Genomic DNA, 56,097 nt, shown 5'->3' with positions numbered 1-56,097 from the left:
CGCCATCCCGCGCAACTTCATCCCTGCCGTCCAGAAGGGCGTAGAGGAAGCGATGGCGGACGGCGTCATCGCGGGATATCCCACGGTGGACGTTCGGGCGACGGTTGTGGACGGTTCGTTCCACCCGGTGGACTCCTCGGAGATCGCGTTCAAGATCGCCGGCGGCCTGGCGTTCAAGGAAGGCATCCAGAAGGCGCAGCCGGTGCTGCTGGAGCCCGTGGTGGAAGCGGAGATTATCGTACCGGAGGCGCAGACCGGAGATATCATCAGCGACCTCAACGGCAAGCGCGGACGCGTGCTAGGGATGGAGCCGATAGGCGACGGAATGCAGGTTGTCCGGGCTGAAGTCCCGCAACCGGAGATGACGCGTTACGCAGTGGACCTTCGCAGCATCACCCGAGGCCGCGGTCGGTTCAGCACCAAGTTTTCACATTATGAAGAAGTTCCTGCCCACCTGATTCCTCAGATTGTGGCGGACCGAAAGAAGGAGAAAGAAGCCGCTCATGGCTAAGAGATCACTGATCGAAAAGTGCAAGAGGCCCAGCAAATTCAAAGTGCAGGCCTACACGCGTTGCCGCCGTTGCGGCCGCCCTCGCGGCGTGTTCAAGAAGTTCGGCATTTGCCGCATCTGCTTCCGCGAACTGGCGTGCTCAGCCCAGCTGCCCGGCATCACGAAGAGCAGTTGGTAGAATCACGTTTCGAGTTCCTGGTTCCGAGTTCCGAGTTTCGGAACCAGGAACTCGGAACTCGGAACTAGAACGCCCGTCGCGTCGGCTGTGCAGCCGAGACCGCGGGAGGAATTCACAGAGGAACATGAACGTAACAGATCCGATTGCAGATTTGCTGACCCGCATCCGAAACGGCTTCCATGCCAACAAGGATACGGTAGAACTCCCTTCGTCGAAACTGAAGACGGAGATCCTGCGCATTCTGGAGCAGGAAGGCTATATCAGCGGCTTTGAGGCCGTGACCGTGGACGGGCATCCCCGCCTGAAGGTCACGCTGAAGTACGGCCCGCGCCGCACCAAGGCCATTCGCGAGATAAAGCGCATCTCGAAGCCCGGTCTCCGGGTGTACAAGAGTTCCGCGCTCGTGCCGCGCGTTCAGGGCGGCATGGGCATCGCCATCCTCACCACGTCCCAGGGCGTGATGACGGATCGGCGCGCCCGCCAGCTGGGTATCGGCGGCGAGGTGCTGTGCACGGTGTGCTGACGGGGTAGAGTTCCTGGTTCCGAGTTTCGAGTTTCGAAACCAGGAACTCGAAACACGGAACGCGGAACTCGATACTACGAACGCATACGCGCTATAATGGTGAGGCTCCGACGCCTCCTCAGGATGTCGGAGCATTTGTCGTCTGGCAGGCCCACGCGGGGAACCGCCGGACAGTCGTCCTGGAAAAAGGCCACCGGCCTAATCACAGGACAGGGGTAATATATGTCTCGAATCGGCAAACAGCCCATCGCCCTCCCGTCGGGCGTTGAGATTACACAACAGGACGGTATCGTGGCGGTGAAGGGGCCGAAGGGTTCCCTCAGCCAGCCGATACCGGCCGTATTGAACGTAAAAGTGGAAAACGGTGTCGTTACCGTTGCCCGCACGGTTGAATCCACGGAAGCCCGGGCCCAGCACGGCCTCATCCGGACGCTCATCGCCAATATGGTGAAGGGCGTGACCGATGGATTTTCGAAACACCTCGATATCAGCGGTGTCGGCTATCGTGCGACATTGCAGGGGCCAACGCTGCAACTCGCTCTGGGGTTTTCCCACCCCGTCATCGTTGAGCCCCGGCCGGGCATCTCATTCGAAGTCGGAATGGACACCAACACGCGCTCGCCATTCATTCTCATCAGCGGTATCGACAAGCAATTGGTGGGGCAGCAGGCAGCGGAGATTCGCGGCCTGAAGAAGCCGGAGCCCTACAAGGGTAAAGGCATTCGCTACCGCGGCGAAGTTATCCGGCGCAAAGCCGGCAAGGCTGGCAAGGCCGGCGGCGGAAAGGGCAAGAAGTAACATGGCAAAGACGAGACGCGAAGCGCGCGCCCAACGCCATATGCGGGTGCGCAAGAACGTGAGCGGCACGCCCGCCAAGCCCCGCCTGTGCGTGTTCCGGAGCAACGTGCATATCTATGCGCAGTTGGTCGATGACAGCACCGGCACCACCATCACGGCCGCCGGGTCCGTCGAGAAGGCCCTTCGCGAAGATCTGAAGGGCAATGGCGGCACCGTGGAAGCAGCGAAGAAGGTGGGAGCCCTGCTGGCGAAGCGCGCCGGTGAAAAGGGAATTGAGGTTGCGGTGTTTGACCGCGCCGGCTATCTCTACCACGGTCGCGTCGCCGCTCTGGCAGACGCCGCCCGTGAAGCCGGGCTGAAGTGCTAGTACCACTAACCCGGAGGGCCATGCGCCCACACGAGAACGGAACGAAAGACCAATGAGACCTAGTCAAAATAGAGAACGCCGGCCGCAGCAGCAGACGAACGAGTCGGGCCTTGAAGAGCGTATCATCCGCACCAACAAGGTGCAGAAGACACACAAGGGCGGCCGCACCCTCTCCTGGAGCGTATTGATCGTCGTCGGCGACAAGAACGGCAGCGTGGGCGTCGGCCTCGGCAAGGCGCTCTCGATCCCGGACGCTATCCGCAAGGGAGTTGAGACCGCCAAGAAAGCCCTGATGGTCGTGCCGATGGTTGGGACAACCCTGCCGCACGAAATCACCGTGGACTTCGGCGCCAGCCGCGTGATGCTCAAGCCTGCCGCGCCCGGTACGGGCGTGGTGGCGGGCGGCGCCGTCCGCGCCATCCTGGAAGCCGCGGGCGTGAAAGACGTCCTGGCCAAGTCGCTGGGTTCAAACAACCCGGTGAACAACGCCTGGGCAACGATCAAAGCGCTCTCCCAACTCCAGACGGTAGAGCAGACGATGGCCCGCCGCGGCGTTGGCCTGGACAGCCTGAGCGTTCGCCCCGAAGTCCGGGCGGCCGCCGCTGGGAGGATTCAAAATGCCTAAGCTGAGAGTTACGCTCACCCGGAGCCCCATCGGTTACGAAAAGAGCCAGCGCGCCACTGCGGAAGCGCTCGGCCTGCGCAAGTTGCAGCACAGCAATATCCTTCCGGACAGCCAGGCTGTGCGCGGTGCTGTGCGCAAGATCCGCCACCTGGTTGTGGTGGAAGAGGTCGAAGACTAAATTATGAACCTTCATGAACTCGCGCCCGCTCCGGGCGCAAAGAAGAAACGCACACGCGTTGGCCGTGGCATCAGCGCCGGCCAGGGCCGGACGGCTGGCCGCGGCGAAAAGGGCCAGAAGAAATACGCCAATATTGCGCCGTGGTTCGAAGGCGGCCAGACGCCGTTGCATCGCCGCTTGCCTCGCAAGCGCGGATTCAACAATAAATGGCGGATCGAATATGCAGTCGTCAACGTGGCGGCTCTGGAAGAGAAGTATGAGGCCGGCGCTGTCGTGACCATTGATTCCCTGGTGGACAATGGCCTGGTTCGCGAAGCGATGCTCGTCAAGGTCCTCGGCAATGGCGACATTACCAAGGCGCTGACCGTGCAGGCCCATGCCTTCAGCAAGAGCGCAAGCGAGAAGTTGAGCGCCGCAGGTGGGGCGGCGGAGGTCATCTAACGTGGGGTTGATCAAATCCTTTGTAGCGGCGTGGCAAATCCCTGAACTCAGGAAGAGGATGCAGTATGTCCTCTTCGCCCTGGCTCTGCAGGTTGTGGCCATCCATGTTCCCGTGCCCGGAATTTCCGGCCGCGAGATGGATGCGCTGCTGACCGGGAAGCTCAGGGGCGCTTTAGGCCTGCTGGACTTGTTCAGCGGCGGCGCCCTGAAGAACTTCAGCGTCACGGCGATGGGCATCCTGCCTTACATCAACGCGTCAATCGTCATGCAACTGCTCACCGTTGCCGTTCCTTCCCTCGAGAAAATGGCGAAGGAAGGCGGCGAGAGCGGCCGCAAAGAGATCAACAAGTATACGCGGATGCTCACGCTCGCCCTGGCGATATTCCAGGGCACGCTGCTGTGCGTAACACTGCGCAGCCAGGGTGGACTGTTCGTGGGCATCTCCGGCTTTATGCTCTACCTCAAGATGTTCCAGATCGTACTGGCTATCACCGCAGGCACGGCTTTCCTGTTGTGGCTGGGTGAGAGCATCACCGAAAAGGGCATCGGGAACGGCGTTTCCATCATCATCTTCGGCAACATCATGGTTCGCCTTCCCAGCAACTTCGGAGAGCTCTGGGCGTTGTACGTTGGTGGAACCGTGAGCATCCTTCAGATAGCCGCCCTTGTGGTGACGTTTGTTGCGGTGACGGCGATCGTGGTGGCGATGGTGCAGGCGGTTCGCAAGGTACCCGTGCAGCACGCTCGGCGCGTGGTCGGGGGCGGCAAGGTCACGGCGGGCGGAAGTACTTTCCTCCCGTTCAAAGTCAATTCCTCCGGCGTTATGCCCATCATCTTCGCCATGGCGCTCTTGGCGCTTCCGGCGACGCTGGGTGGCGTTGCCCCGGGTAAAGCGGGCGAGTTCTTCGCAACCGTGGCGAGGGATCTGCAACCGGGACTCACTGTTACGGGCATCCTGGCGTGTCTGGTCTACACGATCGTCATCATGGGCTTCACCTATTTCTATACGGCCGTCATGATGAACATCCCTGAGATGAGCGACAACCTGAAGAAGTGGAACGCCTTCATCCCGGGCATCAGGCCGGGGAAGGATACCACCGCCTATCTGGACCGGGTGATGACGCGCATCACACTCGCCGGGGCCATCTTCCTTTCCGGTATCGCCCTGGTTCAGTACCTGGCGCCGGCTGTCCTTCGTATTCCCTCGGGCGCGTTCAGCCTTTACGGCGGAACCTCGCTGCTCATCGTCGTTGGCGTCGCGTTGGAAACAATGCAGGCCATCGAAGCGCAGTTGATGATGCGTCACTACGAGGGATTCATCAAGTAGAGGCATCCAGCATCCGGCATCCAGCATTCAGGGGCGAACACATCGACTGAATGCTGGATGCTGAATGCCGAATGCTGGAGAATTTTGTGCAACTGATTTTACTGGGCGCGCCCGGTTCCGGCAAGGGGACGCAGGCCAAACTTATCGTTCAACAGCACGGCTGGCTTCACCTGTCCACCGGCGATGTACTCCGCAAGAATGTTGCGGACGGCACGCCCCTCGGCGCCAAGGCGAAGCCGCTGATGGAAAGCGGGCAGTACGTGCCGGACGATCTGATCAACGCGATGGTTGAGGATCAACTGGACCGTCCGGAAGGCCGTGGCGGAGTGGTATTCGACGGCTACCCGCGGACGATCAACCAGGCACAGGCACTTGACGCTTTGCTGGAACGCAAAGGGCGCCCCGTGCAATTGGTGCTGCATCTGGAGATAAACCCGGAGGCTCTGATCGCCCGGTTGTCCGGCCGGCGGGTGTGCACGGGCTGTGGGGCGCCATACCACACGGTGAGCATGCCGCCCTTGAAGGAAGGCGTCTGTGATGCGTGCGGTTCGCCGTTGATGCAGCGCAAGGACGACTCTGAAGAGACGGTTCGCACGCGGCTGGAGGTATATCAGAAGCAGACAGCTCCGCTCCTGGATTACTACGCCGCGCAGGGCAAGCTGCGCGCTGTTGACGCCGCAGAAGGCGTTGAGAAGACTTTCGAGGGGATCCAGGCCGTTCTGGCCGGTTGATCTGGTATGTTCAGGCGTACTCGGCAAGCAGTCCATATCATCCTTAAAACGGATGAAGAGGTGGAAAAGATCGCGAAAGCGGGCCGCGTGGTCGCCCGTGTACTCCAGGAGATGGCCTGGGCCGCGAAGCCCGGGGTCACCACGATGGAGCTGGAAGCCATCGCAACGCGGATCGCGGCGGAAATGGGCGCCACGGCGTCGTTCCTGGGTTACCGCGGATTTCCGGCGGCGATCTGCGCCTCCGTGAACGAGCAGGTTATTCACGGGATACCGAACCGGATCCCACTGAGAGAAGGCGATCTGGTCGGGCTGGACTATGGCGCCTGCCTGAACGGATATCACGCGGATTCGGCTCTGACCGTGCCGGTGGGCGAGGTGTCTGACGAGGCCAGGCGGCTCCTGAAGGTCACGGAAGATGCATTGTGGCTTGGCGTGCGCATGGTGCGCCCCGGAGTGAACCTGGGCGATATCGGCCGGGCCATTCAGAGGCATTGCGAGCGTCACGGCTTTTCCGTGGTGCGTGAGATGGTGGGGCACGGCATCGGGCGGGATCTCCACGAAGAGCCCGAGGTGCCAAATTATGGCAAAAGCGGTACAGGCGTTACACTCAAGCGCGGGATGACCTTCTGTATCGAGCCGATGATAAACGCCGGCCGCCGGGACATCGCCACATTGTCGGACGAGTGGACGATCGTGACGCAGGACGGGAAACCGTCCGCGCACTTCGAGCACACTCTGGCGGTTACCCCGAGTGGGGTGCGTGTGTTGACGCTGCGAGAGGGCCAGTCGCTCTAGCGCATAACGCGGCACGCCGAAAACGGCTATACTGTAATGGTTTGTCCGTAACAGACGGACGGCGACGCGGGTCGCCCAGGAAAAGGACGGTTTATGGGCAGAATACCAGGAAGAGGGGGCGGAGGACCGGCCCGTGGGCGTGGTGGCGGAGGAGGGCGGAAGCCCGGAGGCCGCCGCGGACCCTCGACGCCGCGCGAAGAACGTCCGGATACTTCCGGTAAGGAAGAAGCCATTGAGGTTGAGGGTGTTGTGCAGGAAACGCTGCCCAACGCCATGTTCCGTGTGGAACTGGAGAGCGGCATCACCGTGCTGGCCCACGTGTCCGGAAAAATCCGGATGAACTGGGTGCGCATCCTGCCAGGTGACCGGGTTCGCGTGGAGTTGTCACCGTATGACCTCACCCGCGGCCGCATCACGTGGCGATACAAGTAGAATAACGGCCCCTCACCCCAACCCCTCTTCAACGGGGAAGACGGGGAGGCATTTCGGGGCGGGAAGGCACTGGATATGAAGGTTAGAGCAAGCGTAAAGAAGATGTGCGAGAAGTGCAAGGTGATCCGGCGCGAAGGCGTTGTTCGCGTCATCTGCGCGAAGAACCCCAAGCACAAGCAACGGCAAGGATGATGCGAAACGATGCAGTATGAATGGTGAACGATGAATCCCGTACTCGGGATTCCCTGTTCCTCATTCATTGCTCATCGTTCATCGATTGAGGAGAGACTATGGCTCGTTTGGCTGGCGTGGACCTGCCCCGCGACAAGCGGGTGGAAATCGCGCTTACATACATTTTTGGAATCGGCCCAACCAGCGCTCAGAAGATCGTGGTTGCGGCAAGCGTGAACCCCGATACCCGTGTACGGGACCTCACCGAGGCGGAAGTCGCCCGGATCCGTGAGGTGCTGGAGCGCGATTACCGCGTTGAAGGAGATCTGCGCCGTCAGGTTGCGATGAGCATCCGCCGGCTGCAAGAGATCGGCTGTTACCGTGGCATACGCCATCGCCGCGGCCTTCCGGTTCGCGGACAGCGCACGAAGACGAACGCTCGCACCCGAAAGGGTCCGAAGCGCACAGTGGCCGGAAAGAAGAAGGCCGGCAAGAAGTAACGGGCAGTTCCGAGTATCGAGTTCCGAAGTCCGGAACCGATCGCATTACTCGGAACTCGAAACTCGAAGCTAGGAACTTATATGGCAAGAAAACCAGCGACTACGTCGTCCCGTGGCGGGCGGCCGAAAGTCAGCAAGAACATACCGGTTGGCGTGGTGCATATCCAGTCCACGTTTAACAACACGATCGTCTCGATCGCGGACACCCGCGGCGAGGTGATCTCATGGGCCAGCTGTGGAACGGTGGGCTTCAAGGGTACCAAGAAGGGTACGCCGTTCGCGGCTCAGATGGCCGCGGAAAACGCCGCCCGCCGCGCGATGGAGCACGGCCTGCGCCAGGTTGACGTGCACGTGAAGGGACCGGGCAGCGGCCGTGAGACCGCCATCCGCAGCCTGCAGACCGTTGGGCTCCAGGTGATGACCATCCGGGACGTCACCCCGATTCCGCACAACGGCTGCCGCCCGCCGAAACGGCGACGCGTCTAGCACGGTACGTTGGGCCTCCGCGCCTGACACATCACCCGGCGAGACGCTGGGCGTACCGCGAATATTGGAATCGTAAACTCTCGCGTAGGCGGCCAAACAGAAGCCGCGGCGCAGTCTTGTAGAGGATGAAGATGGTTCAACATGGGCCCCGGTGCCGTCAGTGCCGCCGGGAGACAGTAAAATTGTATCTTAAGGGCGACAAATGCTTCAGCGTTAAGTGCCCCGTCGAGCGGCGAAAGTATCCGCCGGGCCAGCATGGCCAGCGCCCGCGCAAATTGGGTGAATACGGAATCCAGTTGCGCGAAAAGCAGAAGATCAAGCGCATCTACCGCGTCAGCGAAACCCAGTTTCACAACTACTACACGGAAGCGGTTCGGCGCAAGGGCGTCACCGGCGAAGTGTTGCTCACGCTCCTTGAAGGGCGCTTGGACAACACGGTGTACCGCATGGGCTTCGCCGAGAGCCGCAACCAGGCTCGCCAACTCGTCAACCACGCGCACTTCACCGTCAACGGCAAGAAGGTCAACATCCCGTCCTATGGCGTTCGTCCCGGAGACGTGGTGGCCGTTCGACTGAAGAGCAAGTCGGTTCCCACCATTTTGACGGCAGCCGGGCATGCCCGTCGCCGGCCGGAATGGGTGGAAGTGGACGTGCAGAACCTTTCCGGTAAAGTGAACGATCTGCCCACACGGGCCCAGATCGACACCCAGGTGGAAGAACAACTCGTCGTCGAGTTCTACTCGCGGTAATCAGGGGGTTTCGAAGTCCTGGTAAGGATTCACGATCTCGAGCATTGGCGCTCGGGACTCGGAACCAGGAACTCGGAGCATCCCATAAAGGAGCGAACTATGATTGGTGAACCGCCGCGCGTAAAGCGCCTGGTGGAATCAGACATGTACGGGAAGTTCGTGGTGGAACCGCTGGCTACCGGATTCGGTACGACCATCGGCAACGCCCTTCGTCGTGTACTGCTTTCCGCCGTGCCGGGCGCAGCCGTTACGTCCGTCAAAATCGAAGGCGTACTTCACGAGTTCTCGACGATACCCGGGGTGAAGGAAGATACCACCGCCCTGCTGCTCAACCTGAAGGACTTGAACATCAAGGTTGAAGGCGGGGCCGAGGGGGATGAGCCCCGCGTGCTTCGGATCGAAGCGCGCGGCAAGGGCGAAGTCACCGGCGCGGACGTGAAATGTCCGGAAGACGTCACGATCGTCAACCCGGAAGCCTACATCGCCGAAATCAGCGAAGAAGACGCTGTTCTCAACATCGAACTGACGGTTGAGATCGGCACCGGGTTTGTACTGCCGGAAGCGCAGGAAAAATTCAAGAACATCATCGGCACCATCCCGTTCGGATCGGTCTTCACCCCCGTGCGCAAGGTTAACTTCGCCACGGACCCCACCCGCGTGGGCAACAGGACCAATTTCGAGCGCCTGGTGCTTGAGATATGGACAAACGGGACCATCCCGGTCGACACCGCGCTGAGCGATGCGGCCGAGATATTGATGGAGCACACCGCCTTGTTCATCCAGGGCGACGCTGCCGCCGCGATTCTGCGGGGCGGAGCGCCCGTGCTGGACGAGGGGGAGGCCGCCATCAAGGCGCCCGACGCGCGCATCGAGGAACTTGATTTCTCCGTGCGCACCTATAACTGCTTGAAGAAGGCCGGCATTACCAATGTCCAGGACCTCGTGCAGACAAGCGAGCAGGAGTTGATGAATATTCGCAACTTCGGCCGCAAGAGCCTGAACGAAGTGAAGGACAAACTTGCCGCCATGGACTTAACCCTCCGACCTCCGCGCGAAGGCGAAGAAGCCGTCGTGTTCACCGAGGACGAGGACGAAGAAGAAGGGGAAGAGTAGAGCCATGCGCCATAACGTGGGCAAACGCAAATTGGGCTTGCGCACAGAGCAGCGCATCGCCTTGCTGCATGGGCTAGTGCGCTCCATGGTGAAGTACGATCACATCGATACGACGGTCACCCGCGCCAAGGAAGCACAGCCGCTTATTGAAAGGGCCATCACCCTTACGAAGTCGAATACCGTTCACAGTCGCCGGCAGGCATTCAAAACCCTCCAGGACGAGAGCCTGGTGAAGAAGCTGTTCGACGAAGTGGGCCCGAAATTCACGGACAAGAGGGGTGGCTACACCCGCATCACCCGCATCGGCGTTCGCCGGGGAGACGCGGTTGTGGTGGCTCGCCTGGAGTATGCCGAGGAGTAACAGGTTGGAATCCGGGATTCAGGACTCGGGATTCGTAGACGGATCCAGGCAACTGAACCCGGACTCCAGAACCGTCCAACTGATCGTGGCGTACGACGGCACGGCATTCCACGGTTTTCAGAGATTGAAACACGGGCGTACCGTTCAGGGAGTCCTGGAGGCTGCGTGGCTGAGCGTGACCGGTGAAACGGCGCGGCTGACGGGCGCGGGACGAACGGATGCCGGGGTTCACGCGCTGGGACAATCGATAAGCCTGAGGACCGAAGCGCGGATACCGATAGAGCGGATACCGCGGGCGATGAATGGCCGGCTTCCGGCAGACATCATGGTTCGGAGGGCGCATGAGCGCCGCGACGGGTTTCACGCCCGTTTCAGCGCAACGCAGAGGACGTATCGCTACTTCGTGAGGCGGTGTGGCCGTCCATCATTGTTCTGGGACCGGTACAGCCTCCGGGAGACCGGCGCGCTGGACGTTCCGGCGATGCGGGAGACGGCAGCCGGGTTGCTGGGGACGCACGATTTTCGATCGTTCGGATTGCCGCAGCCGGACCGCAGTTCCCTTCGGGACTTGCGGAGCGTGAGGTTTCGGGAGTGGCGAGGCTGGTTGATTATCAGCCTCACGGCGAACGCCTTCTTGAAAGGCATGGCGCGGTCTCTGGCTGCGCAGTTTCTGGAAGTGGGACGCGGCGAGGCATCGCCGCTGGAAATATGGACCCGGTTGCACGCGTGTGACCGGGGCGTGGCGGGCAAGGCCGCTCCGCCGAACGGGCTGTTTCTGGCCCGCGTAGAATATGGGAGTATCGAGTTCCGAGTCCCGGGTTCCGAGTAAGCGCTCGGAGCGCGGATCGAAACTCGGAACACGAAACTCGAAACTTGGAGATAGTATGAAGACCTTTGTAACCAAACCGAGGGAAGTCCAGCGCAATTGGCTGGTTATCGACGGGGCAGGCCGCCCGGCGGGGCGCGTTGCCGCCGAGGCCGCCATGCTGCTGCGCGGCAAGCACAAGCCGACGTTCGCGCCGCACGTGGACGCCGGAGACAACGTCATCATCATCAACGCCGGCAAAATCGTTCTAACGGGAGCGTCCAAGCCGAAGGAACGCATCTATCGGCACAGTGGATATCCCGGTGGAATCCACTCGATCACCCGCGGCGAACTACTCACCAAGCGGCCGGTAAAGTACATGGAGCGCCTCGTGAAGGGCATGCTCCCGCACAACACGCTCGGCCACGACATGTATATGAAGGTTCGTATTTTCGAGGGTGAGGACCACCCGCACCAGGCCCAGAACCCGCAACCGTGGACATTCTGATAGGCTGAATGCCGGCAGCGGACGCCGCCGGATTCTGTAGGAGACAACGTTTTGCCAGTAGTAACAAAATTCTACGCCACAGGCCGACGCAAGAATGCCACGGCCAAAGTGTGGTTGAAACCCGGAACCGGCGAGATCACGGTCAACAAGCGTACGTTGGCCGAATACCTCGGCCGCCGCACGCTTGAGATGATCGTGCGCCAGCCGCTCGAGTTGGTCAATGTGTCCGGTCAGTTTGACGTCATCGTCACGGCGCTTGGCGGTGGAACCGCCGGGCAGGCCGGCGCCATCCGCCATGGGATTTCCCGCGCTCTCTTGAGCGTGGACCCCGAAATGCGCGTCGATCTGAAGAAGGCCGGTTTCCTGACACGCGATCCGCGGGTCAAGGAACGTAAGAAGGTTGGACGCAAGCGCGCCCGCCGCGGCTTCCAGTTCAGCAAGCGCTAATCGCTTCGGAGTGAACACACAGGCAATGGGGGGGCGAGGAAATGGCGGGGTAACCGCCGTTTTCCCGTCTCCTCATTTCCGCGTTCGCCCTCCGCAGCATGGTACAATCAAAGTGTCATGCAAATCCGCTTCCTCGCCATAGCCGCGATCCTCGCCGCCGCGCCTGGCCATTGTGCCCAGTCCGCACCGGCGCCATCCGCTTCAAGACCGGCCGCCAGATCCCTTGTGGGCCGAATCGGCGCCATCGCGTGGGATTACACCCGCATCTACGACGGCCCGTACCGGCATAAGGTCTATAACATCTGCCGGGTGGGGCAGCCTGTGATCCTCACGGGCTGGAACAGTCAGTGGTACGGCGTGCGAATGGTCGATGGCCGCACCGGCTGGGTCTATCGGGGCGCGGTTCAACTTCTGGCCGCCGAGATCCACATCCCCGAGATCATCCAGAGAAATACAACGCAGGGGTATACGCTCGTGGGCGTTCCGCCGCTGCTGCGCACGGCCTTCTCCTACGTGGGAATCCCCTATCGGTGGGGCGGCACCTCCGCCAGCGGGATCGACTGCTCTGGCTATGTGCGCTCGGTTTTCCGGCAGTACGGAGTGGACCTGCCTCGGGTAGCCCGTGATCAGGCCCGCGTTGGCGCGGCCGTTCCGTTGACGCCCGCGCAGCTTCGTCCCGGAGACCGCCTCTATTTCGCGTGCCACCACAGGTACGTAGACCATACCGGCATCTACTGGGGCGGCGGACTGTTCATTCACAGTTCCACCGGGAGGGGGGTCGATATCAGCCCGCTTTGGGACGGTGGAACCTACCAGAACGGCCTGGTAACCGCCCGCCGCACGTGGTCCAGTTAGGCCGCCTGGCCTCCGATTCCCGGTTCCCTGGCCCGGAATCCTGAACCGGTTCCCATTGGCGGGCGCGTTCGGCGTATACTGTCCATGAGGCAACGGACCCTTTCCGCTGCCGTGTTTTTGTTTGAGCGGACCAAAGGGTACAGCAATATGGATTCAGATACACCCCGACCGGTGCGGGTGGGGATAGTTGGAGCGACCGGCTATGCCGGAATTGAACTGGTTCGCCTGCTGCACAACCACCCGGGTGTGCAAATCACATTTCTGGGATCGAACAGCGCGAACGGTAAGCAGCTCGGCGACGTATTCACGCATCTGGACGTAACCTCCGCCGTGATGCCGCTGAAGGCATTTGACCCGAGCCGGCACGCGGACGTTGCGGACGTCTTCTTCCTGGCGCTGGCAAATGGAAAAGCGATGGAGATCGCGCCGGGCCTCCTGGCGCAGGGCAAGCGCGTGATAGACATCTCCGCTGACTACCGCATCCGCTCGCAGTCCGTCTACGAGAAGTGGTACAAGATCAAGCACACTTCCCCGGAACTGCTGCCCCAGGCGGTCTACGGGCTTGCCGAGATTTATGGCACGAAGATACGCCAGGCCCAGCTCGTGGCTAATCCGGGCTGTTATACGACAACCTCAATCCTGGCGCTTGCCCCCGCGCTTGCCTGCAAGGCGGTCGATCCGCAAAGCATCATCGTGGATGCGATGAGCGGGGTCTCCGGGGCCGGACGTTCCAAAGCGACGACGGAGTACCTCTTCACCGAGCTCAACGGGAACGCGAAAGCCTATGGTATTGCCACCCATCGGCATACGCCTGAGATCGAGCAGGAACTGACCACAGTCTGCGGGTGCGAGGTGCGCCTCACGTTCACACCGCATCTGGCGCCGATGACGCGCGGCATTCTCGCCACGTGCTACGCAACCCTCAGCGGCCACGAGACCCTCGACAGCCTGCACGCATTCTACGAGGAGTTCTACGCGGACGCGCCGTTCGTGGACGTCGTTCCGATGGGCCGATACCCATCGGTGATGGATGTGGCCGGTTCCAACATGTGCCGGATCGGCATCGCCACCGATCCCCGAACCAATCGCCTGATCGTCATCTCCGCGACAGACAACCTGATAAAGGGCGCCGGCGGACAGGCCGTCCAGAATTTCAACATCATGGTCGGCTATCCCGAGACCACAAACCTTCCCAGAATTGCACTTTACCCATAGGGGTTCCGAGTTTCTAGTTCCGAGTTTCGAGGCCCGGAAACTCGAAACCTTGAACTCGAAACTCGAAACCTTGAACTCGGAACCAGGAACTCGGAACTCGGAACCAGGAACTCGGAACTCGCAATGCCAGACTTCCCATATCAAACCAAAGCCGTCACTTATCCGCGGGGCTTTCGCGCCGCCGGGGCCAGGGGCGGGCTCAAAGAGGCCGGGCCGGACGTGGCCCTGATAGTCGCCGATGCGCCGTGCGCCGCGGCCGCGGTATTCACTACAAACCTTGTTGTGGCAGCGCCGGTTGTCGTCAGCCGCGAGCATCTTTCCCGCGGACCGATCAGGGCGGTGGCTGTCAACAGCGGATGCGCGAACGCTGTTACGGGCGAACAGGGCTTCGCGGATGCGCGCCGAATGGCTGCGATTGCAGCGGACGCCGTGGGCTGTGCGCCGGAGCAGATACTGGTCTGCTCGACCGGTGTCATCGGACACCCGCTGCCGCTGGACAAGGTCGAAACGGGGATCTGCGCCGCCGCCGCGGCCTTGGTGAGCGAAGATGACGCTGATGCCGCGAAGGCCATCATGACAACTGATACCCGTCCGAAGACGGTTACGGCGGACGTCCCTTTGTCCGGGGGCGTCAGCGCGCGCATCGGAGGCATGTGCAAGGGCAGCGGGATGATCGCGCCCAATATGGCGACTATGCTCGGGTTTATGACCACGGACGCCGCCATCGATGCGGGCGCCCTACAGAGAGCCCTCTCGCACGCGGTGCGGCACACCTTCAACGCTGTGACCGTGGATGGTGACACCAGCACGAATGACACGCTCCTGTTGATGGCGTCCGGGGCAGCGGGAAATCAGACCATCGTCGCCGGCACGGAGGACTTTGAGGTCTTCCAGAATGTGCTCACCGCCGCCTGCGATTCGCTGGCCAGGCAGATCGCGTGGGACGGTGAAGGCGCCACCAAACTCGTCATCGTCGACGTTCGAGGCGCCGGGAGCGAAGCGGGCGCCGTTCGCATCGCCCGCACGATCGCCGAATCACCGCTCACCAAGACGGCGCTCTTCGGAAACGACCCGAACTGGGGACGCGTACTGGCCGCCGCCGGACGGGCCGGCGTGCCATTCGACCCGTCGAAGGCCGAATTGCGCATCGGCAGCGTGACCCTCCTTCGCGATGGCGAGCCGACGGATTTCGATGCGGCCCACGCCAGTGCCCAGATTGCCCGCGACGAGGTCGAGATCGTTCTGAACCTCCACGGGGGACCCGGCCGGGCGGTGATGTACACGTGCGACTTCAGTTACGACTACGTGCGGATCAACGCCGAATACCACACCTGACAGCCAAGGATTTGAACCACAAAGACACGAAGGCACAAAGTGATCATGCTTTGTGCCTTCGTGTCTTTGTGGTTATCCCGAGGCAATTGAGATGTTGACAGAAACGAATCCTGACTCCCAAGTTCCCGCGCCCGTTCGATTGGGGCTTGTCCAGCTGAATTCCACGGTCGGCGATCTGGCCGGCAACACGGACCGCATTATCGCCGCGCTCCGGCAGGCAAATGACGAGGGGTGCGACATCGTCGCGTTCCCTGAGCTTGCCATCACCGGTTATCCGCCGGAGGACCTGCTGCTGAAGCCGAGATTCCTTCACGAGAATGTGCAGTGCCTCCAGCGCATCGCCGAAGCGCAGGCGGAAGTGCGGACAGCGGCGATCGTGGGCTTCGTGGACGTTTCGGACGACATCTCAAACGCCGCCGCCATCATCGCCGGCGGCCGCGTGGCCGGCGTACACCACAAGATCTTCCTGCCTTCCTACTCCGTTTTTGACGAGGACCGGTACTTCGCGGCGGGTGAAGGGACTTCGGTGTTCAATTTCGGGGACGTCGGCATTGGTGTCGGGGTTTGCGAGGACATCTGGTATTCCAACGGGCCCGCGCGCGAGCAGGCGCTGGTCGGAGGCGCGGAGGTGCTGGTTTCGATCAACGCCTCGCCGTTCCACCGTGAAAAATGGCGAAGCCGCGAGCATCTGCTGGCCGCCCGGGCGATGGACAACACCGCCTTCGTCGCGTATGTGAACAGCGTGGGGGGGCAGGACGAACTGCTCTTCGACGGCCATAGCCTGGTCTTCGATCCGGGCGGCGAACTGATCGCCAGGGGACCTTCGTTCGAAGAGGCGCTTGTGGTCGTGGATCTCAACATTGGCGACGTATTCCATCGGCGCCTGGCAAACCCGTCCCGACGGAAAGAGCGGATGCGCACCCACGAATCCGGGCTTGCCGTTGCGCTGGTGGACCTTCCACCGTTCGGCGAAGCCGGGCAGCCGCGCGAGCGGCTGGACGCGCCGTCGCCTTCCACGCCTTCGCCCATCCCAGTCTGGCTGTCACGCCTGCCCCTGCCTCCTCCGGACATGCTCTCGGACACATACAACGGCCTGGTGCTGGGGGTTCGCGATTACGTCCGCAAGAACGGTTTCAAGGACGTCGTGCTGGGTTTGTCCGGCGGGATTGACTCGGCGATCACGGCATGCATTGCGGTGGATGCGTTGGGTAAGGACCACGTCATCGGCGTGACGATGCCCAGCCGGTACAGCAGCGACGAGACCAAGTCGGACGCGGCCCTCGTGGCCGAAAACCTCGGGATCCGGTTCCTGACGGTGCCGATAGAAGGCCCCTTCCAGGCGAGTCTGGATGCGCTGGCGGATTCGATGAGGGATACCGGGAGCGGCCTGGCCGAGGAGAATCTGCAGGCCCGCATTCGCGGCAACTACCTGATGACCCTGTCAAACAAGTTCGGCTGGCTGGTGCTGACCACCGGCAACAAGAGCGAGATGTCGGTCGGGTACAGCACCCTGTACGGGGATATGGCCGGCGGCTTCGCCGTGATCAAGGACGTTCCGAAGACGCTGGTCTACGCCCTCAGCGAATACAGGAACACGTTATCACCTGTGATTCCCGAGTCGACGATCACACGTCCGCCCACGGCCGAATTGCGGCCCGACCAGAAGGACACGGACAGCCTGCCTCCCTACGACGTGTTGGACGCCATCCTGAACCTCTATGTGGAAGACGATCGGAGCCTGGAGGAGATTGTGAGCGCGGGCTTCGACGAGGCGACAGTTCGCCGCGTGATCCTGATGGTGGACCGCAACGAATACAAGCGCCGCCAGGCCCCTCCCGGCATCAAGATCACGCCAAAAGCCTTCGGTCGGGACCGCCGCCTGCCTATCACCAACCGGTATCACGACTGGTAGGGACCGCTTGATGACCCTCTATCGCGTCGTCTCGAAAGCGGAGTTGGACGACATCAGCCGTTGCGCCGCCTTTCGGACACTTCCGGGTCAAATGGAAGGCAAGTGGTTCGCGGAGTCGTTGGAAGATGCTCGCATCTGGGGCGCGAGGCTCGGTATCGCTGAAACCACAATTGTCTGCGCATCGGTACCCGATTCAATGGCCAATAGTTTGTTCCGCCTGGGACTGCTGGACGGCATTGGGCCGGCGCGCTTTGCCACGGAGGACGATTTACCGTTCCTGACCCCGATGGTCTGAACCCCGGGGGTTAGGCGCGGGGCTTGGGGCTGTGGTATCATCAAGGTTGGAGGTAGTTGGCGATGCAGGAGACACTCAAGCGCGAGCCGGATGCCGCAGACGGCAACACACCGCATGTTGAAGCGACGATCGTGTACTTGCGCCCGGAAGATGGCGGCCGGAAAACCGCTCCAGGGAGCGGCTACCACAGCCAATTCCACTATATTGATGATGGTAGTGACTGGGACGCCATTCAGACCTTTGGATCTCCAACTGCCCCGCTCGGTGAGCCTGTCGAGGCATCGCTTCGGTTCACCAATCCAGCGGCACATCGAGGCCGCGTGCACGTAGGCACCGCGTTTGAAATCCGCGAAGGGCCACGCGTCGTTGGGCGCGGCCTCATCACGCATGTTGGCCCGTTTTGATCCGGTAACCACCGAGGTGAATGGGATTGAACAGCGGCCACATGGCCGATGCGCCTCTTGCGGCAACCTCTGACCGGCATCAAAATCACGCCCAAAGCCTTCGGCAGAGACCGCTGTTAGCCCATCCCCAACCGCTACCAGGCAGTGGACCCCCCTGATCAGCCCTCGATGGGTTCCAGCCCGAGTTCCGGGGCGATCGCCTGCATGGACGCGATTACGTGGTTTATGTGATCCGCGCGTTCGACACCGAGGAGCTCAAACCCGCGATTCACGTCGCCACGGTTCACTCCCGCCGCGAACGCCGGACTCTTGAGGCGCTTCTCCACGCTCTTGGGCGTCAGGGCTTCGAGGCGCTGGGGCCGGACGAGCGCGCACGCGTTGATGAACCCGCACAGTTCATCGCAGGCGAAGAGGACCTTGTCCAGGTCCGTTGAGGGCTCAACGCCTGTCCGTTCGGGCGCGTGCGCGGCGATGGCATGGAGAACCTCTTCCGGCACATCCCCCCGCTCCGCCAGCAGTTTCAGCGCGACCTTCGGATGCTCATCCGGGTGCGCTTCCCAATCCGAGTCGTGCAAGAGGCCGGCCAGAGCCCACGTCCCGGGATCACCGCCGTAATCGCCGGCATACGCGCGCACCGCGGCTTCCACGGTGAGCATGTGCTTCACCAGATTTTCGTTGCCGACCATCGAACGCACAAACTCGAGGGCGTCATCTCTCGTCATGTTTTCAATCATCTCAACCACGAAGGCACAAAGGCCCAAAGCTCATCAATGCCTTTGCGCCTTTGTGCCTTTGTGGTTCAATCGACTTACGGATTCGGTTCCAGCCCCATCGCCTTGCGGGCGATTCGCACCGCGTCCGCGATGTCCAGGCTGGAATCGGCCCCTTCAACGTTGAGCCGGGTCAGGTCGGCGGACGCGGCGGCAGTCAGGCCACCGAAGATCTGGAGCGCCGTGGCGGCTTCGGGCAGCGTGAATGGCGCAGCGGTTACGGAGTACTCATAGGCGCCGATGTCCACGTGCGCTCCGATGATGCGCGGCTGGCCGTCCAGGTCCGTCTCCGCCGTGGTTACGACGCCGTCGTCCCCCGCGTCGATACACGGCGAACCGGTGGTCACGTGGAAGTCCGAGGCGGTTCGGTTCGCGAACGTTGGATCCAGATTGATGTTGCCGTTCACGCCAGTCGGATCCGTGAACGCATTGTAGTTCGCGGAAGTGTTGCCAAACACGTCGTTGTGCGACAGCGTCACCGAGACGGCGGTTGAGTACCGGCCGATGCCGGTCCCGTTGAACGCCGCGATGCAGTTAGTGATGGTCGCCACTGCGCTGTTGTAGACGTACAGGCCGGAGGATGAGTTGCCGCTGATGGTGCAGTTGGCGACGGTTGCCGAGCCGGAGGCCACGTAGACCCCGTACGTGTTTCCGCTGATGACGCAGTTGGTTGCGGTTGCGGCGCCGACGGCCACGGAAAGGCCGCGGGAAGAGTTGCCGACGATCGCGCAATTGGTGATGGCGGCGGTTCCGGCAGTGACGTAAACCCCGGGATATCCACCCGCGGCGTTGCAAACGGTGAAGCCATCCAGGACCGCGCCGACGACAGATGACGTCACCGCGCTCGCGTTGCCGGTTCCGCTGCCGTCCAGTACCGTGACGTTGGTCTTCCAGTTCCGCGCGCTTCGGGCTGTCTCGGCGCCGGCGAATCCTCCGTAGACCGCAACGCCCGCCTTGAGCGCGATCTTCTCGATGTAGGGTGTTGTCGATGCGGCCACCCACACTTCGTCACCGCTCACCGCGGAATTTATGCCCGCCTGGACCGTCTGCCATGCCGTGGCCCACGTCGTTCCGTCGTGGGTGGCGCCGGTGGCGTCCTTGTTCACGTAGACCGTGGATGCCGTGTGGGCCAGAACGGTAAAGGGTTGGCTGTCAACCGCCGGAAGGGCGCCGGAAGTCACCGTGAGGACGTATCCGGTCCCGGGTTTATCGATCTTCAGCCCGCTGAACGCGGCGACACCCGCCATGGCATTGAGGACAGTGGCTCCGCTGAGCACCGCGCCGGACGTGCCCGTTCCCGGCTTGATGGCAACCGTTACCGGTCCGGTGAAGTACTGCGCGAGTTGCAGGGATGCATCGGTTACCTGCACAACCGGCTGAACGGAAAGCGGTTTGGACACATCGCCACCTGCCGGCTGTGTGATGATACGGAGCTTCTCCGGAAGGACGCCGACATAGAAGGGAGCGCTGTCTGCGCTTACCAGGCCGGGACAGGACGCTGTGAGGACGTAGCCGGTTCCCTCCAGGTCCACGGTCAAGTCGGTGAACGTGGCGCGCCCGTTCACCAGGTTCACGGTGGTTGTTCCGCCGAGGGTGGCGCCCGCGGCGCCGGCGCCGCTCTTGATCGAGAGGGTGACGGGGCCGGTGAACGTTGGGTTCACGACGCCGGAATCGGAGAGTGCAGCCACGACAGGCTGGGGGGAGAGCAGGGTTCCGGGTCTGGACGGCCCGGGCTGAGTGAGGAAGCCGACCTTCGTGGCGGCGGGGTAGCCGACGGTGATGTCGAACGATATCGTGGTACCGGCCGACGTTACGTTATGGATATCCAGCAGACCCGGGCTCCCGTTCTGCAGGAACGGCGTGGGATTGGAGGCGCTGTTGATGGAGGTCCGTCCCGTCTCGTACGAAAGGTTGGCAGTGGACGTGTTGCCGTTGACCGTCGGCGTTCCGTTCGGACGGTAGATGTACAGTTCGTCCGGCGGTCCGTTCGCATTTCCATTGCCGGTGGTGGTGTCGATGCGGTATACGATCAGGCCGGTGCCGGGCACGGAGCCCTCAAACGTGCCTGTCTTGCGCCGGTACTCCACCATGAAATACTGCGTCGTTGAGGCGAGCGATTTGATTTTATAGCAATTGTTGGTGGAAGACGTAGTGGGATTGAGCGTGTAGTGGCCCGACGCGGTGATTTCGGGCACGGTGGCGATCCACGTGCCGTATTTCCACTTCATGAACGATGTCATATGCTGCGGGGGATTCTGGTTGTATTCCATGATGTCCCAGGCGCCCGCGGGGTTCAGGCCGTCATAGCTGTAATGGTACAGGTCAGGCGCGCCGAGGCTGTGGAACATTTCGTGGCACAAAACGCCAACCCCGCCGGAGCCGGAGAAGGTGAAGTTCTCCAACTGGAAATTGAAGGTCCCCACGGTGGCGCCGCCTAGCGTGGGCCCGTTGCCAAGCCACCACATATGCGGCCACAGCAGCGTGGCCCACGCAGTCACGTCGCCATCGACGACGAACACCACGTTGTCAACATAGCCATCGTGGTCGCTGTCCGTGGTGATCCCGGACGCGTCGACTGCCGGCTTCACAGCGGCCAGCGCCGCGCGAAGAAGGTTCAGCTCCCGGGTGCCCTGCTGGCTGGACTGGTAGCCCGTCGGGTTCGTCGTGGCATCGTAGGGCTTGTAGTACGCGCGGGGATAGGTATCCTGGTAGGAGACGATCGTCGAGCCCGACTGCGTGGGGAAGAACACCGAGCTGATGGTCAGCGTGTTGTACGACACCTCTTTGTAGTAGTTGCGCAGGGAGTTCGTGCCGGCCGCGCCGTTGAGCATCGCATCATACTGCGACAGGGCATGGGTGAATGCCGTCGGCTGTTCATCGGCGAACCGGATGTAGATAACGATATTGTTGAGCGATCCAGTGTTGTGCGCTTTGGGAGAATTCGACCTCTTCGGCATCCGGTGACTGAGCGGGGAAAGCGCCCTCGCGGACGCGGCGTGCTTCGCCGCGATGTTGGGCCTCAGGCCAAGCCGGCGGGGGTCTGCCCTGTTGACGACGAAGTTCGTGGGAGCGACCTCGCCGTTGATCTCGGTCGCATATACGAGGCGTCCGTTGGCCGGGTGGCGTACGATGACGTAGCCGGCTGCGTCGTGCGCCCAATTGTAGAACTCATCACCGGTCACGAGGACCCGAACGCGGGTCCCATCCGGCTGTGAGAGCGTGACTGGGTAGTCCTTGATGTACGCGGCCTGACAGGATTTGGCGATGGCAAGGATCACCATCGCCGCTGCGAGCGCCCACATCGGGCGTCGTCGGATACCGGGGAAATTCATTGATTCTCTCTTTCGACGGCGCGCTATAAGACCATTGTTCGCCGTATTGCAGTCGGGATCGCGCCGCCGGAGGGACCAATCGGCAAGCGGGCAAATACATCCGAATTTTGTGATGGTGAGAGCACGAAATGGAAATAGGCGCATGTACACGGGGCGAGTCCGCTCCGCGCGCGAATTGACGCTCAGTCAGCCAAGGGCATACACTATTATAAAGCGCGGAGCCCGGCCGAAGGGCCGGTGCAGCCGGCCATTTCCGTTTTTGGGGTTCCCGATGATCACACCCACTCGAGAAGAGTTCAAACTGAAAGCCCGACAGGGCAATCTGATCGCCGTGACGCGAGACGTGCTCGCGGATATGCTGACGCCCGTCGCGGCGTTCCGTCGCCTCGCCGCGGGCGGCGTGCCGTCATTTCTGCTGGAGTCTGTGGAGCGCGGGGACCGCATCGGCCGATATTCCTTCCTCGGGGCCAGGCCGTTTCTGACGATGCGCGCTAAGGGCGACAGCCTGGTCGTCACGGAAAACGGCGACTCTACGACGATGACGCTCAGCGGCGGGCAAGATCCTCTCAGCGTGCTGGAAGACTTGATGGCTCGCTACAAGTGGGTTGGCGGGCCGGACTTGCCGCCGTTCGTGGGCGGCGCCGTCGGCTTGATGGGGTACGATCTCGTTCGCTTCTTCGAGAAGCTGCCGGACACGACCAAGGACGACCTCAATGCTCCTGACGCCCTGTTCATGCTGGCCGATACGATCGTGGTGTTCGACCATCTCCGCCACCGGCTCAAGGTCGTCTGCAACGCCCCTACCGGAGACGACCTTGACGCGTCATACGACAAGGCGGTTGAGACGGTGAACGCCGTGGTGGATACCCTTGAGTCGGCGGAGGTCCCGGAGTGGCCCAAAGCTGGCGGGCACGCGGGCGAGCCCGAGTGGAACATGACGCCCGAGGCCTACCAGGAGATGGTCCGCAAGGGGGTGGAGTACATCCGGGCGGGCGACTGCATCCAGTTGGTTGTGAGCCAGCGGATGCGCAAGGAAACCAATGCTGACCCGCTGGATGTCTACCGTGCGCTGCGGTATATCAATCCGTCGCCGTACATGTTCTATTTGAACCTCGGGGAGATGATACTCGTCGGATCGTCGCCGGAGATCCTCGTTACCGAAAGCGGCGGCGAGCTGCGCTACCGGCCGATCGCCGGCACGCGTCCGCGGGGAGCCACGCCGGAGGCCGACGCCGCGATGGAAGCGGAAATGCACGCCAGCGAGAAGGAACGCGCCGAGCACATCATGCTGGTCGATCTGGGGCGCAACGATCTGGGTCGCGTGTGCTCGTACGGCAGTGTCCACGTGGACGAACTGTTTGTAACAGAGCGGTACAGCGATGTCATGCACCTCGTGAGCAACGTTCGCGGCCGACTGCGGCCTGAATTCGACCGTTTCGACGCCTTGCGCGCGGTGTTCCCGGCCGGCACGCTCAGCGGCGCTCCGAAGGTCCGCGCGATGGAAATCATCGACGAAATGGAGCCGACGCGGCGGGGCCCGTACGGCGGCGCGGTCGGCTACATCTCCTTCAGCGGCGGCCTCGATACCTGTATCTGTATCAGGACCGTTGCCATCCAGGGCAACGTGGCCACGGTGCAGGCGGGCGCCGGTATCGTCAGCGACAGCGATCCTCTCGCCGAGCACCAGGAGTGCCGCAACAAAGCCCGGGCGGTGTTGCGCGCAATCGAGATGGCTGAAAGAGGGCTGGAGTGAGGCGGGCTTTGGACGGCAGTGGCGCGAAGTCGGCCGGAACGATACCATGATATTAGATTGGGATCCCGAAAAGGCGGCGTCGAACTTGGAGAAACAAACATGGCGTCTCATTTGTCGAAGCGGCGACTGTGTTCGACGATCCGCTCGCAGCGATACGAGAGGACGTGCACCATTCCGCAGATGAGACGCGTGAGCATGTCATTGGGCTATCGACCCACCGACGACTTCTGCAGGTCACGTTTACAGAGCGCGGAAATCTGCTCAAGATCATTAGCGCGAGGGTTGCGACCCGAAGGGATCGTACCAAATATGAACAGAGATAAGGCGCAACCCCAACTGGACGCTCTTGCAGAAATGCCGGAGTGGACCGATGACGATTGGGCGAACGCAAAGCCTAACCGCTTTGCGGATCGATTTGGAGATGCAGTAAGCGTTGTGCTGCTCGATCCCGAAGTGGCTGAAGTCTTCACAACCCCTGCCGCTGTGAATAATGCGCTCCGAGCGCTGATTGAAGCGATGCCGGCGCCTGCGAAGCGGAAGCGCGCCGCGAAAACCTCTGGCGGCCGTCAGACAACTGCTGCGCCGAAATAGCGGCGCCGCAAGCACTTCTCGCATTATCGGCAGGACAATGATATAATTGTCCTGAGGCGCCATGTTGCCAGGCTTTGACTTAGCCGGATACCTCCCTGCTGGAATCTATGACGCAGGGTGGGACGAATTCTACAACCGCTTCTGCTTCTCGCCGCGCCGGCAGTTTCTTCTGGCGGGGCTTCGCCTTGCGCTGGATGATTTGGCGAAAGCTGGATGTGGCTGCGTATACGTGGACGGCAGTTTCGTCACGTCGAAACCGTTTCCGCTGGATTACGACGCGTGCTTCGACGTAACGGGCGTCGATCCTGCGCTGCTTGATCCGGTGTTTCGGGACATGACGGACGGGCGGCGGGCGCAGAAACAGAAGTATGGCGGGGAGTTTGTCCCGGCGGGGGCGCTCCATGCGGCAACCGGTTTCGGATTTTTGGAGTTCTTCCAGATGGACCGGAATGGCCGCCGCAAGGGCATCGTAAGGCTGGCGCCGAGGGAGGCGGAGGTATGATCAAGAACGAGCATCAGAGGCGCATTACGCAGACGTGGGTAAAGCGTTTCGCCGCCTCGCTTGAGGCACTGCACGCCTCACGGAGTGACCAGGCGGAGCCGTGGGTCGCGCAGTTGAACGAGGACGCGTTGCGGTCGCAACTGGCGAGTCTCCAAGGTGAACTCGCCGAATACGACGCCTTGCGGAGTGGCCGTCGGAAGGTCCTTTCCGCCGAGTCCTTTGACGATCTGCCGGCAATTCTCATACAGGCTCGTATAGCGAAGGGACTCACGCAGGAGGAACTTGCGAGCCGCGTTGGGCTGAAGAAACAGCAGATTCAGAAATACGAAGCCAGCGATTACGCGATGGTGAGTATGGAACGCGTGCAGGCAATCATCAACGCACTGGAGATCGGTGTCCGCGAGGAGATCCGCCTGTACCCCAAGACGTCACGCAGCGCTATCGCACCCATACAACCTGGCAGTTCTGCGACAACTCAGGCAGGCTTCAGCGTGCTACCCTGAACATATGATCCTTGTTATCGACAACTATGATTCGTTCACATATAACATCGTCCAGTATTTGGGCGAGATGGGCGCGGAAATGCGCGTTGTGCGCAACCGCGACATCACGCTGGACGAAATCGAGGAGATGGCCCCGGAGAAGATCCTGATTTCACCCGGCCCGTGCACCCCCAATGAGGCGGGCGTCAGCGTGGGGACGATTCGGCGCTTCGGCGCGACGACCCCCATTCTCGGTGTGTGTCTGGGGCATCAGAGCATCGCGGCCGCGCTGGGCGGCAAGGTGGTCCGCGCAGACCGCATCATGCACGGCAAGACCTCTCTGATCCACCACGACGGCGCAGGAGTATTTGCCGGACTGCCGAACCCGATGACAGCGATCCGCTATCACAGCCTGCTCATCGAGCGTTCCACCTTGCCGGAATGCCTCACTGTCAGCGCGGAGACCGAAGAGGGCGAAATCATGGGGGTGCGACATAAAGACTGGCCGCTGGAAGGCGTTCAATTCCACCCCGAGAGCATATTAACGGAACGCGGCAAGGACCTGCTGCGCAATTTCCTCGAACAATGATACGAGAAGCCATAGCCCGCGTGATGCGGTTCGAAAACCTGGACCCCCTGGAGGCGGCGGCGGTGATGCAGGAAATGATGTCGGGCGCCGCCACGGATGCCCAGACCGCCGCCCTGCTGATCGCCATGCGGATGAAGGGCGAGACGGTGGACGAGATCTGCGGGTTCAGCCGCACGATGCGGGAACACGTTGTGCACGTTGTACCGAAGCGGGTGAGGAACCACCTCGACATCGTCGGAACGGGCGGCGACGCGCTCATCTTGAACGGCCTGCCCGTCAGCACCTTCAATATCAGCACGACAGCCACTTTCGTGGCGGCCGGGGCGGGAGTGCCCATCGCAAAGCACGGGAATCGAGCGATGAGCAGCAAATGCGGGAGCGCAGATGTGCTTGAGGCCCTCGGCGTGCCCATCGAGGCACCAGCCGAGGTTCTGGCCGCGGCCATCGACGAGATCGGCATCGCGTTTCTTTTCGCCCAGCACCTGCACCCCAGCATGCGTTACGCTGCAACGGCGCGGCGCGAAATCGGCGTGCGGACCGTATTCAACGTCCTCGGCCCGCTGACAAACCCCGCCAAGGCCGAACGACAGTTGATCGGTGTGTGGGCGGCGGAATGGCTCCAACCTCTGGCGGCAGCGCTGAGCGTGCTCGGCAGCGAAAGGGCGATGGTTGTTCATGGAGCGCCAGGGTTTGACGAGCTTAGCACCGTGGGCATCAGCCAGATAGCCGAATTGCGCGATGGTTCGTTGAAGGAGTACACCCTGGACGCTTCGGAATTCGGGCTGCCGAGAGCGAACCTCGAGGACATCCTGGGCGGAGACGCGGTCCATAACGCGCACCTGCTCGAACGGGTGCTTCAGGGAGAGAAAGGCCCACGGCGTGACATCGTCCTTCTGAACGCCGCCGCGGGGTTGCTGGTCGCTGATGCGGCAGAGGACTGGCCGGACGCAATTGAATCCTCCGCGAAGAGCATAGATTCCGGCGCCGCTCTGGCCAAACTGGAACAGCTGCGGAAGATGAGCGTGTCTCCAAGGTAGATCGGACTGCTCCGGTAGGTCGGGCCTCCGTGCCCGACGCTCACAGCCGGGGGCGGCTGTGCCTCATGACGACGTCGGGTAAGGCCCGACCTGCTGTTTTGATATGACCATCCTCGACCAGATAATCGACCGTAACCGTGCCGACGTGGAAACCCTGCGGGCCTCACGGACCGCGATGGAAGCGGCAGCCCTGGCGCTGCCTCCATGCCGGCCGTTCCAGTCCGCCCTGCGAAAACCGGGTGCGACCGCCCTGATAGCCGAGGTGAAGCGCGCCTCCCCGGCGAAGGGGCTTCTCAATGAAGAATTCGACCCTGTCGAGCAAGCCGCGCTCTATGCGGCCAACGGAGCCGCGGCGATCAGCGTGCTCACCGAAAGGCATTACTTCCAGTCAGACCCCGATGACCTCGCACGCATCAGGGCCGCCGTGCCGGTCCCGGTCCTGCGAAAGGACTTCCTGTTCGACACCGTGCAGATCGCGCAGAGCCGGCTGATGGGAGCGGACACCGTACTGCTCATCGCAACCATTCTGGAAACGCCGCTGCTCTGTGAGATGCTGGCGGAGGCCGCTCGCTTCGGCATGGAATGCCTGGTCGAAGCGTACGATGAGGCTGATCTGGAGCGTATCTTCTCGTCTCCGTCCGAAGTCATTGGCATCAACAACCGAAACCTGAAGACGTTCGAGATATCTCTTGAGAACACCCATCGTCTATCCGGTGTCATCCGTTCAGAACGCCCCGACGCGGTGATCGTCGCCGAGAGCGGTCTCTTCACGGCGGATGACATTCGAACCGTTCGGAGTTGGGGAGCGGACGCGGCGCTGGTCGGTGAGGCGCTGATGAAGGCGCCGGATGTCGCCGCCCGCGTGCGCGAGCTGACGGAAGCGTAATATGCCAGTCCACATCAAGATATGCGGGATCACGAATCCCGAGGATGCGCTCGCCGCGGTCGAAGCCGGCGCGGATGCATTGGGGCTCGTTTTCGCACCCAGCCCCCGTTGCGTGACGCTGGAACAGGCGAAGGCGATCCGAATGGCGGTACCGTCGGATGTCGAACTGGTCGGCGTATTCGTGAACGAGGATTTCATGGCGGTCCACGATGCGGTGCTCACGGCGCATCTGGGCGGCGTTCAGTTTTACCGAAACCCGATTTCGCAATGGACCGAAGCGGAGTGTGTACGCTGGCTCGATATCGTTCTGGCGCGTGGCGTGCGGGTGGTTCGGGCGTTTCCGGCGCGTGACGTGGAATCCCTCCGCGCGGAACTGCGGCAGCTCCCTCAGTCGGTAGACCAGATTCTCCTGGATGCATTCGTATCGGGTGTTGAAGGCGGGACCGGCAAGACATTCGACTGGACGCTGGCGGCGGCGGCCAAGGAGTTCGGGAATCCGGTCATCATCGCGGGCGGTCTCACCCCGGACAACGTTGCCGACGCTATCCGTCTGACGCAGCCGTGGGGCGTGGATGTTTCCAGCGGCGTGGAATCATCGCCGGGCCGCAAGGATGCCGATGCGATGCGCCGGTTTGTGACCAACGCCCGCGCGGCTAGTTTGTAGCCGAGGCCGGCACGGAGGCCGGCCCCACGACGGGCGGCGATACGGCGGGCGGCGATACGACGAATCCCCGCCTGGGCTCTGCGTGCCATAATGAGTTTATGGCAACCGACACTAATACTGCGACCGTACCGGGGCATTTCGGGCCGTTTGGCGGCCGCTACGTCCCGGAAATCCTCGTTCCGGTCCTCGACGCGCTCACGACCGCGTATGAAGCCCTGAAATCCGACACGGCTTTCCACGCTGAATTGGACGCCCTCCTGCGCGATTACGTGGGACGCCCGACCCCTTTGACCCTCGCCTCGAATCTGACAAAGCAGGCGGGCGGCGGGCGCATCTGGCTGAAGCGCGAGGATCTCTGCCACACCGGTTCCCATAAGTTGAACAATGCCCTCGCGCAGGTGCTTCTCGCGAAGCGGATGGGCAAGACCCGCATCATCGCCGAAACCGGTGCCGGCCAGCACGGCGTGGCGACCGCGACCGCCTGCGCGCTGCTCGGCCTGCCATGCGTCGTCTATATGGGCCGCGAAGACACGGAGCGTCAATCCCTGAACGTCTTCCGGATGCGTCTGCTTGGCACCGAGGTTGTGCCGGTCGATTCCGGCACGAAGACCCTCAAGGACGCCATCAACGAGGCGTTCCGCGACTGGGTAACCAACGTTCAGGATACGCATTATGTCATCGGGTCGGTCGTTGGTCCACACCCGTTCCCGGCGATGGTCCGAGATTTCCAGAGCGTGATCGGCACCGAAACGAAGCGCCAAATGCACGAACGGGCTGGCAAGCTGCCGGACGCGGTGGTGGCGTGCGTCGGCGGCGGAAGCAACGCGATGGGCATGTTCTGGCCATTCAAGGACGACCTTTCCGTGCGCCTTCTTGGCGTTGAGGCGGGCGGCCATGGGCTGGAGACAGGTGAACACGCCGCTACGCTGGCTGCCGGCGAAGTCGGCGTGCTGCATGGCTCAAAAACGTACGTTCTACAGGACGCGGCCGGACAGATCATCGGCACGCATTCGGTCTCCGCGGGCCTCGATTATCCGGGGGTTGGCCCCGAGCACGCCTATTTCAAGTCCAGCGGCCGCGCGGAGTACTCCGCAGCGACCGACGACGACGCGCTGGCCGGCCTCCAATTGCTTTCAAGGTCCGAAGGGATCATCCCCGCCCTGGAATCCGCCCACGCCATCCCGCGCCTGATGGAAGTCGCCGCCGCGATGACGCCGGACCAAAACGTTGTTCTGTGCCTCTCCGGCCGCGGCGACAAGGACGTTGAACAGGTGCAGCGGATACTGGATGCTGGTGCCTGACCGGTGCGGATGACACCCGAATCCCAAATCCCGAACCCCAAATCCCAACCTATGTCCCGAATAACGAACACATTTGAGAGCATCCACGGCCGCGGCGCGCTGGTTGCCTACATCACCGCGGGCGATCCGTCGCTGGAGGCGACCGAGCGCCTGGTTCCGCAGATCGCCGCGGCCGGGGCCGACATCATCGAACTCGGCCTCCCGTTTTCGGACCCGTTGCTTGATGGCACGGCCATCCAGGTGTCCGCGCAGCGCGCACTGGAGGCCGGAACAACGCCGGACGGCGTATTCGCCACGGTCGCGCGTCTGCGGGCGGGTGGACTTGAGACGCCGATTGTGCTGATGACGTGCACGAACCTCGTGATGCGTCCGGGCTTCGAGAATTTCGCCGCCAAGTGCCGTGAGAGCGGCGTGGACGGTGTGATCGTGACGGATCTGCCGCCGGAAGAGGCGGGGGAATGGAAGGCGGCGGCAGACGCCAACGGCGTGGACACCATCTTCCTGCTGGCCCCGACCAGTACCAATGAGCGCATTGAGGCCGCCGCGGCGATGGCCACCGGCTTCATCTATTGTGTCAGCCGCGCCGGGGTCACCGGTGTGCAGCAGACCGTTCCACCCGAACTTCACGCGCTGCTGGACAAGATCCGAAAGCATACAGACACACCCATCGCCGTGGGCTTCGGCATCAGCACGGCGGAGCACGTAAAGACCGTCTGGCAGTGGGCGGACGGCGCCGTGGTGGGAAGCGCCATCGTGAACGCAATCGCCGCCGGCGAGGACATTCCGGCGTTTATCACCAATCTCCGGCCCGATTTGAGCGGCAACTAGACAGGACAGATCTATATATGGCAACCGTAGACGAACAACTCAAAGCGCTCGCGCGTGGCGTGCAGGCCATCGTTCCGATGGACGAGTTCAAGGCCAAACTCGAGAAATCGGCGAAGACCGGCGTACCCCTGCGCATCAAACTGGGCATCGACCCGACCGCCTCGGACATCCATCTAGGCTTCGCCGTGGTGCTGCGTAAATTACGCCAGTTTCAGGACTTCGGCCACACCATTGACCTGGTGATCGGCGACTTCACGGCGATGATCGGCGACCCCACGGGGCGTTCGCTCACCCGCCCTCAGCTTACGGACGAACAGATTACGGCCCACGCGATAACCTACGAGCATCAGCTGTATAAGATCCTCGATCCGGCGAAGACCAAGGTGCATCGCAACAGCGACTGGCTGGGCAAAATCACTTTCGCACAGCTCATCGAGATCACGGGCAAGTTCACGGTGGCGCAAATCCTGGAACGCGAGGATTTCTCCAATCGGATGGCCAGCGGACAGCCCCTCTACCTGCACGAGATACTCTACCCGGTGGCGCAGGCGCTCGACAGCGTGGACCTGGTCTCGGACGTCGAAATCGGCGGACAGGACCAGACGTTCAATATCATGGCCGGCCGGGATCTCCTGCGCGAATACGGACACGAGCCGCAGATCGGGCTCTTCATGCCCATCCTTGTCGGGCTCGACGGCGAGAAGAAGATGAGCAAGAGCCTTGGAAACTACATCGGCATCTTCGAGAGCCCGGCCGAGCAGTTCGGCAAGACGATGAGCATCCCCGACGCCGCGCTGGAGCAGTGGTTCGAACTCTGCACCGACGTGCCGCTCGAGGAAGTGAAACCTCTGATCGCCGAGAATCCGATGGCGGCCAAAAAGCGTCTCGGCCGTGAGATCGTGGCCCTGTACCACAGCACGGAGGACGCCGATCACGCGCAGGCGGCGTGGGAGCATCAGTTCAGCCAGCGCGAGGTGCCGGACGATATGCCCGAGTTCGAGGTGACGCTGGAAGAGAACGGCACGATCTGGGTGGTGAACCTTCTGAAGGCCGCGGAACTGGCCAAGGGCACGAACGATGCGCGCCGCACGATCCAGCAGGGCGGTTTCCAGTTGAACGGCGAGAAGGTGACGGATATCGAAGCCCGCGTTGCGGCCAAGACCGGCGACGTGCTGAAAGTGGGACGCAGGTACGCGAAGATTTCGGTGCAGTAGAACGGATCCAACTCAAGCGTGGCGCCGGCCTCAGTGCCGGCGATGTTGAGCAAATGGCCGGCGGTGGTGAGCAGGTCGCCGGCAGGGACGCCGGCGCCACGCTTGAAGATGAATTCCTGCCCTCCTCCGGTGTGTTATACTGAGGGCAACCAAATACGCCTGAGGAGTTCCTATGCATTCCTTCCGTACCGTCCGTTTCGCGCTTGCGGCCCTCATGCTGGCCGCCGGCGTATCTCTCGCCCGCGCCGATGACGCCGCCATCAAGGCCGCCATCGACAAGCAGCTCTCCGATCCGGCAATGGCCCGCGGGTGGACCGGCGTGCTCGTGAAGAGCCTGGACAATCACCGGGTCATCTATGCGCTCAACGAAGACCGCCTGTTCATCCCGGCCAGCAACATGAAACTGCTGGTCTCATCGGCCTGCACCGATGTCCTGCCCAAAGATTTCCGGTACACCACCCCGGTGCTGCGCGACGGCTCGCTCGACGGCGGCACGCTGAACGGGAGCCTCTATCTCAAGGGCAGCGGCGACTCGACGCTCGAAGCGAAGGACCTGGTCGAACTCGCCAAGGCGGTCAAAGCGGCGGGAATCAGCAAGGTTAACGGCGACATCGTGGGCGATGGATCGTGCTTCGATTCCCAGCGCCTCGGCTACTCGTGGGGTTGGGATGATCTGGCGGCGTATTACAGCGCGGAGATCGATGGCCTGACGGTTGACCGTGGCACCGTTCACGTCGCCGTCACCGCGGGCGATATCGGCGCGCCTCCGGTCGTGACGATGAACCCGGACGCGGGGTATATGCTGGTCCGCAACACAGCGACCACCGTTGCCGATTCGACTCCTGAAACGATGGTTGTGGATCGTCCGATGGCTTCGAACGTTGTCTCGGTGTTCGGCAATATGCACCGGTCGATCGCGGGTTCCGTGGGCAAGGGGCCGAAGGTTCAGAACGTGGACATCACCATGGAAGAGCCGGCGGTGTATACCGCCTACCTGTTCCGCAAATGCCTTCGAGACGAGGGTGTGACCGTCACAGGGGCCGCTCGCGGCGGCATCGCGCCGGAAGGCGCCACGAAAGTTGCCTCGCACGATTCGCAGCCTCTCCCCGAAATACTGAAGCTGCTCAACAAGCCCAGCGACAACCTCATGGCCGAGAGCCTGCTCAAGACCCTGGGCCTGGTGAAGAACGGCGCGGGCACTACGGGCGCCGGGGCAACTGTCGAGAGGGACTACCTCAAGAAGATCGGGGTGGGCGCGGATTCCGTCCTCATCGAAGACGGCAGCGGACTGTCCAGGCTCGACCTCGTGACCCCGAAGGCCCTCGCCTCGGTCCTGGAGTATATGTGGTCGCACCCCAACCGCGACGCCTTCATCGACAGCCTCCCGATTGCCGGCGTGGACGGCAGCCTGCGCAACCGGTTGAAGGGCACGGCCGCGGCGAACAACGTGAAGGCGAAGACCGGCTACGTTGGCAAGGCGCGCAATCTCACGGGCTACGTGAGCACAAGGGACGGCGAACCGCTGGTTTTCGTACTGCTGATGAACCACTACAACGGCGATACGTCCCCGATCAACTCGGTGCAGGACAGGATTTGCGAGATACTGGCTAACAGCAGCAGGTAGCAGAACAGGTGCAGTTGTCATCCTGAGCGGCGCGAAGGATCTCAGCGTAACGTTGAGATCCTTCTCTCCGCTCAGGATGACAACTTGGGATGGAGGCGGCACAGCAATGAGTGGAGCGGAACGAACGTATTCAGTATTGCCGTGGTCGGGCGCCAGCCCGTTCAGCAGTCTCGCGCTCGCGGTGCGGAACTGCTTCCCCACGGAAGCGATGGACAGCGAAAAACTGGCGGTGCAGATCCTGTGGGACCAGAACTGGGAACCGGATGGCACCTTCGTGCTGCGGGAGCACATCGAGGGCAAGGAAGGCCGGCTGGGCGACGGGGCCGTGCGGGGTTTCTGCGTGGCCATCCACCGCAAGATCCCGATGCCCCACGTGCCGATGGACACGGACCGAGGCTACATCACGCTCTTCGGCGTGGACGAGCGCCTTCGCCGGCAGGGCTATGGCACCAGGCTTCTGGCTGAAGCCGAGGCCTACCTCAAGGTCGAGGGCGCGAAGAAGGTGTTGATCGCGCCGTATGCACCCAACTACTTCTGGCCAGGCGTGGACGTCGAGCGCTACACGGAGGCCGTCGCGTTTCTGCTGTCCCGCGGTTACACGGAGCACTCCCGCCCGCTGGCGATGCAGACGCAACTGGATAAGGTTCGGCGGCCAGAATGGCTGCGCCAGAAGGTGGCGGCGCTGAAGGCGGACAAGGACAAGTCCGTCGTGATCAGGGAGTACTCGCCGGACCTGGTGCCGTTCATCCACGAGTTCATGGTCGAAGACTTCCCGGGCGACTGGGAGCGCTGGGTGCGCGACGCCGCCATTGACATTCATGCCGGCCGCGCCAAGACCGACCGCCTGCTGTTCGCCTGGGACAACGAAACGAACTCCGTGGTCGGCTTCTGCCACTACAACAATGAGCGTTTCGGTCCCGTGGGCACGTCACCGCGCGTCCGGGGCCGCGGCATCGGCGCCTGGCTGACGTTCGAGACCCTGGAGCGTATGCGGATTAGCGGTAAGCAGGTCGCCTGGTTCCTCTGGACCGACGACAAGACGGCCCTGCTCTACAAGGAAGCCGGTTTCGTGGAATGGCGCCGGTTCGTGATTATGCAGAAGGACCTGTAGGAAGCGGTGAACAATGGGGCGGTGAACGATGAATGATGGGAGGTGAGTGAAGTTTTCGCGGCGTGCGGCGATGGCGATCGATGGGTTGTACGGCTTCACGGGCGCCATCGCCTTTCTGGCCCTGTTCGATCTTACGGCGCGCGCCACCCCCAGCGGCAGCGAGGCGCTGGGCTATTCGGTGATGTACGCGTTCATCAACATCGCGATGGGCGCATCGGACATGATCGGTTCGAGGCTCTTCGAGTTCTTCCACCAGCAGTTCGCGCCGCTGGTCTGGATCAACGGCGCCACCACGGCGGTCATCGTTCTCGCCATACCATTCCTGCCGGGCGTGCTGATCAACAGGAAGGACGGAGAGGCCGAGGCGGCCTGACCTCACATGCGCATCCATCTCGAAACCGAGCGGCTGATACTGCGTGATTTCGATCCTGACGACGTGGACAACCTGGTCGCGCTGGACGCCGACCCCGAGGTCCGCCGGTACCTGGATATGCCGGAGCCGCCGACGCGTCACGTGGTGGAGTGTGTTATCCTGCCGCCGATCCTGGCGGATGCGGAGCGCCGCGACGGTTTCGGGCGGTGGATCATCCTGGAGAAAGCCCGCGACTTCAGGTTCATCGGCTGGATCCACTTCCGGCGCGCCAAATCGGATCCCGATGAGATCGAACTGGGGTACCGGCTGATCCGGGAGGCCTGGGGCCATGGTTACGCGACGGAAGCCTCGCTTGCGCTCATCGAGAAGGGCATTCGCGAGCAGGGGGTGACGCGCATTTCCGCGACGGCGCTGGCGGACAACGCCGCCTCCATCCGCGTCATGGAAAAATGCGGGCTCACGCTGGAAAACCGCTTCATGTACAAGGACATCCCAGCCGTGAAGTATTCGCTGCGCGTCCCGTAAGTCTCACATCAGAGGACGGTGCGACGCCCTCTACCTGGGAGCATCGACAGTGTCGTCTTCCTTCACCCGATCCCGTTGAAGAAGCCTGGGAAGCGGGTTGTACACCCGGTGCCGGTGCAGTTCATCCGCCATACGCCGGTGACGGGCCTTGAAGATGTCGCTGCGGGTCAGGAAGCCCACCACAGTTTTCGGCAAATCCCTCTCAACGACCGGAAGGTGCCCGATGTCAAATGTCAGCATCTTGGCCAACGCGTCATGAAGCGGCTCGTCCGGGTGCGCGACAATCACGTCCGGCGTACCAACCTGGCTGACGGTCAGCCGGTCCAGATCCTCCTCAGGACAGTCGATCAGGTCGCTCCGGGAGATAATGCCGGCTAAGTGGCCGTCCGAATCGAGGATGGGGTAGGCCTGATGAGCTGGATGGTCCTTTCGCCGGCCCTGCACTTGTTCTATCACCGTCGTCACCGGCTCATCTGCTTCGACCGTGAAAACGTTCCGGCTCATCACATCGCTCACGTTCACTCCCATCAGCACATCCGCTTCGTACTCCTGGGGGACTTTGACGCCTCGGCGAACCAGCTTTTCCGTCATGATCGAGTGCTCCATCAGGCTGGATGCGATGGCATCCGCGATGACACACACCAGCATGAGCGGCAGCACCGCCTGATAATCCCGCGTCAGTTCGAACGCGAACACGATGCTTGTGAACGTGGCCCGTGTGGATGCGCCGAAGACAGCCGCCATACAGACGAGCGCGAACACGCCCGGCTGGAGTCCGAGAGCCGGCCAGAAATGGGTGATGGCGAAGCCGTAAAGGCAGCCGATTGCGCCGCCAACCGTCAAGACCGGCGCCAGCACCCCTCCGGACGTTTTCGATCCCAGCGAGATACACATCGCCGCTGCCTTCGCGACCACAAGAGCGATCAGAACACTCGCTGTAAGCCGGCCGTCCAGGATCTCCGTGATTGTGTCATACCCGACCCCCAACACGCGCGGCTGCATGTAGCCGATCAGGCCGACAGCCAAGCCGCCAATGGCGGGAAGCCACAGGATGTCGAGTGGAATTCGGTCGAACAAATCTTCCGCCGCATAAAGCGCCTTCGTGATGACGACGGCTGCCAACCCCGCGACCACGCTGAGCCCCATGTACGCCGGCAACGTAGACGGCGTCCCGAAGCCGTGATGTGGAACGGAGAACATCGGTCCGGTGCCAAAAAGGCCGAAGCGCACGCTGGTCGCGATCACGCTGGCGATGCAGATCGGTATGAAGGAGCGCGACTTGAACTCGAACAGCAGCAGTTCGATGGCAAGGATAACCGCCGCAATCGGGGTGCTGAAAGTGGCGGCCATGCCGCCCGCCGCACCGCAGGCGAGAAGCACTTTCCGTTCGGCCGGCGTAACGTGCAGAAACTGGCCGACCAGAGAGCCGATAGCGCCGCCCGTCTGGATGATCGGCCCCTCCGCGCCGAACGGTCCGCCGGAACCAATGGCCAGTGCGGCAGAGACAGGCTTGAGAATCGCTACCCGCGGGCTGATCCGGCTCTTGTTCAGCAGGATCGCCTCCATCGCCTCCGGAATACCGTGGCCGCTGATCTTCCGGGAACCGTATTTCACCATGGCGCCGATGGCGAGGCCGGCGACAGCAGGTATCGGGATCGCCCACAGGGCCAGATGGTGAAACCTGGGCGACACGAAATCCCATGAGAGGCGGTGGTAATAGAGGATGTTTGTAGTGAATCCGATGAGGTGATACAGCCCGTATGCTACAAATCCACAGACAACACCGATTCCGGCGCTCAGTACGGACATGAACAGAAGCCGCGCCTCCGCAACCGGTATCGAGAGTTGTTTCGCTGATCGCATCCTGCCTCCTCTTACAAATGAAGTGCAACCAGTCACAAGTATATTACAATGGAATGCAATTCGGCGAGCATCCAGGCGTGCTACACTTCCCTTAGCGACGTATGGAAAGGCCGGTGTGGCGATTATGACCAAACAGGACTACGAAGCGCTGGCGGGGTTTCGGCGGGCAATCCGGCGCTTCCTGACGTTCAGCGAGGCGGCGGCGCGCGACGCAGGCTTGACACCACAGCAACACCAGCTCCTCCTGGCGCTCAGGGGCTATCCCCATCGGGACTGGGCGACGATTACAGAGCTTTCGGAACGGCTGGATGCTCGACAGCCGGCTGTGACGAACATCGTTCGGAGGATGGAGGTTGGCGGACTCGTAGAACGACGTGCCGATCAGAAGGACGGACGGTCGGTAAGTGTCCATGCGACGGAACGTGGTGAAGAGGTCTTGAATCGCCTGTCCCGACAGCACCTGATCGAGTTGAAACGCCTGAAGCAGGAGTTTCCCAGGATTGAGCATCTCGGGCGGGCAGTGGGCGCCGGCGATTTGGATGAAGGGGAACGCGATCCCGAATCTACGGCCCAATGATGTCCGAGATTTGGCCACCAACCGACGTATTCCGGGCGGGCCGCGTCTACCGACGACGTCGATCGCAGACCCATCGGCGCGGAGGCGCCCGTTCAGGGGGCGGGCGGCGTCAGCGGTCCGAGCGTTCCATCTGGTGATCCTTGGCTACTTCGGCGGTTGAGTGGATGCCTTCTTCATCGTTTCGAAGAAGGTGTACGGTTCGAGCACTTCGACGTGAGCATCGGTCTTCTTCAGCGCCGCCACAACCCCCGCATACCACGACGGCTTTTTCAGGACGGCCCGGAAGATGAGGAAGCGGCGCGGGTCCTCCTTCAAGCGCCTCGCAATCTGTCCCGCGGCGTCTTCCGGGGATCCGCTGAGGTCGTCGCTCATCTGCAGCAGTGGCATCCCGTTGTGCATTCCAAGCGGGGGGACCTTCTGCGCCACGGTGCCTTTGGGCGAGAACCGCGCGTAGGCGTCGAGGACGGATTTCGGCATCGGCGGAGCGTAGCCGTCGATGACGAATCCGGTGATGGAAAGGCCGAATCTGGCGTACCAGTTCGCGCAGTGCCCTTCCCAGAGGCTGACGCCACTGGAAAGACCGCTTGACCGTGGTTCCTCAAGCTCCGAAGGGTTGATATAGCCCGCGCCACTGTCGCCCGCGATGAATGTGTCCATCGCGGTGCGAGTATGGCGTGTATACCAGAACGCGGCCGGGAAACGCTCCGCAAGGTTCGGGTTGAACGCCCAGCCCAGTGGCACCGTTCCGCGTGCCGGATCCTCCCAAATGGTGGGCAGCATCTGGTACAGCCACGCCGCGGAATCCCAGTCGCCCACATAGAAGGCAAAGTAACGTTTGCCGGGTTCCGGTTTCACTTTCGCCACCGGTTTCTCCGGCCCGTAGGCAGGCAACGGCTGATGGGAATAGAAGGACGCGTTTGCCATGGCGCAAAGGCCCAGCGCATCGGCGTCGAGGTAGGCGTTATACGCTGAAATGACGCGGCTGAATTCCCATTCCGACGGCACGCCGCCGTGTTTGCCGCCGACAAGGTCGGTGTACTTGAACGCCCACGGGATGAAGCCTCCGATATGGGTCATCCGTTTGCCGGCGTTATGTCCGGCCGCCGAGGCGAGGATGCGCTTCAGCGTTTCGAGGTCCGTGCCCGGCTTCTGCCCCGGGTCGTCCGTTGCCGGTTCATCTGCCCACGGCGAGAGGTCGAAGAAGAACGCCTTCTTGCTGATAAAGTAGTCGTGGTTGGTAAGCGTGTGGTTCCAGAACCCGGACGCACTCGGGTTCTTGAGCCACGCCGCGTCGATGTAGAACGCCAGCGAACCGGCATCGCACCGCCCGCGATCGAGCAACGTGCTGATGGCCCATCGGTAAGCATCGTTCTTGGCGCTGCCGGTGCTTGGCTCGCCGGTTCCGGGGATGACTCCCTTGCCGGTGAACGCGGGAGTGCCGTCCGGGTGGATGAGCCACGCCTTCACCGGGAGCTTGAGCGTGGTCCGCAATCGGTTGAAAAGCGAATCGGGCCGGGCGTCGTAGCGGACCGGGATCAGGCCGTCGACTCCGGCGATGGTGGACGCGATACACGAGGTTGCCGGCACTGATTCGTCATAGACCACCAAGCCATGCACGCTTCGCCGGAAATGGCGGACCAGAGCGTCGAAATCCTCAACATCGGTGATGGGGCGGCCGTCCAGCCAGTCCCCCTGCGAGCGCAGACGGTCGAGCCACCAATCGTCCAGCATGATGTCGCCGCCTTCCGGAGAATGAATCGCCCGGATATATAGGCGCGTTCCCGATCTGTTCACCAGCCCCTGAACCGCCGCGACCGCGTGAACGTAGTCCCACGCATCGCGGAGCCGGGCGGGGTCTTTGGCCCACTTCTCGGCAAATGTCAGATCGTACCGAACGATTGGATTCGGGGCTGAAGCAGCGGACATGGTTGCAGTGCCTCCAAGGATTACCAAACAGGCCAACAGCGACGATCTCATGGTATGGCAAGTATAACACCGGCGCCGAGCGATTTAATAAATGCGGCCCGGTTATTTCGCGGCCACGATCAGCGCCGGAGCGCTCTGAGGATCGCGAGCGCCTGCCTGCCGCGGTGAAGAAAGCCGGCGAGGGTGCGGCCGGTCTTCCGATGCCTGAGGGGGAGCGGAACCTCCTCCACGCGGCCGCCTTGCCGGAGAATTCCAAGGGTAAGTGCCACCTCGACGCAGAATCCCGGCGCAAACCCGCCCAGACGGTCGACCCATTCGCGGCGTACGCAACGCTGGCCTGAGATGGGGGAATTGAACGTCCGGCCGGTACGCTGCCGGATGCCCCGGCGGGCGATGCCCTGCGCGAGCCCGAAACCGGATTTGCGACCCGTGGCCACCCAGGCGGCGACACACATATCGCACGCGTCGGACAGGACGGCGTCCACTAACGGCGCCACTTCCGCCGCGCTTTCTCCGAGGTCGGCGTCCAGCAGCAAAAGCACGGGAGCATCGCTGGAACCGAGCGCCGTATTCAGCGCCGCGCCCTTGCCCAGGTTTCTCTCGTGCCTCAGCACAACATCGGCGCCGGCTGCCCGGGCCGCTTCGGCCGTTCCATCCCTGGAACCATCATCCACCACGATGACCCGGCCTGATACCGCCGCCCGCACGCCCGCTATCGTCGCTCCGAGACGATCCTCTTCATTGAAGGCCGGGATGAGGATATCGACCGTTGAGGGCTGAGGGCCGAGGGCTGAGGGCTGAGGGCCGAATCCCTCTACTGCCTACTGTCTACTTATGGAATACGCACGACCGCTGGCGAAACTGATCGGTGAGTTGGAAAAACTGCCGGGCGTCGGGCCGAAATCGGCCCAGCGCCTGGCGTACTACATCCTGCGCATTTCGGCGGAGGATGCGCGAAGCCTCGCCGACGCCATCACGGACGTCAAGAGCCAGATCCATTTCTGCAGGCAGTGCTTCAACTTCACCGACCAGGAGCTCTGCGCCATCTGCAGGGACCACCGGCGCGACCCGTCGCTGCTCTGCATCGTCGCCGAGCCCCGCGACCTGGTGGCCATGGACAAAACCAACGAGTTCAAGGGCCTTTACCACGTCCTGCACGGCGTGATCTCGCCGATGGAGGGCATCGGCCCCGAAATGCTGAAGATCCGCGAGTTGCTGACCCGCCTGCGCGATGGAGTCGTCAAGGAGGCCATCCTCGCCACAAACCCCACCATCGAAGGCGAGGCAACCGCCCTCTATCTGAGCAACCTCCTGAAGCCGCTGGGCATCCGCGTCACGCGCATCGCGCACGGCCTGCCGATGGGAGGCGACATGGACTACGCCGACCAGGCGACCCTGATCCAGGCGCTGGAGTGGCGCCGGGAAATGTAGGCGGAAACGATGAAGCGTGAACGATGAACGATGAATGCCGGAGCCGGATTCACCACGGAGTAAACGGAGGGCACAGAGGTCCACGGAGGATCTGGTTCTGAGTGACCAAATCCAACCTCCAACTTCCATCTTCCAACTTCTGGTAGCGCGGGCGCCCCGCCCGCATCCCCCTCCCCCTGCCCCCCTCCCCCGCGCTGCGGTGGCGGGGGGACCGGTGAGCGATGAACGCGGAACGATGAGCGATGAAGCTCGAACACGGTAGTGGCTGCGTCCCCGCCGCCCTGGGATGTTCCGGTGTCCGCGCGGCGTTACCCGGCGATGAATCGCCGGGCTCCCCTCATTCTGCCCCTACGGGGCGTTCCGCAGCCCTCACCCCCGTCATGCCTCCCCGGATGAATCCGGCGTCTGTTCAGGCAACCAGCCCTCCGGGCAGGGGCAACCTCCTGCCCGGAGGGCAGGTAACTCACTCGGTCGCCAGTTGCAACTGGCGGGATTCCAAGGACCCGGAGCCCGTACGGAGGACCCCATGGCCGATGCCCTCCGCATTCAGTCGTCAGTGCCACGAGAGATGCGCGGCTATGGTAGTCCCGCACACGCCGCTCCACCGTACAGCTGCTTGTACTGATCGGTTCCGGAGAGAGGCTCCCCGGAACAGCGGAGGGGTTGCCGCCTCTCCCGGATTCGATATTGGCGAACAAAGATCCGGGAACGGATGTGCCGGACCGCCGGATACAAGAATCTTCACTTGCGCACTATAGTGCTGCGACTCACCGGAAAAAACGCGGATAAATAGCCGTCGCTGACCGATACGATCAAGTGAATCCGCTCGTCGTCCTGCTCCAGAACATCGATCTCAAAATCGATCTCCTGTCCGTCATGTTCCTCCGACCAGGTGATCGGAAACTTAGATTCAGTTACGTAGGTATTTGGGTTGTGCTCAATGACACTTACCACCTGATCCGCTAATTCCTTCATCCTCCTTCTCTTCATTTTCCACTCCAATGGCACTTATACAAGCCATTATCATCGGGATGCTGATATGACGGGAGACCGTAGTGGTCAAGCTGCTCCACCGCCCTAATTCTCCGCTAATGAAGAAATGTTAACACGTGTCGCCGCAGCCGACACTTGGGGCTGACCAGGCACGCGCGAGGTTTCGCCGACTCTACCCTCAGCCCAAGCATCTTATCTTCGATGAGCATAGTGCTATTGCACTTCTGGTGGCGATGCGTTCTTGTACTCGTGGCACGGCCCGAAAGGGATTCGCGCAGGGTCCGGCCCTGATGCCGATACGCCGGCTCGCCAGCAGTTGATCTGAACATGGGACATCCGGCACTCCCCCGTACGAGGCGGATTTGGTCGGGTTCGCCGTCACCCGTCCACCCAACGGGCGGGGCGCCGGTTCTACTGGAATCCTCTGCGTTCCTCTGCGGTGAGTTCCGAATTGTTGTCGATGAGATTCTTCGCTTCGGTCAGAATGACGTAGCGGGCGTCCTCCCGACCGTCCTCAGCCCTCAGCCCTCAGCCCTCGGCCCTCAAAAAACTTCAGACAAAACGGCCTTCCCGCGGGCTAGTAAGTAGGAGGCAAATCATGAATGAAGCCCACTGGAATGCGGACGAGAGGCCGCCGTGGCTGGACGAACAGCCCGAGGAGGAGCGGGAACGGTACATACCGGCGACCGACGGATTCCGGGGATCCCGGCGGAGAGCCCCGGCGTTGAGTTCCCATCGGGTGAGCGACGATGGAGCCGCGCGGCACTGGCAGTTTCACCCGGCTCTCCTGACGGTCAAACCCCTGATGCTGCTGACGCATCTGAGCGCGCACGGACCCACAACCACGATGGACATCTGTGCCGCCTTCGGCATCGACAAATCGACTATTGGCAGGGACCTGAAGAGGCTGCAGTGGGTCTCGCTGGTCGCGGCCCGCAGTGTACCAAGCCGCCTGGGCGCGCGCACGTATCACGCGCATAGTGCGCGGGAGTGGAGCATCACGGACGCCGGCCGCCAGGCATTATGGCGCATGGGTTGGGTGACGCGCGACGTTCTGCATGAGCCGTGGGAGGATGCTCCGTTGCGTGACGATGTGGAGGACGATCCGGTCGAGGCCGTGCGCCGCCACGGGGTCTTCTTCTGGCTGCGTCCGTGCGGGCTGCAGGTGGCGCGCGTGCTGACGAGTCGGATCTGGACCCCGGCGTCGATGAGGAAGGTGGCGCGCCTGTGCGGAATCAACATGGGAATGGTGTGGAACAACGTCCAGTACATGCACAAGCGCGGGTGGCTGAAGGAGCACCCCGACATGCTGTCACACGACTTCCGGGGGAAGCCGTACCCGGCTCTGAGCATGAACGACGCAGGCATCGAGGCGCTGGGACGCCACGTGGATGCGTTGCGCCGCGCGGGACGTTCCACCGGCTGGACCCTCGATCCGGACGACCCCGCGTACGCAATCGTAGACGAGCGCGGCGAGTTCCCATACTGCTGGGAACCCGAAGCCGCCCGCCTGGGGTGGAAGTTGTGAATTCAACCACAAAGACACAAAGGCACAAAGCCAAAATGATGAGTTCAGAATGATGAATGATGAATGTCCGACCCGGATTCGCCCTTCATCGTTCATCGTTCACACTTCATCGTTTCCTTTGTGCCTTCGTGTCTTTGTGGTTCAATTTTGCCCTCCGAAAAAAAACTTCAGACAAAACCGCCTTCTCGCGGGCTAGTAAGTAGGAGGCAACGAAATGTTGAAGAGGCGCGCAAGCTCAGTGAACGCGGTTATCGAGGCTGCGGTGTCCCGGTCGGGGCACACCCTCACCGACTACCAGCGGGATTTCCTGGCCGATGAGGGGCCGTTCCGGTCCGTTCTGAAGGCGCGTCAGACGGGTTTTTCATGGCTGTTCGCCTTGGAGGCGCTCAGCCAGGCCATCGTCAACCGCCATTTCAGCATCTTCATGAGCCTCAATCGCGATGAGGCGTCGGAGAAGATCATGTACGCCCGCGATCTCTACGAAAGCCTGCCCGCGAGGTACCGCCCGCCGCTGCGCCACGCGGGGAGGTTTGAGATGATCTTCCAGGGTGGCGGTCGCCTGCTCTCGTTCCCGTGCCTCGCGCCGCGCGGGAAGGCCGGCGCCAGCCTCTACCTGGACGAGATGGCGTTTTACCCGCATTCCGGCCGCGTGTATGGCGGCGCCCTGCCGGTGATCACCCACGGCGGGCGCGTCACCGTGGCCTCGACACCGAACGGCGATACCGGGATGTTCTGGCGCCTCGTTTCGGAGCCGGAACTGGCGTCGAGTTTCTCTCAGCACACGGTCCCGTGGTGGCGCGCGCCGTGGCTTTGCCTCGACGCGGACGCCGCCGAGGCGGAACCGCTCACGGACGCCCGCGTTCGGCGCTACGGGACGGAGGTCCTGAAACGCCTGCGGGGCGCGATGGACCTGGAGACGTTCCAGCAGGAGTATGAGCTCAAGTTCGTGGACGTGAACGCGGCCTTCATCTCCTGGCCGGAAATCGAGGCCAACGTGCACGATATCCCGCTGGCGGCGACCTGGGAAGCCCTGGCCGCCCTCGGCGGACGGCTGTACGCCGGTGTGGACATCGGCCGGGTGACGAACGCCACGGAGATCATCGTGATCCGGGATGACGGCGGCAGGCGCTCGGTTGTCTGCATCAAGAGCATGGTGAACGAGGATTTCAGGACCCAGGAAACCGCCGTGCTGGACTGCCTGCGCATCGCGGGTGTGGAGCGTCTTTGCGTGGACTCGACCGGGTTGGGCATGAACCTCAGCGAGGACCTTTCGCGCGCGTACCCGGGCCGGGTTGTGGCACTGCACTTCGACTGCGGGATGAAGGAAACGATGGCGCGCCAGGTGAAGCGCGATCTGCAGGCGGGCATCCTGGCGCTGCCGCGCCAGCGGTCCCTGTTGGAGCAAATTCATACGGTCCGCCGAACGTGGCTGGCCTCGGGACGCGTCCGTTACGATGCGCCCGTTGTCGACGGCAGCCACGCGGACAAGTTCTGGGCGCTGGCCATGGCTCTGAACGCCGCCACCGGACGCCACGCCACCGTGACGGCCTACACGCTGCGATGATCGTCACAGGCAGTGTCGGCGTCCCCGCCGACAAACCGTCCGATATAACGGACGATGAATGCCGAACACGGTAGTGTCGGCGTCCCCGCCGACAAACCGTCCGATATGATGAACGATGAATGCCGAACACGGTAGTGTCGGCGTCCCCGCCGACAAACCGTCCGATATACCGGGCGCCTCGCGCCCCCTTACACCCCCACCACATCCAGCGCCGACGGCAGCACCTCGATGGTCGCCGGCAGTTGGCCCACGATTTCCCCATCCAGCGCCAACTGTGCGCCATCGGCTTTCAACTCGACCCGCGTCGCCGTGGCGCGGCGAACATCCACCCCCGGAACGAGGCTCGAGAGGCCGGGCGAAACGAAACACGTCAGCACGAGCAGCGCATCCAAGGCGAGCGTCACGGTGAGCCCGCGCCGCCGGCGGTGTTCGATGAAGAGAAGGTCCAGCCGTCCGTCGTCCACGCGCGCATCGGGGCAGATACGGATCCCTCCCGCTCCGTTCCGCGTGTTCGAGACGACGGCCGTAGTGGCGCTGCCGGCCCACGTATCTGAGTCGAATTCAACGATGACGGGCACGGTCATCAGCGCGGCTTTCCGCAGATAAGGAAGGTAGCCCGCCAGGCCGCGCACAGGCTTCCCGCCCTCGTTCGCCCTTCCGGCGATCTCGGCCGGTGTCCCGATGAATGCCGCGACCAGGAAATGGCGGCGGCCGAACGCGCCCTCGGCGAGGCCCACGTCCACCATCCGGGCCGGCCGCTCCACGGCGGCCAGGACCCGGGACCAACTTGTGTGTCCGATCGCGCGGGCGAAATCATTAGCGGTGCCGGCGGGCAGAATTCCCAGCGTCGGGCGTTCCGTTCGATGAATCTCCATCAGCGCGTTCGCCGCTTCGCTCACCGTGCCGTCGCCGCCGCAGACGAGGATGGTGCGGTATCCGTCATCGCACGCCCGGCGCACGAGGATCTCGGCGCCTTCCGTGGGAGTGGTGAAGCCGTGGTCGGGCACGGCCTGGTGGCCGGCGAACTGCTCCCATTCGCGGGCGCCGCGCCCGCCCGCCGCGCTGGGATTCACGAGCACAAAGGCACTGCTGCGACCCATTCCGGAATCCTCCCTAGGGACGCCTATATGGTACCCTGAAACGGCGCCTCATCGTCCAGGCCCGCACGCCGGAACGAGCGTGCAACACGGTACCGCACCTGCGCCCCTGCCTGCCTGATAGACTCGACCCGCACTGGCCGGCTATCATACGCGCTATCCGGCTCATCCATGGATTGCCTCGTGTTCAGTGGCCGCAAAACAGAGCGTGCCGCTGATCAGGCACGCTGAAGGAGATTAACACGATGTCACGATTAATCATATCGTGGCGGGCGGTTTTCTTCTTGTGCGCCGCCATATTGCCCGCCCCGACCCTCGCTCGCGTCTGGTACGTCAACGCGGGCTCCACCCAGTCCCCACAGGACGGGTCCTCTTTCGCGCAAGGATTCCACACCATCCAGGCGGGAATCGACGCTTCCGCGGACAGCGACGATGTGTACGTGGCGACCGGCATATATGCGGAGAACCTCACCGTCGGTAAGGCGGTCTCACTGCGCGGCGGTTACGCCGGGACCGACGCGACCACCCGTGATGCGGCGTCGTACCCAACGACGATTGACGGCGGCGGCAAGGGACCCGCGGCCGTCTTCACGCTATTTCCCGCGTCGCAGTATGGTAACTTTCTCGATGGATTCACCATCCAGAACGGCGCCGGGAAGGTCTACCTCGGACAGGCCCTGGGGGGTGGCGTCATCTGGGACACGTACGGTACGATCTCGAACTGCTATTTCGTCAACAACAGCGCACCCAGCAGCCCCTCCTACGGGGGCGCCATCGCATGTCCCGGAAACGACGGCCTGCTCGTCCAGAACTGCGCGTTCTCCGGCAACTCGGCGGTGTATGGCGGCGCCATCGGCGCCCTGGCGACGGCTGGAAGCTTCAGCACCTTCACCGTCGACCACTGCAACTTCAACAACAACGGCCAGGGAACCGCGGGCGGCGCAATCTATGTGAAAGGACCATTCTACAAGGGCGCCGTCACCAACAGCACATTCACCACCAACACCGCGTTGTTCGGCGGCGCGATCGAACTGGACAACGCCACCAACCAGACCATCGCCGGCAATGTGTTCACTTCCAACAAGGCCCACCCATACGGCAATGGCGGGGCGCTGATGATCGAGAAGAGCGATCCCGTGCTGGTGGAGCTGAACCTGTTCAGCGCGAACACCGCCGAGTCATACGGGGGCGGAATCTACGCCGACACCCCCGGCGCCACCTCCGTGGCGATCAACAACAACGTCCTGGCCGGCAACGTGGCGAACGCCTTCTCCTTCACCGGCATCAACGGCGGCGGCATTGTCTCCGGCGGCGCCTACGTGGTCAACAACACCTTCGCGGACAGTCCCGGCAGCGCGCTGTCGATATCCTCGCCCTCCTTTACGGCGAACAATATATTCGCCTTCAACGGCGTGGCAGTCACCGTGGATTCCAGCATCGTACCCGGGCCGATCCACAACAACGACGTCTTCGGGAACACCGGCGGCGATTACGGAGGCATCGCCGACCCAACAGGCACCAGCGGCAACATTCGCAAGGATCCGGTCTTCGTCAACCACGCCGGAGCCGACTTCCACCTCCAGGGGTCGTCGCCGTGTATTGATGCCGGCAATACGTCGGACGCATCGGCCTACGCGGGGCCATACGACTACGACGGTGAGCCGCGCATCCAGGGACCGAGTGTGGACATCGGCGCGGATGAGTTCATGCCCACGCTTGTATTCACGCAACAGCCGGGGAACGCCCGACCGGGGCAGCTTCTACCCTCTCAGCCCGTGGTGACGGTGATGGACAGGGCCGGCAACCCCGTGTCCGGCTACAATGCGCCGGTAACGATGATCATCAGTACGCCCTTCGCGGGCAGCGCGATCATCCACGGGACGACGCAGGTGAACACGGTCAACGGCGTGGCAACGTTCACGGATCTTTCCATTGACAAACCGTATCGCGGGTACGTGATGCGCGCGCTGGGCATTCCGTTTGAAAGCGGTGACAGCATACCGTTCGACGTCCTATACGCACGCTCCTACGTGACGCCGACCGGCAGCGACACCCAGGACGGCATCACCTGGGCCACGGCCCGGCAGACGCCGAAAGCCGCCTTCGACATCACCGGCGGGCCGAACGGGGAGGTCTGGGCCGCCATCGGTACGTACGCCGGCCCGGTGGACATCCCGGACGGCGTCACGCTGTACGGCGGATTCAGCGGGACCGAAACGAGCCTGGACCAGCGGAACGCCCAGAGCAGGCGCACCGTGATCGATGGCGGACACGTAAACGCCGCCGTCCGCTTCCTTTCCGGAACCGGAAACGGCATCAACGGCTGCAAGATCACCAACGGCATCGGCGCGCCCGTGGCGACTTCGCTGCTGTCCACGCATCGCGAAGGCGGCGGCGTCTACGTGCGCAGCGCCAGCCCGACCATCGCCAACAACCTCATCACGGGGAACAGCGCCACGTTGGGCGGCGGCATCGCCATCGACGGCGGCAGGCCCGAAGTCCTGGGCAACGTCATCGAGATCAACAACGTTGCCGCGATGACCAACCTGATCGGAGGGGGCGGAGGCGTCTATATCGGAGCAGGCAACGGTACCGTGATTGCCGACAACTTCATCGTCGGCAACACCGCCACGGGTGAAACGACCGCGCATGTACCCAGCGTCGGCGGCGCGATGGTCCTCGGCGGCACGCAGAACGTGCACAACAACACGTTTTCGGTCAATCAGTGTCCGGTCGGCCAGGGCGACATCTACATCGTGAACGGCTCCACGGCATTCATCAACAACATCATCGAGAACCATGCCGCCATCGAGCGCATCGCCGGCACACCCACCTTCAGCCACAACGACTACGTACCCGGCGCGGCGGTGGCCAACGAGCTGCCGAATCCCGACGGCTCCAACGGCAACTTCAATGCTGCCGTCACGTTCGTCAACGCGGCCGCCGGGAACTTCCACCTTCCCCCCGGGTCGCAACTCATGGACAGGGGCGACGTTACGGCGATACGGCCCGGCGAGACCGATATAGACGGACAGCCGCGCGTGATGGGGCCAGGTGTGGACATCGGCGCGGACGAGGTGGCTGTGCCGTACACCCTGACGGACGCGGCCTCGGCGCTGGCGTTCGCAGGCGGGCTGCAGGCAGCGAGCCTGCTGGATGCGCTGCGCCTGCGCCCCGAGGGACCTGGCGGGATCGACGTGGGCGACGCCATCCTCCTCGCCCGCCGGGCCGCCGGGCTGGACCCGAACCCGTAGGATCGTTCAGGGGAAAGGACGCTCTTGCCACCGGCGATTGAAGAGGCTGTCCCGAGAGCTCGGGACAGCCTCTTCAATCGGGCTGCGTCCCATCGGCTGAAGCCGACGGCCGCCAGACGAAACCGGCTCAAGCCGGTTGGTTTCCGACCCAGTATGCGCGTATCAGTCGGCTTTAGCCGACTTTGTGCAACCAGCCGTCGGCTTCAGCCGATGGGGTGTAACGCGACCCAACGCACATCACTGTCTGGACACGTCCACCCACCCAAATCGACGGCGCCCGCCCCCTCATTTCGGAGGAGGCGGGCGCTGATCGACGCTATGCGATTCCAGGTTTCAGTTCTTCTGTTCCTGATTGTGAGGTTCATTCCATGTAACCGGGCGTTCTTACAATACTGACTTCGGAGCCCGAGAAATGGTTCCCGAAGGGCGGGCGCCGCCCCTGTCTGCTATGCTTAAGGGGTCTACCGGGTCGTGCCGCATTCCGTCCCGACCCGTGCTTACCGGAGCATTATGCGTACTGCCAAGCCCGCCAACATCAGGAAGCGCGCGCCATACCGGCGCGCAAATCGGCTCAACGTTCTGCTCGCCTTCGTGCCGGTGAGCATCGTCCTCGAGTGGCTGCACTTGTCGCCGACTCTCGTCTTCGTGTCATCGTGTCTGGCCATCGTCCCGTTGGCCGGGCTGATGGGCGGCGCCACGGAGGACGTCGCCGGCCGCATCGGATCGACGTGGGGCGGCCTGCTCAACGCGACGTTCGGCAATGCGCCGGAGCTCATCATCGCGATGCTGGCTCTTCGGGCCGGGCTTCCGGGGGTCGTGAAGGCCAGCATCACCGGGAGCATCATCGGCAACCTGCTGCTGGTTGTCGGCCTGGCCGTTCTGCTGGGCGGTATCCGGCACAAGACGCAGTCGTTCAACCAGCATTCGGCCGGGCTGCACTCGTCGCTGCTGGTGATGAGCGTGCTGGCGCTGATGGTGCCGGCGGTATTTGTGCGGTCGGCGCCGGGTCTCATCGGCGGGAACCGGGACCCGCGAGTCGAAAGCCTCAGCCTTGCGGTGGCCGGTGTGCTCATCGTTGTCTATGGCCTCTCGCTGTTCTTTTCGCTCAAGACGCACGAGAGCCTGCTCACCGGCATCGAACCCGAGGCCGGTGAGGATCGGGCGCCGCGGGGGCTGCCGGCGGCGGTTGGCCTGCTGTTGGGGAGCACGCTGTTCGTCGCCCTCGAGAGTGAGTTCCTCGTGGGTAGCATCGACGGCGTCACGAAGGCGCTGCACCTGAGCCAGGTTTTCGTCGGCGTGGTGGTGGTCGCGATCATCGGCAATGCGGCCGAGCATGTGACGGCCGTCGTGTTCGCCCGGCGAAACCAGATGGACCTGGCGCTGAAGATCGCGATCGGCTCCAGCACGCAGATCGCCCTTTTCGTGGCCCCGCTCCTCGTGTTCGCCAGCCTGGCGATGGGCCACCCCATGACGTTCATATTCAACACGTTCGAGCTGGTGAGCATCGCGTTCGCGGTCACGATCGTGACCGTGATCAGCCTGGACGGCCAGACCCACTGGATGGAGGGCGTTCTGCTTCTGGCGGCGTATATCGTCATCGCGCTGGCGTTTTACTACATTCCCACGGAGGGGCGTCCGGCGGTCGCGCCGGCTCCGTCGGGCAGCACGACAAGTTGGCTCCCGCCGCCGGCAGCCGGGCGGGGGATGCGTTTACAGCCTCTCGGGGAATTCAAGGGAAGTGAGGGAGGGCAATGAGCGAGGTAATCTACGACACGATGCTGGCGTCCGGGGCCCGTGTGAGCCTTCGGAAAGGCGATTTGACCGAGGAGGCGGTGGATGCCATCGTCAACGCGGCCAATGAGCACCTGCAGCACGGCGGCGGCGTGGCGGGAGCGATATCGCGAAAGGGTGGCCCGTCGATCCAGCGCGAAAGCAACCAGGTGGGAATCGTGGAGACCGGCACCGCGGCGATGACCGGCGCCGGCGACCTCCCGAGCCGCTTCGTCATCCACGCGGTGGGCCCGATCTGGAGCCAGCACGACGAGTTCGAGGCGGACAGCCTCCTCGCCAGTGCGGTTGAGTGTTCACTGGACCTGGCGGACGCCAAATCGTTGGTCAGCATCGCCTTTCCGGCCATATCCAGCGGCATCTACGGCTTCCCCAAGGACCGGTGCGCCGAAATCATGCTCCGCGCCGCCGTCTCCTGGCTGGACGACGCCCCGTCTTCAAGCATCCGCGATGTGCGGTTCGTGGTGATCGACGAGGCGACCTTCGACGCGTTCGACACCGCCTGGCGTGCCGAGTTCGCCGCATCGTACAACTGACCCTACCCACAGTAGTGTCGGCGTCCCCGCCGACAACCGCCACGGTAGTGTCGGCGTCCCCGCCGACAAACACCGGCAATCGTCGTCGGCGTCCCCGCCGACAACCGCCAGGTAGTGTCGGCGTCCCCGCCGACAACCGCAAGGTAGTGTCGGCGTCCCCGCCGACAAACACCAGCAATCGTCGTCGGCGTCCCCGCCGACAACCGTCACGGTAGTGTCGGCGTCCCCGCCGACATAAAGCGGCAATCGTCGTCGGCGTCCCCGCCGACAACCGCCAGGTAGTGTCGGCGTCCCCGCCGACATACATCGGCAATCGTCGTCGGCGTCCTCGCCGACAAACATCGGCAACCGTCGTCGGCGTCCCTACCGTGAGACGGGCGAGGGCGCCCGCGCTACGCCGGTCGGCATTCCGAATTCATCGCTTCCTCCGTGAACCTCCGTGCCCTCCGTGCCCTCCGTGGTTCATCTGGCGGCCGTCACCTACCCCGCTTCTCCGCGATCACATCCGCGTAGATCTCACGAAGCCGCTCCCCCGCCCCTTCCTCGCTGAACCGCTCCGCGGAATCCCGGCCCAGATCCGCCAGGCGCCGCCGCTTGTCCGCATCGCCGGCCAACTCCAGCACCCGCTGCGTCATCAGCGAAGCGTCGTTCGGGATCAGATAGCGCTCATAGCCCTCCGGAAGCACCGACCGGGCGCCCGGGGACTCCACCGCCACGAACGGCAGGCCGGCGGCCATCGCCTCGCACAGCACCAGGCCCTGCGTCTCCGTGAACGATGGAAACGCCAGGATGTCGGCGGCGGCGTAGTAGTCTCGCATCTCTTCGCGCTTCGCGTAACCGGCAAAGCGCACCCGGTCCCCCAGCCCGCGCTGATTGGCCGCGGCCTCGGTTGGCGCGAGGTCGGGGCCGCCCCCGGCAAACAAGAGGACGATGTCGGGATACGAGGCGGCCACATTCTCCAGCACATCCAGCAACAGCGGGATGTTCTTCTCCGGCGCCACGCGCCCCGCGTACAACAGCACCAGCGAGCCGTCCGGGATGCCCCATCGCTCTCTAATGCCGGCCCGGTCGCCGCCGCGGAACATGGCGGTGCGGATACCGGTCGCCAAGATGGATACAGGCTGCGTCACCCCCCACGAGGCCAGCACGTCGCGGGCCGCTTCGGTGGGCGCGATGATCCTGTCCGCCGCGTTGCAGTTCATCCTGGTCCAGCGGAGGATGCTGGGCAGCGAAATCCACCGCGGGATGAACGGCGTGTAGTGCGTGTACTCCGTGTAGAGGGTGTGGAAGGTCGTCACCAGCGGAACGCCCCTCCGCTTCGCCCAGCGCCGCCCCTCGGCGCCCATCGCGAACGGGGATTGCGTGTGAATGAGGTCTATGTCCAGGCGGCCCAGCATATCGTCGAGGGCGCGCCGGGTGTTCAGGCGATACACAGTTGCGCCAAACCCGATGCGCAATATCCACTGCAGCCCCGGAAAGCGGCCCAGCGCCATCGTGTATTCGGGCTCGTATTGCAGCCACCGCGACTTGAAGCGGACCGAGGGGTACCGCGTCACAAGCGGGTCTTCATCCTCGTAGTCCGGCATATAGGGAGCGAAGATGTGAACGGTATCGCCGTGGTTCCTCAGTTGCTCGGTGAACGTGGTTACGGACACCGATACGCCGTTGACGTAGGGCTTGTAGCTTTCCGAGAAAATAGCGATGTTCAATGCAAACCCAACCCCGGATCAGTCGTCGGTGGGAACGTGCGCCTCGAGGAACTCCAGCACTTTCGACATGCGGAAACGTCGATGGTTCCCCTGTGTGCGCTCCTGCGGCAGGAGACCACGGTTGGTATACCGCCTTACGGTCGTCGGGCAAACATTCAGTATCCGCGCCGTTTCCTCCAGGGTCAACTGCGGGTCCAGCAGGCGGTAGATGAGTTCCTCGCGGGTCTCGCTGAATTTGCCTTTGTAGGAGTTCTGCGCCACTTCGCCCTTGGCGGGGCGCATCAGCAGTTGAACGTGGCGCGGGAGGCGGGCGAACATCCCCGCGGCTTCTGCATCGGATGCCGATACAGGAGGCGAAACCGGGGCCGGCGCGTCCGGCGTCCGGTCGATCTCTTCGGCGATCGCGCGATGCTTCGCCAAAGCCGTCTCTACGTCCTGCGACGCTGTCTGCACCGGCGGCTCAGGGGGTGATACTACCGGCGCCGCGGGCCTCTCCGCCTCGGCGACGGCAGTGGTCGATTCCTGCCGATCTTTGACCGCCTGGGTCTTCTCGTCAATATAGCGCCGCCAATCCCTCAGACTGCCCTGGAACCTGGCCATCCCTTGCCCCCCCAATTATGAATGAATGATGGAAAGATCCGACGCGAGTGCCGAAGCCACCCCTCTCACAGGATCAGCATGGCATCGCCGAAACTGAAAAAGCGGTAATCGCACTCAACGGCCTCACGGTACGCTTTCATTATCAATTCCAAACGAGAAAAAGCGGAAACCAACATGACCAAGGTTGACTTTGGAAGGTGGAAATTCGTGACCATAGCATCCACTACCCGGAATTCCGACCCCGGGCGGAGGAAAAGCCGGGTCTCCGCCACCCCCGGGTGGACCAAGCCGTCGGCCCGGGCCGAGCTTTCCAGAGCCCTGACGGTTGTCGTTCCGACGGCGAACACCCTCCCGACTGCCTCGTTGATGATACGGGCGTCAGCCTCGCTGATCTCGTACCACTCCGAATGCATCACGTGCTTATCGAGATCTTCCACCTTCACCGGGCGGAACGTGTCGAGCCCGATGTGCAACACAACTTCCGCAACCTGAACGCCCTTGTCGCGCACGGTTTTCAGCAACTCCGGCGTGAAGTGAAGGCCGGCGGTCGGCGCGGCCGCGGAACCCAGGGTGCGCGCGTAAACGGTCTGATATCGTTCCGGGTCTTCCAGTCGCTCCGTGATGTACGGCGGCAGGGGCACCTCGCCCGCCGCCTCGAGAGCCTCATCCAATGAATCCGCGCCTTCAAACCGCACGATGCGCCCACCGGCGTCGGTGCGCTCCAGCACGCGCGCCGTGAACCCGGCGTCGAACTCCAAATGCGTCCCCGGGGGGACCCGTTTCCCCGGTGAAACGAGGGTCTCCCAAACGTCATTTCCGTGCGGTTTCAACAGGAAAACCTCGACCCGGCCGCCGGTGGGCTTTCGCCCCCATAGCCGCGCCGATCGGACGCGTGAGGAATTCACGACCAGAACATCGCCCGGGGAAAGGTACTCGACGATGTCGCGGAAGATCCGGTGGGTGAGTGCGCCTGTCTTGCGGTCCACAACAAGGAGACGCGAAGCATCGCGAGGTTCCACGGGAGTTTGGGCAATACGGTCCTGCGGCAGGAGGTAATCGTAATCCGAGAGGTGGTCACTCACTTGCGGAGGGCCCTCGCGACAGCCATGATGGCGCTCAGGACCACGCTGAGCAGTATGCAGGTTGTGATCGGGATGTAGAGGCGCGCGCCGCCCGAACCGGCGACAATATCGCCGGGCAGCCGACCCGGTTTCAGGCCCGCCCGCTCCATGGCCCATGCGATGGCGCCCAGGCTGAGGCAGACCAGACCGACGCTGAACAGAACCCTCGACATACCGGCTACCCGGCGCCTTTCCAGCCCAAGGCGAGCAACCTGTCGCGAACGGCGGGAGATCCGTCCGCCGCAGCGCCCAACCGTGCAGCAAGACCATCGGCCTCCAGCGCCTTTCCGCGGCGTACGAGGACCTCCCACAGGCGATAGCGCGCTTCAACGGCTTCCGCGTCGCCGGCAACCGCATCCCGAAGCAGCGACTCCGCCGCGGCTTCGTCGCCTTGCCGTGTGGCGAGCAACGCGGCAGCCATCAGTTCATCGGAATCGGGATACGGGGCCAGGAGCCACAACAGGCG

General features: G+C 62.8%; 61 protein-coding genes and 1 pseudogene (2 of these 62 running past the window's edge). 50 read left to right on the top strand and 12 right to left on the bottom strand.

Annotated elements, in window-relative coordinates; all coding sequences use genetic code 11:
* The 27 genes from fusA to VGM51_07920 form a co-directional block, all read left to right on the top strand.
* A protein-coding gene (gene fusA / locus VGM51_08050; protein ID HEY3412994.1) for an elongation factor G crosses the window boundary here: on the top strand, positions 1-511 show its 3' end. The gene continues 1,574 nt to the left of window position 1, outside the view; only the last 511 of its 2,085 coding nucleotides appear in the window; its start codon lies beyond the left edge, outside the window; it ends in the stop codon at positions 509-511.
* The gene (locus tag VGM51_08045; protein ID HEY3412993.1) at positions 504-689 is read left to right on the top strand and encodes a type Z 30S ribosomal protein S14; all 186 of its coding nucleotides are present in this window, start codon (positions 504-506) and stop codon (positions 687-689) included. Before fusA ends, VGM51_08045 begins: the two co-directional genes overlap by 8 nt.
* A 124-nt stretch (positions 690-813) precedes the next feature.
* Positions 814-1,212, top strand: a complete 399-nt coding sequence (rpsH, locus tag VGM51_08040; GenBank protein ID HEY3412992.1) for a 30S ribosomal protein S8 — start codon at positions 814-816, stop codon at positions 1,210-1,212.
* A 222-nt stretch (positions 1,213-1,434) separates the two neighbouring features.
* The gene (gene rplF, locus VGM51_08035) at positions 1,435-2,010 is read left to right on the top strand and encodes a 50S ribosomal protein L6 (GenBank protein ID HEY3412991.1); all 576 of its coding nucleotides are present in this window, start codon (positions 1,435-1,437) and stop codon (positions 2,008-2,010) included.
* Between the two features lies 1 nt (position 2,011).
* Positions 2,012-2,377, top strand: coding sequence for a 50S ribosomal protein L18 (gene rplR, locus VGM51_08030; GenBank protein HEY3412990.1), 366 nt, complete (start codon positions 2,012-2,014; stop codon positions 2,375-2,377).
* Between the two features lie 52 nt (positions 2,378-2,429).
* Entirely contained in the window at positions 2,430-3,002 is a 573-nt protein-coding gene (gene rpsE, locus VGM51_08025; protein HEY3412989.1) for a 30S ribosomal protein S5, read from the top strand.
* On the top strand, positions 2,995-3,180 hold the full coding sequence (rpmD, locus tag VGM51_08020; GenBank protein ID HEY3412988.1) for a 50S ribosomal protein L30: 186 nt from the start codon (positions 2,995-2,997) through the stop codon (positions 3,178-3,180). Before rpsE ends, rpmD begins: the two co-directional genes overlap by 8 nt.
* 3 nt (positions 3,181-3,183) lie before the next feature.
* Entirely contained in the window at positions 3,184-3,621 is a 438-nt protein-coding gene (rplO, locus tag VGM51_08015) for a 50S ribosomal protein L15 (protein ID HEY3412987.1), read from the top strand.
* 58 nt (positions 3,622-3,679) lie between these two features.
* The gene (secY, locus tag VGM51_08010) at positions 3,680-4,948 is read left to right on the top strand and encodes a preprotein translocase subunit SecY (protein HEY3412986.1); all 1,269 of its coding nucleotides are present in this window, start codon (positions 3,680-3,682) and stop codon (positions 4,946-4,948) included.
* Between the two features lie 86 nt (positions 4,949-5,034).
* Complete coding sequence (locus VGM51_08005; GenBank protein ID HEY3412985.1) at positions 5,035-5,679, top strand: adenylate kinase; 645 nt, start codon at positions 5,035-5,037, stop codon at positions 5,677-5,679.
* Between the two features lie 6 nt (positions 5,680-5,685).
* A complete protein-coding gene (gene map, locus VGM51_08000; protein HEY3412984.1) occupies positions 5,686-6,474 on the top strand; it encodes a type I methionyl aminopeptidase in 789 nt (262 codons plus the stop codon).
* A gap of 231 nt (positions 6,475-6,705) precedes the next feature.
* Positions 6,706-6,906, top strand: a complete 201-nt coding sequence (infA, locus tag VGM51_07995; GenBank protein HEY3412983.1) for a translation initiation factor IF-1 — start codon at positions 6,706-6,708, stop codon at positions 6,904-6,906.
* A 75-nt stretch (positions 6,907-6,981) separates the two neighbouring features.
* The gene (gene rpmJ, locus VGM51_07990; GenBank protein HEY3412982.1) at positions 6,982-7,098 is read left to right on the top strand and encodes a 50S ribosomal protein L36; all 117 of its coding nucleotides are present in this window, start codon (positions 6,982-6,984) and stop codon (positions 7,096-7,098) included.
* 98 nt (positions 7,099-7,196) lie between these two features.
* Positions 7,197-7,577 (top strand): 30S ribosomal protein S13, encoded by a 381-nt coding sequence (gene rpsM, locus VGM51_07985; GenBank protein ID HEY3412981.1) that lies wholly within the window; start codon positions 7,197-7,199, stop codon positions 7,575-7,577.
* Between the two features lie 81 nt (positions 7,578-7,658).
* Positions 7,659-8,063, top strand: coding sequence for a 30S ribosomal protein S11 (gene rpsK / locus VGM51_07980; protein ID HEY3412980.1), 405 nt, complete (start codon positions 7,659-7,661; stop codon positions 8,061-8,063).
* Between the two features lie 131 nt (positions 8,064-8,194).
* The gene (gene rpsD / locus VGM51_07975) at positions 8,195-8,812 is read left to right on the top strand and encodes a 30S ribosomal protein S4 (protein HEY3412979.1); all 618 of its coding nucleotides are present in this window, start codon (positions 8,195-8,197) and stop codon (positions 8,810-8,812) included.
* 99 nt (positions 8,813-8,911) lie between these two features.
* A complete protein-coding gene (locus tag VGM51_07970) occupies positions 8,912-9,925 on the top strand; it encodes a DNA-directed RNA polymerase subunit alpha (GenBank protein ID HEY3412978.1) in 1,014 nt (337 codons plus the stop codon).
* 4 nt (positions 9,926-9,929) lie between these two features.
* Positions 9,930-10,286 carry a 50S ribosomal protein L17 gene (gene rplQ, locus VGM51_07965; GenBank protein HEY3412977.1) on the top strand — a complete coding sequence of 119 codons (357 nt, stop codon included), beginning with the start codon at positions 9,930-9,932 and terminating at the stop codon, positions 10,284-10,286.
* Between the two features lie 4 nt (positions 10,287-10,290).
* Positions 10,291-11,115: a tRNA pseudouridine(38-40) synthase TruA gene (gene truA / locus VGM51_07960; protein HEY3412976.1), complete on the top strand. Its 825-nt coding sequence runs from the start codon at positions 10,291-10,293 to the stop codon at positions 11,113-11,115.
* A gap of 55 nt (positions 11,116-11,170) precedes the next feature.
* Complete coding sequence (gene rplM / locus VGM51_07955; protein HEY3412975.1) at positions 11,171-11,599, top strand: 50S ribosomal protein L13; 429 nt, start codon at positions 11,171-11,173, stop codon at positions 11,597-11,599.
* 51 nt (positions 11,600-11,650) lie between these two features.
* The gene (gene rpsI, locus VGM51_07950) at positions 11,651-12,046 is read left to right on the top strand and encodes a 30S ribosomal protein S9 (GenBank protein ID HEY3412974.1); all 396 of its coding nucleotides are present in this window, start codon (positions 11,651-11,653) and stop codon (positions 12,044-12,046) included.
* A gap of 117 nt (positions 12,047-12,163) precedes the next feature.
* Complete coding sequence (locus tag VGM51_07945; protein ID HEY3412973.1) at positions 12,164-12,901, top strand: C40 family peptidase; 738 nt, start codon at positions 12,164-12,166, stop codon at positions 12,899-12,901.
* Between the two features lie 147 nt (positions 12,902-13,048).
* Complete coding sequence (gene argC / locus VGM51_07940; GenBank protein ID HEY3412972.1) at positions 13,049-14,116, top strand: N-acetyl-gamma-glutamyl-phosphate reductase; 1,068 nt, start codon at positions 13,049-13,051, stop codon at positions 14,114-14,116.
* Positions 14,117-14,239: 123 nt separating this feature from the next.
* On the top strand, positions 14,240-15,451 hold the full coding sequence (argJ, locus tag VGM51_07935) for a bifunctional glutamate N-acetyltransferase/amino-acid acetyltransferase ArgJ (GenBank protein HEY3412971.1): 1,212 nt from the start codon (positions 14,240-14,242) through the stop codon (positions 15,449-15,451).
* A 91-nt stretch (positions 15,452-15,542) separates the two neighbouring features.
* Entirely contained in the window at positions 15,543-17,363 is a 1,821-nt protein-coding gene (locus tag VGM51_07930; GenBank protein ID HEY3412970.1) for an NAD+ synthase, read from the top strand.
* Between the two features lie 10 nt (positions 17,364-17,373).
* Complete coding sequence (locus tag VGM51_07925) at positions 17,374-17,658, top strand: hypothetical protein (protein HEY3412969.1); 285 nt, start codon at positions 17,374-17,376, stop codon at positions 17,656-17,658.
* A 62-nt stretch (positions 17,659-17,720) separates the two neighbouring features.
* Entirely contained in the window at positions 17,721-18,062 is a 342-nt protein-coding gene (locus VGM51_07920) for an elongation factor Tu (protein HEY3412968.1), read from the top strand.
* Between the two features lie 158 nt (positions 18,063-18,220).
* Here VGM51_07920 and VGM51_07915 read toward each other — a convergent pair whose 3' ends face one another.
* Positions 18,221-18,784 carry an HD domain-containing protein gene (locus VGM51_07915; protein ID HEY3412967.1) on the bottom strand — a complete coding sequence of 188 codons (564 nt, stop codon included), beginning with the start codon at positions 18,782-18,784 and terminating at the stop codon, positions 18,221-18,223.
* Positions 18,785-18,870: 86 nt separating this feature from the next.
* Positions 18,871-22,164, bottom strand: coding sequence for a M6 family metalloprotease domain-containing protein (locus tag VGM51_07910; protein HEY3412966.1), 3,294 nt, complete (start codon positions 22,162-22,164; stop codon positions 18,871-18,873).
* A gap of 271 nt (positions 22,165-22,435) precedes the next feature.
* Here VGM51_07910 and trpE point away from each other — a divergent pair, with 271 nt between their 5' ends.
* From trpE to VGM51_07830, 16 genes are all read left to right on the top strand, one after another.
* Positions 22,436-23,917: an anthranilate synthase component I gene (trpE, locus tag VGM51_07905; GenBank protein ID HEY3412965.1), complete on the top strand. Its 1,482-nt coding sequence runs from the start codon at positions 22,436-22,438 to the stop codon at positions 23,915-23,917.
* Between the two features lie 128 nt (positions 23,918-24,045).
* Complete coding sequence (locus tag VGM51_07900) at positions 24,046-24,240, top strand: BrnT family toxin (protein ID HEY3412964.1); 195 nt, start codon at positions 24,046-24,048, stop codon at positions 24,238-24,240.
* The gene (locus VGM51_07895) at positions 24,227-24,508 is read left to right on the top strand and encodes a hypothetical protein (GenBank protein ID HEY3412963.1); all 282 of its coding nucleotides are present in this window, start codon (positions 24,227-24,229) and stop codon (positions 24,506-24,508) included. The genes VGM51_07900 and VGM51_07895 overlap by 14 nt, the downstream gene beginning before the upstream one ends.
* Positions 24,509-24,569: 61 nt before the next feature.
* The gene (locus VGM51_07890; protein ID HEY3412962.1) at positions 24,570-25,010 is read left to right on the top strand and encodes a hypothetical protein; all 441 of its coding nucleotides are present in this window, start codon (positions 24,570-24,572) and stop codon (positions 25,008-25,010) included.
* The gene (locus tag VGM51_07885; GenBank protein HEY3412961.1) at positions 25,007-25,513 is read left to right on the top strand and encodes a helix-turn-helix transcriptional regulator; all 507 of its coding nucleotides are present in this window, start codon (positions 25,007-25,009) and stop codon (positions 25,511-25,513) included. The genes VGM51_07890 and VGM51_07885 overlap by 4 nt, the downstream gene beginning before the upstream one ends.
* A gap of 4 nt (positions 25,514-25,517) precedes the next feature.
* Positions 25,518-26,081 (top strand): aminodeoxychorismate/anthranilate synthase component II, encoded by a 564-nt coding sequence (locus VGM51_07880; protein ID HEY3412960.1) that lies wholly within the window; start codon positions 25,518-25,520, stop codon positions 26,079-26,081.
* Positions 26,078-27,118 carry an anthranilate phosphoribosyltransferase gene (gene trpD, locus VGM51_07875; protein HEY3412959.1) on the top strand — a complete coding sequence of 347 codons (1,041 nt, stop codon included), beginning with the start codon at positions 26,078-26,080 and terminating at the stop codon, positions 27,116-27,118. Before VGM51_07880 ends, trpD begins: the two co-directional genes overlap by 4 nt.
* A 103-nt stretch (positions 27,119-27,221) precedes the next feature.
* Complete coding sequence (gene trpC, locus VGM51_07870) at positions 27,222-28,004, top strand: indole-3-glycerol phosphate synthase TrpC (GenBank protein ID HEY3412958.1); 783 nt, start codon at positions 27,222-27,224, stop codon at positions 28,002-28,004.
* Position 28,005: 1 nt separating this feature from the next.
* Entirely contained in the window at positions 28,006-28,668 is a 663-nt protein-coding gene (locus VGM51_07865) for a phosphoribosylanthranilate isomerase (GenBank protein HEY3412957.1), read from the top strand.
* A gap of 98 nt (positions 28,669-28,766) precedes the next feature.
* Positions 28,767-29,969, top strand: coding sequence for a tryptophan synthase subunit beta (gene trpB / locus VGM51_07860; GenBank protein HEY3412956.1), 1,203 nt, complete (start codon positions 28,767-28,769; stop codon positions 29,967-29,969).
* Positions 29,970-30,020: 51 nt separating this feature from the next.
* The gene (trpA, locus tag VGM51_07855; protein HEY3412955.1) at positions 30,021-30,797 is read left to right on the top strand and encodes a tryptophan synthase subunit alpha; all 777 of its coding nucleotides are present in this window, start codon (positions 30,021-30,023) and stop codon (positions 30,795-30,797) included.
* A gap of 17 nt (positions 30,798-30,814) precedes the next feature.
* Entirely contained in the window at positions 30,815-32,011 is a 1,197-nt protein-coding gene (tyrS, locus tag VGM51_07850; protein ID HEY3412954.1) for a tyrosine--tRNA ligase, read from the top strand.
* Positions 32,012-32,183: 172 nt separating this feature from the next.
* Positions 32,184-33,635 carry a D-alanyl-D-alanine carboxypeptidase/D-alanyl-D-alanine-endopeptidase gene (dacB, locus tag VGM51_07845; protein ID HEY3412953.1) on the top strand — a complete coding sequence of 484 codons (1,452 nt, stop codon included), beginning with the start codon at positions 32,184-32,186 and terminating at the stop codon, positions 33,633-33,635.
* Positions 33,636-33,741: 106 nt separating this feature from the next.
* Positions 33,742-34,746, top strand: a complete 1,005-nt coding sequence (locus VGM51_07840; protein HEY3412952.1) for a GNAT family N-acetyltransferase — start codon at positions 33,742-33,744, stop codon at positions 34,744-34,746.
* A gap of 46 nt (positions 34,747-34,792) precedes the next feature.
* A complete protein-coding gene (locus VGM51_07835) occupies positions 34,793-35,119 on the top strand; it encodes a hypothetical protein (protein ID HEY3412951.1) in 327 nt (108 codons plus the stop codon).
* Positions 35,120-35,125: 6 nt separating this feature from the next.
* Positions 35,126-35,644: a GNAT family N-acetyltransferase gene (locus tag VGM51_07830; protein HEY3412950.1), complete on the top strand. Its 519-nt coding sequence runs from the start codon at positions 35,126-35,128 to the stop codon at positions 35,642-35,644.
* A 30-nt stretch (positions 35,645-35,674) separates the two neighbouring features.
* Here VGM51_07830 and VGM51_07825 read toward each other — a convergent pair whose 3' ends face one another.
* Positions 35,675-37,507 carry a chloride channel protein gene (locus tag VGM51_07825; GenBank protein HEY3412949.1) on the bottom strand — a complete coding sequence of 611 codons (1,833 nt, stop codon included), beginning with the start codon at positions 37,505-37,507 and terminating at the stop codon, positions 35,675-35,677.
* A gap of 124 nt (positions 37,508-37,631) precedes the next feature.
* Here VGM51_07825 and VGM51_07820 point away from each other — a divergent pair, with 124 nt between their 5' ends.
* Complete coding sequence (locus tag VGM51_07820) at positions 37,632-38,084, top strand: MarR family transcriptional regulator (protein ID HEY3412948.1); 453 nt, start codon at positions 37,632-37,634, stop codon at positions 38,082-38,084.
* A gap of 144 nt (positions 38,085-38,228) precedes the next feature.
* On the opposite strand, the gene VGM51_07815 is transcribed toward VGM51_07820, so the two are convergent.
* Both VGM51_07815 and VGM51_07810 read right to left on the bottom strand, forming a co-directional pair.
* Positions 38,229-40,010: a hypothetical protein gene (locus tag VGM51_07815; GenBank protein ID HEY3412947.1), complete on the bottom strand. Its 1,782-nt coding sequence runs from the start codon at positions 40,008-40,010 to the stop codon at positions 38,229-38,231.
* Positions 40,011-40,129: 119 nt separating this feature from the next.
* Positions 40,130-40,774, bottom strand: a pseudogene (locus tag VGM51_07810) (glycosyltransferase family 2 protein).
* Positions 40,775-40,844: 70 nt separating this feature from the next.
* Between VGM51_07810 and recR the strand changes: the two are divergent.
* Positions 40,845-41,441: a recombination mediator RecR gene (recR, locus tag VGM51_07805; protein ID HEY3412946.1), complete on the top strand. Its 597-nt coding sequence runs from the start codon at positions 40,845-40,847 to the stop codon at positions 41,439-41,441.
* Positions 41,442-42,182: 741 nt separating this feature from the next.
* Here recR and VGM51_07800 read toward each other — a convergent pair.
* Complete coding sequence (locus VGM51_07800; GenBank protein ID HEY3412945.1) at positions 42,183-42,416, bottom strand: hypothetical protein; 234 nt, start codon at positions 42,414-42,416, stop codon at positions 42,183-42,185.
* Between the two features lie 616 nt (positions 42,417-43,032).
* On the opposite strand from VGM51_07800, the gene VGM51_07795 reads away from it, so the two are divergent.
* The gene (locus VGM51_07795) at positions 43,033-43,962 is read left to right on the top strand and encodes a MarR family transcriptional regulator (protein ID HEY3412944.1); all 930 of its coding nucleotides are present in this window, start codon (positions 43,033-43,035) and stop codon (positions 43,960-43,962) included.
* A gap of 214 nt (positions 43,963-44,176) precedes the next feature.
* A complete protein-coding gene (locus VGM51_07790; GenBank protein ID HEY3412943.1) occupies positions 44,177-45,526 on the top strand; it encodes a terminase family protein in 1,350 nt (449 codons plus the stop codon).
* Positions 45,527-45,714: 188 nt separating this feature from the next.
* Here VGM51_07790 and VGM51_07785 read toward each other — a convergent pair whose 3' ends face one another.
* Positions 45,715-46,626 carry a diacylglycerol kinase family protein gene (locus VGM51_07785; GenBank protein ID HEY3412942.1) on the bottom strand — a complete coding sequence of 304 codons (912 nt, stop codon included), beginning with the start codon at positions 46,624-46,626 and terminating at the stop codon, positions 45,715-45,717.
* A gap of 242 nt (positions 46,627-46,868) precedes the next feature.
* On the opposite strand from VGM51_07785, the gene VGM51_07780 reads away from it, so the two are divergent.
* The 3 genes from VGM51_07780 to VGM51_07770 all read left to right on the top strand — a co-directional run bounded on the left by VGM51_07780 (position 46,869) and on the right by VGM51_07770 (position 52,201).
* On the top strand, positions 46,869-49,877 hold the full coding sequence (locus tag VGM51_07780; protein ID HEY3412941.1) for a choice-of-anchor Q domain-containing protein: 3,009 nt from the start codon (positions 46,869-46,871) through the stop codon (positions 49,875-49,877).
* A 510-nt stretch (positions 49,878-50,387) separates the two neighbouring features.
* Positions 50,388-51,632 (top strand): calcium/proton exchanger, encoded by a 1,245-nt coding sequence (gene cax / locus VGM51_07775; protein ID HEY3412940.1) that lies wholly within the window; start codon positions 50,388-50,390, stop codon positions 51,630-51,632.
* Positions 51,629-52,201, top strand: coding sequence for a macro domain-containing protein (locus VGM51_07770; protein HEY3412939.1), 573 nt, complete (start codon positions 51,629-51,631; stop codon positions 52,199-52,201). The genes cax and VGM51_07770 overlap by 4 nt, the downstream gene beginning before the upstream one ends.
* Before the next feature lie 476 nt (positions 52,202-52,677).
* Here the strand turns inward: VGM51_07770 and VGM51_07765 are convergent, their stop codons facing one another.
* The 5 genes from VGM51_07765 to VGM51_07745 form a co-directional block, all read right to left on the bottom strand.
* Positions 52,678-53,910, bottom strand: coding sequence for a glycosyltransferase (locus VGM51_07765; protein HEY3412938.1), 1,233 nt, complete (start codon positions 53,908-53,910; stop codon positions 52,678-52,680).
* Positions 53,911-53,928: 18 nt separating this feature from the next.
* Positions 53,929-54,510: a helix-turn-helix domain-containing protein gene (locus tag VGM51_07760; protein ID HEY3412937.1), complete on the bottom strand. Its 582-nt coding sequence runs from the start codon at positions 54,508-54,510 to the stop codon at positions 53,929-53,931.
* 65 nt (positions 54,511-54,575) lie between these two features.
* On the bottom strand, positions 54,576-55,592 hold the full coding sequence (gene queA, locus VGM51_07755) for a tRNA preQ1(34) S-adenosylmethionine ribosyltransferase-isomerase QueA (protein HEY3412936.1): 1,017 nt from the start codon (positions 55,590-55,592) through the stop codon (positions 54,576-54,578).
* Complete coding sequence (locus tag VGM51_07750; GenBank protein ID HEY3412935.1) at positions 55,589-55,804, bottom strand: DUF2905 domain-containing protein; 216 nt, start codon at positions 55,802-55,804, stop codon at positions 55,589-55,591. The genes queA and VGM51_07750 overlap by 4 nt, the downstream gene beginning before the upstream one ends.
* A 5-nt stretch (positions 55,805-55,809) precedes the next feature.
* Positions 55,810-56,097, bottom strand: partial view of a glycoside hydrolase family 76 protein gene (locus VGM51_07745; GenBank protein HEY3412934.1) — the final stretch only. Its footprint extends 1,026 nt past the window's final position; the window shows 288 of its 1,314 coding nt (coding positions 1,027-1,314); its start codon lies beyond the right edge, outside the window; the stop codon is at positions 55,810-55,812.

The organism is Armatimonadota bacterium, from assembly GCA_036504095.1.
Taxonomy (GTDB): Bacteria; Armatimonadota; DTGP01; order JAKQQT01; family JAKQQT01; genus DASXUL01.
The sequence above is the reverse complement of the archived record's forward strand: the minus strand, read 5'-3'. Positions and strand labels throughout refer to the sequence as shown.

What these genes read in the sequence shown, in the direction of transcription:
- trpC (HEY3412958.1), top strand. Translation starts at nt 27,222, where the DNA reads ATGACCATCCTCGACCAGATAATCGACCGTAACCGTGCCGACGTGGAA.
- VGM51_07880 (HEY3412960.1), top strand. Translation starts at nt 25,518, where the DNA reads ATGATCCTTGTTATCGACAACTATGATTCGTTCACATATAACATCGTC.
- rpsK (HEY3412980.1), top strand. Translation starts at nt 7,659, where the DNA reads ATGGCAAGAAAACCAGCGACTACGTCGTCCCGTGGCGGGCGGCCGAAA.
- VGM51_07885 (HEY3412961.1), top strand. Translation starts at nt 25,007, where the DNA reads ATGATCAAGAACGAGCATCAGAGGCGCATTACGCAGACGTGGGTAAAG.
- VGM51_07760 (HEY3412937.1), bottom strand. Translation starts at nt 54,510, where the DNA reads ATGGCCAGGTTCCAGGGCAGTCTGAGGGATTGGCGGCGCTATATTGAC.
- rplO (HEY3412987.1), top strand. Translation starts at nt 3,184, where the DNA reads ATGAACCTTCATGAACTCGCGCCCGCTCCGGGCGCAAAGAAGAAACGC.
- VGM51_07825 (HEY3412949.1), bottom strand. Translation starts at nt 37,507, where the DNA reads ATGCGATCAGCGAAACAACTCTCGATACCGGTTGCGGAGGCGCGGCTT.
- VGM51_07795 (HEY3412944.1), top strand. Translation starts at nt 43,033, where the DNA reads ATGAATGAAGCCCACTGGAATGCGGACGAGAGGCCGCCGTGGCTGGAC.
- VGM51_07830 (HEY3412950.1), top strand. Translation starts at nt 35,126, where the DNA reads ATGCGCATCCATCTCGAAACCGAGCGGCTGATACTGCGTGATTTCGAT.
- rplM (HEY3412975.1), top strand. Translation starts at nt 11,171, where the DNA reads ATGAAGACCTTTGTAACCAAACCGAGGGAAGTCCAGCGCAATTGGCTG.
- VGM51_07780 (HEY3412941.1), top strand. Translation starts at nt 46,869, where the DNA reads ATGTCACGATTAATCATATCGTGGCGGGCGGTTTTCTTCTTGTGCGCC.
- cax (HEY3412940.1), top strand. Translation starts at nt 50,388, where the DNA reads ATGCGTACTGCCAAGCCCGCCAACATCAGGAAGCGCGCGCCATACCGG.
- rplF (HEY3412991.1), top strand. Translation starts at nt 1,435, where the DNA reads ATGTCTCGAATCGGCAAACAGCCCATCGCCCTCCCGTCGGGCGTTGAG.
- trpB (HEY3412956.1), top strand. Translation starts at nt 28,767, where the DNA reads ATGGCAACCGACACTAATACTGCGACCGTACCGGGGCATTTCGGGCCG.
- rpsM (HEY3412981.1), top strand. Translation starts at nt 7,197, where the DNA reads ATGGCTCGTTTGGCTGGCGTGGACCTGCCCCGCGACAAGCGGGTGGAA.
- VGM51_07910 (HEY3412966.1), bottom strand. Translation starts at nt 22,164, where the DNA reads ATGAATTTCCCCGGTATCCGACGACGCCCGATGTGGGCGCTCGCAGCG.
- VGM51_07865 (HEY3412957.1), top strand. Translation starts at nt 28,006, where the DNA reads ATGCCAGTCCACATCAAGATATGCGGGATCACGAATCCCGAGGATGCG.
- VGM51_07750 (HEY3412935.1), bottom strand. Translation starts at nt 55,804, where the DNA reads ATGTCGAGGGTTCTGTTCAGCGTCGGTCTGGTCTGCCTCAGCCTGGGC.
- dacB (HEY3412953.1), top strand. Translation starts at nt 32,184, where the DNA reads ATGCATTCCTTCCGTACCGTCCGTTTCGCGCTTGCGGCCCTCATGCTG.
- VGM51_07945 (HEY3412973.1), top strand. Translation starts at nt 12,164, where the DNA reads ATGCAAATCCGCTTCCTCGCCATAGCCGCGATCCTCGCCGCCGCGCCT.
- VGM51_07840 (HEY3412952.1), top strand. Translation starts at nt 33,742, where the DNA reads ATGAGTGGAGCGGAACGAACGTATTCAGTATTGCCGTGGTCGGGCGCC.
- VGM51_07970 (HEY3412978.1), top strand. Translation starts at nt 8,912, where the DNA reads ATGATTGGTGAACCGCCGCGCGTAAAGCGCCTGGTGGAATCAGACATG.
- rplR (HEY3412990.1), top strand. Translation starts at nt 2,012, where the DNA reads ATGGCAAAGACGAGACGCGAAGCGCGCGCCCAACGCCATATGCGGGTG.
- trpA (HEY3412955.1), top strand. Translation starts at nt 30,021, where the DNA reads ATGTCCCGAATAACGAACACATTTGAGAGCATCCACGGCCGCGGCGCG.
- rpsH (HEY3412992.1), top strand. Translation starts at nt 814, where the DNA reads ATGAACGTAACAGATCCGATTGCAGATTTGCTGACCCGCATCCGAAAC.
- VGM51_07890 (HEY3412962.1), top strand. Translation starts at nt 24,570, where the DNA reads ATGTTGCCAGGCTTTGACTTAGCCGGATACCTCCCTGCTGGAATCTAT.
- VGM51_07895 (HEY3412963.1), top strand. Translation starts at nt 24,227, where the DNA reads ATGAACAGAGATAAGGCGCAACCCCAACTGGACGCTCTTGCAGAAATG.
- secY (HEY3412986.1), top strand. Translation starts at nt 3,680, where the DNA reads ATGCAGTATGTCCTCTTCGCCCTGGCTCTGCAGGTTGTGGCCATCCAT.
- VGM51_07930 (HEY3412970.1), top strand. Translation starts at nt 15,543, where the DNA reads ATGTTGACAGAAACGAATCCTGACTCCCAAGTTCCCGCGCCCGTTCGA.
- VGM51_07790 (HEY3412943.1), top strand. Translation starts at nt 44,177, where the DNA reads ATGTTGAAGAGGCGCGCAAGCTCAGTGAACGCGGTTATCGAGGCTGCG.
- VGM51_08045 (HEY3412993.1), top strand. Translation starts at nt 504, where the DNA reads ATGGCTAAGAGATCACTGATCGAAAAGTGCAAGAGGCCCAGCAAATTC.
- argJ (HEY3412971.1), top strand. Translation starts at nt 14,240, where the DNA reads ATGCCAGACTTCCCATATCAAACCAAAGCCGTCACTTATCCGCGGGGC.
- map (HEY3412984.1), top strand. Translation starts at nt 5,686, where the DNA reads ATGTTCAGGCGTACTCGGCAAGCAGTCCATATCATCCTTAAAACGGAT.
- rpsE (HEY3412989.1), top strand. Translation starts at nt 2,430, where the DNA reads ATGAGACCTAGTCAAAATAGAGAACGCCGGCCGCAGCAGCAGACGAAC.
- VGM51_07800 (HEY3412945.1), bottom strand. Translation starts at nt 42,416, where the DNA reads ATGAAGGAATTAGCGGATCAGGTGGTAAGTGTCATTGAGCACAACCCA.
- tyrS (HEY3412954.1), top strand. Translation starts at nt 30,815, where the DNA reads ATGGCAACCGTAGACGAACAACTCAAAGCGCTCGCGCGTGGCGTGCAG.
- trpD (HEY3412959.1), top strand. Translation starts at nt 26,078, where the DNA reads ATGATACGAGAAGCCATAGCCCGCGTGATGCGGTTCGAAAACCTGGAC.
- VGM51_07925 (HEY3412969.1), top strand. Translation starts at nt 17,374, where the DNA reads ATGACCCTCTATCGCGTCGTCTCGAAAGCGGAGTTGGACGACATCAGC.
- argC (HEY3412972.1), top strand. Translation starts at nt 13,049, where the DNA reads ATGGATTCAGATACACCCCGACCGGTGCGGGTGGGGATAGTTGGAGCG.
- rplQ (HEY3412977.1), top strand. Translation starts at nt 9,930, where the DNA reads ATGCGCCATAACGTGGGCAAACGCAAATTGGGCTTGCGCACAGAGCAG.
- VGM51_07820 (HEY3412948.1), top strand. Translation starts at nt 37,632, where the DNA reads ATGACCAAACAGGACTACGAAGCGCTGGCGGGGTTTCGGCGGGCAATC.
- rpmD (HEY3412988.1), top strand. Translation starts at nt 2,995, where the DNA reads ATGCCTAAGCTGAGAGTTACGCTCACCCGGAGCCCCATCGGTTACGAA.
- recR (HEY3412946.1), top strand. Translation starts at nt 40,845, where the DNA reads ATGGAATACGCACGACCGCTGGCGAAACTGATCGGTGAGTTGGAAAAA.
- VGM51_07920 (HEY3412968.1), top strand. Translation starts at nt 17,721, where the DNA reads ATGCAGGAGACACTCAAGCGCGAGCCGGATGCCGCAGACGGCAACACA.
- VGM51_07915 (HEY3412967.1), bottom strand. Translation starts at nt 18,784, where the DNA reads ATGACGAGAGATGACGCCCTCGAGTTTGTGCGTTCGATGGTCGGCAAC.
- VGM51_07815 (HEY3412947.1), bottom strand. Translation starts at nt 40,010, where the DNA reads ATGTCCGCTGCTTCAGCCCCGAATCCAATCGTTCGGTACGATCTGACA.
- trpE (HEY3412965.1), top strand. Translation starts at nt 22,436, where the DNA reads ATGATCACACCCACTCGAGAAGAGTTCAAACTGAAAGCCCGACAGGGC.
- VGM51_07785 (HEY3412942.1), bottom strand. Translation starts at nt 46,626, where the DNA reads ATGGGTCGCAGCAGTGCCTTTGTGCTCGTGAATCCCAGCGCGGCGGGC.
- rpsD (HEY3412979.1), top strand. Translation starts at nt 8,195, where the DNA reads ATGGTTCAACATGGGCCCCGGTGCCGTCAGTGCCGCCGGGAGACAGTA.
- VGM51_07770 (HEY3412939.1), top strand. Translation starts at nt 51,629, where the DNA reads ATGAGCGAGGTAATCTACGACACGATGCTGGCGTCCGGGGCCCGTGTG.
- rpmJ (HEY3412982.1), top strand. Translation starts at nt 6,982, where the DNA reads ATGAAGGTTAGAGCAAGCGTAAAGAAGATGTGCGAGAAGTGCAAGGTG.